Source organism: Mojavia sp. (genome assembly GCF_059505145.1).
The window spans coordinates 104,817-162,487 of the sequence record NZ_JCACKA010000034.1 but is presented as its reverse complement, the minus strand read 5'-3'; the positions used below and the strand labels follow the sequence as shown (position 1 = coordinate 162,487).

General features: G+C 43.0%; 46 protein-coding genes and 3 pseudogenes. 34 read left to right on the top strand and 15 right to left on the bottom strand.

Annotation, left to right across the window (positions count from 1 at the left end):
• Nucleotides 1-223: 223 nt before the first annotated feature.
• The 5 genes and pseudogenes from AC5JL8_RS05445 to AC5JL8_RS05425 form a co-directional block, all read right to left on the bottom strand.
• Nucleotides 224-1,018, bottom strand: coding sequence for an SDR family oxidoreductase (locus tag AC5JL8_RS05445; RefSeq protein WP_495878753.1), 795 nt, complete (start codon nt 1,016-1,018; stop codon nt 224-226).
• 378 nt (nt 1,019-1,396) lie between these two features.
• Nucleotides 1,397-2,146, bottom strand: coding sequence for an SDR family oxidoreductase (locus AC5JL8_RS05440; RefSeq protein WP_495878752.1), 750 nt, complete (start codon nt 2,144-2,146; stop codon nt 1,397-1,399).
• 284 nt (nt 2,147-2,430) lie between these two features.
• Nucleotides 2,431-3,573, bottom strand: coding sequence for a 3-oxoacyl-ACP synthase III family protein (locus tag AC5JL8_RS05435; protein WP_495878751.1), 1,143 nt, complete (start codon nt 3,571-3,573; stop codon nt 2,431-2,433).
• Nucleotides 3,574-3,586: 13 nt separating this feature from the next.
• Complete coding sequence (locus AC5JL8_RS05430; RefSeq protein ID WP_495878750.1) at nt 3,587-5,449, bottom strand: ScyA-related TPP-binding enzyme; 1,863 nt, start codon at nt 5,447-5,449, stop codon at nt 3,587-3,589.
• A 1,072-nt stretch (nt 5,450-6,521) separates the two neighbouring features.
• Nucleotides 6,522-6,690, bottom strand: a pseudogene (locus tag AC5JL8_RS05425) (transposase); the annotation flags it as partial.
• 629 nt (nt 6,691-7,319) lie between these two features.
• On the opposite strand from AC5JL8_RS05425, the gene AC5JL8_RS05420 reads away from it, so the two are divergent.
• From AC5JL8_RS05420 to AC5JL8_RS05305, 24 genes are all read left to right on the top strand, one after another.
• Nucleotides 7,320-7,604 carry a transposase gene (locus tag AC5JL8_RS05420; RefSeq protein WP_495878749.1) on the top strand — a complete coding sequence of 95 codons (285 nt, stop codon included), beginning with the start codon at nt 7,320-7,322 and terminating at the stop codon, nt 7,602-7,604.
• A gap of 51 nt (nt 7,605-7,655) precedes the next feature.
• Nucleotides 7,656-9,173: a flavin monoamine oxidase family protein gene (locus AC5JL8_RS05415; RefSeq protein WP_495878748.1), complete on the top strand. Its 1,518-nt coding sequence runs from the start codon at nt 7,656-7,658 to the stop codon at nt 9,171-9,173.
• A gap of 61 nt (nt 9,174-9,234) precedes the next feature.
• The gene (locus AC5JL8_RS05410) at nt 9,235-10,089 is read left to right on the top strand and encodes a class I SAM-dependent methyltransferase (protein WP_495878747.1); all 855 of its coding nucleotides are present in this window, start codon (nt 9,235-9,237) and stop codon (nt 10,087-10,089) included.
• 1 nt (nt 10,090) lies between these two features.
• A complete protein-coding gene (gene vioE / locus AC5JL8_RS05405) occupies nt 10,091-10,678 on the top strand; it encodes a violacein biosynthesis enzyme VioE (protein ID WP_495878746.1) in 588 nt (195 codons plus the stop codon).
• A gap of 13 nt (nt 10,679-10,691) precedes the next feature.
• Nucleotides 10,692-12,752 (top strand): ferritin family protein, encoded by a 2,061-nt coding sequence (locus AC5JL8_RS05400; protein WP_495878745.1) that lies wholly within the window; start codon nt 10,692-10,694, stop codon nt 12,750-12,752.
• Nucleotides 12,745-13,989: a ferritin-like domain-containing protein gene (locus tag AC5JL8_RS05395; protein ID WP_495878744.1), complete on the top strand. Its 1,245-nt coding sequence runs from the start codon at nt 12,745-12,747 to the stop codon at nt 13,987-13,989. Before AC5JL8_RS05400 ends, AC5JL8_RS05395 begins: the two co-directional genes overlap by 8 nt.
• A gap of 42 nt (nt 13,990-14,031) precedes the next feature.
• On the top strand, nt 14,032-15,210 hold the full coding sequence (locus AC5JL8_RS05390; RefSeq protein WP_495878743.1) for an acyl-CoA dehydrogenase family protein: 1,179 nt from the start codon (nt 14,032-14,034) through the stop codon (nt 15,208-15,210).
• A gap of 186 nt (nt 15,211-15,396) precedes the next feature.
• The gene (locus AC5JL8_RS05385; RefSeq protein WP_495878742.1) at nt 15,397-16,716 is read left to right on the top strand and encodes a glycosyltransferase; all 1,320 of its coding nucleotides are present in this window, start codon (nt 15,397-15,399) and stop codon (nt 16,714-16,716) included.
• 70 nt (nt 16,717-16,786) lie between these two features.
• Nucleotides 16,787-18,130 (top strand): cytochrome P450, encoded by a 1,344-nt coding sequence (locus tag AC5JL8_RS05380; RefSeq protein WP_495878741.1) that lies wholly within the window; start codon nt 16,787-16,789, stop codon nt 18,128-18,130.
• A gap of 65 nt (nt 18,131-18,195) precedes the next feature.
• Nucleotides 18,196-18,432: a hypothetical protein gene (locus AC5JL8_RS05375; RefSeq protein WP_495878740.1), complete on the top strand. Its 237-nt coding sequence runs from the start codon at nt 18,196-18,198 to the stop codon at nt 18,430-18,432.
• Nucleotides 18,433-18,495: 63 nt separating this feature from the next.
• The gene (locus AC5JL8_RS05370; protein WP_495878739.1) at nt 18,496-19,545 is read left to right on the top strand and encodes a methyltransferase; all 1,050 of its coding nucleotides are present in this window, start codon (nt 18,496-18,498) and stop codon (nt 19,543-19,545) included.
• 10 nt (nt 19,546-19,555) lie between these two features.
• Nucleotides 19,556-19,804 carry a hypothetical protein gene (locus AC5JL8_RS05365; RefSeq protein WP_495878738.1) on the top strand — a complete coding sequence of 83 codons (249 nt, stop codon included), beginning with the start codon at nt 19,556-19,558 and terminating at the stop codon, nt 19,802-19,804.
• A gap of 378 nt (nt 19,805-20,182) precedes the next feature.
• The gene (locus AC5JL8_RS05360; RefSeq protein ID WP_495878737.1) at nt 20,183-21,286 is read left to right on the top strand and encodes a class I SAM-dependent methyltransferase; all 1,104 of its coding nucleotides are present in this window, start codon (nt 20,183-20,185) and stop codon (nt 21,284-21,286) included.
• 79 nt (nt 21,287-21,365) lie between these two features.
• Nucleotides 21,366-22,475 (top strand): 3-deoxy-7-phosphoheptulonate synthase, encoded by a 1,110-nt coding sequence (gene aroF, locus AC5JL8_RS05355; protein WP_495878736.1) that lies wholly within the window; start codon nt 21,366-21,368, stop codon nt 22,473-22,475.
• Between the two features lie 118 nt (nt 22,476-22,593).
• On the top strand, nt 22,594-24,879 hold the full coding sequence (locus tag AC5JL8_RS05350; RefSeq protein WP_495878735.1) for an anthranilate synthase: 2,286 nt from the start codon (nt 22,594-22,596) through the stop codon (nt 24,877-24,879).
• A gap of 155 nt (nt 24,880-25,034) precedes the next feature.
• Nucleotides 25,035-26,654, top strand: a complete 1,620-nt coding sequence (locus tag AC5JL8_RS05345) for a tryptophan halogenase family protein (protein WP_495878734.1) — start codon at nt 25,035-25,037, stop codon at nt 26,652-26,654.
• Between the two features lie 109 nt (nt 26,655-26,763).
• Nucleotides 26,764-27,777, top strand: a complete 1,014-nt coding sequence (locus AC5JL8_RS05340) for a bifunctional riboflavin kinase/FAD synthetase (RefSeq protein ID WP_495878733.1) — start codon at nt 26,764-26,766, stop codon at nt 27,775-27,777.
• 95 nt (nt 27,778-27,872) lie between these two features.
• Nucleotides 27,873-28,541, top strand: coding sequence for an antibiotic biosynthesis monooxygenase (locus AC5JL8_RS05335; protein WP_495878732.1), 669 nt, complete (start codon nt 27,873-27,875; stop codon nt 28,539-28,541).
• 175 nt (nt 28,542-28,716) lie between these two features.
• On the top strand, nt 28,717-29,352 hold the full coding sequence (locus AC5JL8_RS05330; RefSeq protein ID WP_495878731.1) for a hypothetical protein: 636 nt from the start codon (nt 28,717-28,719) through the stop codon (nt 29,350-29,352).
• A gap of 158 nt (nt 29,353-29,510) precedes the next feature.
• Nucleotides 29,511-30,422 (top strand): indole-3-glycerol phosphate synthase TrpC, encoded by a 912-nt coding sequence (gene trpC, locus AC5JL8_RS05325; protein ID WP_495878774.1) that lies wholly within the window; start codon nt 29,511-29,513, stop codon nt 30,420-30,422.
• A 130-nt stretch (nt 30,423-30,552) separates the two neighbouring features.
• A complete protein-coding gene (trpA, locus tag AC5JL8_RS05320; protein ID WP_495878730.1) occupies nt 30,553-31,377 on the top strand; it encodes a tryptophan synthase subunit alpha in 825 nt (274 codons plus the stop codon).
• A 212-nt stretch (nt 31,378-31,589) separates the two neighbouring features.
• Entirely contained in the window at nt 31,590-32,822 is a 1,233-nt protein-coding gene (gene trpB / locus AC5JL8_RS05315) for a tryptophan synthase subunit beta (RefSeq protein ID WP_495878773.1), read from the top strand.
• Nucleotides 32,823-32,851: 29 nt separating this feature from the next.
• Nucleotides 32,852-34,006, top strand: coding sequence for an anthranilate phosphoribosyltransferase (gene trpD, locus AC5JL8_RS05310; protein WP_495878729.1), 1,155 nt, complete (start codon nt 32,852-32,854; stop codon nt 34,004-34,006).
• 50 nt (nt 34,007-34,056) lie between these two features.
• Nucleotides 34,057-35,523, top strand: coding sequence for a multicopper oxidase family protein (locus AC5JL8_RS05305; protein WP_495878728.1), 1,467 nt, complete (start codon nt 34,057-34,059; stop codon nt 35,521-35,523).
• Nucleotides 35,524-35,595: 72 nt separating this feature from the next.
• Here the strand turns inward: AC5JL8_RS05305 and AC5JL8_RS05300 are convergent, their stop codons facing one another.
• On the bottom strand, nt 35,596-36,966 hold the full coding sequence (locus AC5JL8_RS05300) for an RNA-guided endonuclease InsQ/TnpB family protein (RefSeq protein ID WP_495878727.1): 1,371 nt from the start codon (nt 36,964-36,966) through the stop codon (nt 35,596-35,598).
• A 31-nt stretch (nt 36,967-36,997) separates the two neighbouring features.
• On the opposite strand from AC5JL8_RS05300, the pseudogene tnpA reads away from it, so the two are divergent.
• The 4 genes and pseudogenes from tnpA (at nt 36,998) to AC5JL8_RS05280 (ending at nt 40,754) form a co-directional block, all read left to right on the top strand.
• Nucleotides 36,998-37,409, top strand: a pseudogene (tnpA, locus tag AC5JL8_RS05295) (IS200/IS605 family transposase).
• A 165-nt stretch (nt 37,410-37,574) separates the two neighbouring features.
• A complete protein-coding gene (locus AC5JL8_RS05290; RefSeq protein ID WP_495878726.1) occupies nt 37,575-38,072 on the top strand; it encodes a hypothetical protein in 498 nt (165 codons plus the stop codon).
• A gap of 358 nt (nt 38,073-38,430) precedes the next feature.
• Nucleotides 38,431-39,042 carry an MAPEG family protein gene (locus tag AC5JL8_RS05285; protein WP_495878725.1) on the top strand — a complete coding sequence of 204 codons (612 nt, stop codon included), beginning with the start codon at nt 38,431-38,433 and terminating at the stop codon, nt 39,040-39,042.
• A gap of 119 nt (nt 39,043-39,161) precedes the next feature.
• Entirely contained in the window at nt 39,162-40,754 is a 1,593-nt protein-coding gene (locus AC5JL8_RS05280) for an alkaline phosphatase D family protein (RefSeq protein WP_495878724.1), read from the top strand.
• Here AC5JL8_RS05280 and AC5JL8_RS05275 read toward each other — a convergent pair.
• Nucleotides 40,751-40,966 carry a hypothetical protein gene (locus AC5JL8_RS05275; protein ID WP_495878723.1) on the bottom strand — a complete coding sequence of 72 codons (216 nt, stop codon included), beginning with the start codon at nt 40,964-40,966 and terminating at the stop codon, nt 40,751-40,753. The genes AC5JL8_RS05280 and AC5JL8_RS05275 overlap by 4 nt on opposite strands.
• Nucleotides 40,967-41,087: 121 nt before the next feature.
• Nucleotides 41,088-42,089, bottom strand: coding sequence for an ABC transporter substrate-binding protein (locus AC5JL8_RS05270; protein WP_495878722.1), 1,002 nt, complete (start codon nt 42,087-42,089; stop codon nt 41,088-41,090).
• 435 nt (nt 42,090-42,524) lie between these two features.
• On the opposite strand from AC5JL8_RS05270, the gene fni reads away from it, so the two are divergent.
• From fni to AC5JL8_RS05255, 3 genes are all read left to right on the top strand, one after another.
• Entirely contained in the window at nt 42,525-43,574 is a 1,050-nt protein-coding gene (gene fni / locus AC5JL8_RS05265; protein WP_495878721.1) for a type 2 isopentenyl-diphosphate Delta-isomerase, read from the top strand.
• A gap of 175 nt (nt 43,575-43,749) precedes the next feature.
• Nucleotides 43,750-45,585 carry a signal peptide peptidase SppA gene (sppA, locus tag AC5JL8_RS05260; RefSeq protein WP_495878720.1) on the top strand — a complete coding sequence of 612 codons (1,836 nt, stop codon included), beginning with the start codon at nt 43,750-43,752 and terminating at the stop codon, nt 45,583-45,585.
• An 861-nt stretch (nt 45,586-46,446) separates the two neighbouring features.
• Nucleotides 46,447-46,758: a hypothetical protein gene (locus AC5JL8_RS05255; protein ID WP_495878719.1), complete on the top strand. Its 312-nt coding sequence runs from the start codon at nt 46,447-46,449 to the stop codon at nt 46,756-46,758.
• A 126-nt stretch (nt 46,759-46,884) separates the two neighbouring features.
• On the opposite strand, the gene AC5JL8_RS05250 is transcribed toward AC5JL8_RS05255, so the two are convergent.
• The gene (locus AC5JL8_RS05250; protein WP_495878718.1) at nt 46,885-48,570 is read right to left on the bottom strand and encodes an iron uptake porin; all 1,686 of its coding nucleotides are present in this window, start codon (nt 48,568-48,570) and stop codon (nt 46,885-46,887) included.
• A gap of 249 nt (nt 48,571-48,819) precedes the next feature.
• Nucleotides 48,820-48,954, bottom strand: coding sequence for a hypothetical protein (locus tag AC5JL8_RS05245; protein WP_495878717.1), 135 nt, complete (start codon nt 48,952-48,954; stop codon nt 48,820-48,822).
• Nucleotides 48,955-48,970: 16 nt separating this feature from the next.
• Between AC5JL8_RS05245 and AC5JL8_RS05240 the strand changes: the two genes are divergently transcribed.
• The gene (locus tag AC5JL8_RS05240) at nt 48,971-49,210 is read left to right on the top strand and encodes a hypothetical protein (RefSeq protein WP_495878716.1); all 240 of its coding nucleotides are present in this window, start codon (nt 48,971-48,973) and stop codon (nt 49,208-49,210) included.
• Here the strand turns inward: AC5JL8_RS05240 and AC5JL8_RS05235 are convergent.
• Both AC5JL8_RS05235 and AC5JL8_RS05230 read right to left on the bottom strand, forming a co-directional pair.
• The gene (locus tag AC5JL8_RS05235) at nt 49,207-49,932 is read right to left on the bottom strand and encodes a GDYXXLXY domain-containing protein (protein ID WP_495878715.1); all 726 of its coding nucleotides are present in this window, start codon (nt 49,930-49,932) and stop codon (nt 49,207-49,209) included. The two genes, AC5JL8_RS05240 and AC5JL8_RS05235, sit on opposite strands and share 4 nt — an antisense overlap.
• Nucleotides 49,933-50,072: 140 nt before the next feature.
• Nucleotides 50,073-51,509, bottom strand: coding sequence for a DUF2157 domain-containing protein (locus tag AC5JL8_RS05230; RefSeq protein WP_495878772.1), 1,437 nt, complete (start codon nt 51,507-51,509; stop codon nt 50,073-50,075).
• Between the two features lie 204 nt (nt 51,510-51,713).
• Between AC5JL8_RS05230 and AC5JL8_RS05225 the strand changes: the two genes are divergently transcribed.
• Nucleotides 51,714-52,673: an RsmB/NOP family class I SAM-dependent RNA methyltransferase gene (locus tag AC5JL8_RS05225; RefSeq protein ID WP_495878714.1), complete on the top strand. Its 960-nt coding sequence runs from the start codon at nt 51,714-51,716 to the stop codon at nt 52,671-52,673.
• 101 nt (nt 52,674-52,774) lie between these two features.
• Here AC5JL8_RS05225 and AC5JL8_RS05220 read toward each other — a convergent pair whose 3' ends face one another.
• Both AC5JL8_RS05220 and AC5JL8_RS05215 read right to left on the bottom strand, forming a co-directional pair.
• Nucleotides 52,775-54,556 (bottom strand): ABC transporter ATP-binding protein, encoded by a 1,782-nt coding sequence (locus AC5JL8_RS05220; RefSeq protein ID WP_495878713.1) that lies wholly within the window; start codon nt 54,554-54,556, stop codon nt 52,775-52,777.
• Complete coding sequence (locus tag AC5JL8_RS05215) at nt 54,553-56,334, bottom strand: ABC transporter ATP-binding protein (RefSeq protein ID WP_495878712.1); 1,782 nt, start codon at nt 56,332-56,334, stop codon at nt 54,553-54,555. Before AC5JL8_RS05215 ends, AC5JL8_RS05220 begins: the two co-directional genes overlap by 4 nt.
• A gap of 217 nt (nt 56,335-56,551) precedes the next feature.
• On the opposite strand from AC5JL8_RS05215, the gene AC5JL8_RS05210 reads away from it, so the two are divergent.
• Nucleotides 56,552-57,409, top strand: coding sequence for a nucleotidyltransferase domain-containing protein (locus AC5JL8_RS05210; protein WP_495878711.1), 858 nt, complete (start codon nt 56,552-56,554; stop codon nt 57,407-57,409).
• Nucleotides 57,410-57,467: 58 nt separating this feature from the next.
• Here AC5JL8_RS05210 and AC5JL8_RS05205 read toward each other — a convergent pair.
• Nucleotides 57,468-57,671 (bottom strand): annotated as a pseudogene (locus tag AC5JL8_RS05205) (hypothetical protein); the annotation flags it as partial.

Below are 57,671 nucleotides of genomic sequence, written 5' to 3'. Positions count from 1 at the left end.
GCAGCCTCTCCAAGAGTTGTATTGATCATTAGTAAGGATTTTAAGCCCATTTACGTTTCGTAACATACTTGGGTTTTTTCGCGCCAACTTACTTAATGCTTCAGGACTAATTGTTTTGTACTACATTTTGAAATTCAAAATGGGAGTTAATTTATTTATAGTTGCCTAGACGCTTACCATTTGGATCGCACTTTGGTCTTCCCCGATTCTTTGGAAAAATATCTCAAAGCATCTGAATACCACCAGATACCGGTAAGTAAACTCCATTAATAAATCTCGCTTCATTAGATGCAAGCATGAGAATGGCTCCAGCAATATCTTCTGGCATCGCATTTCTCCTTAATGGAGTTGCCTGAGCCGTCTTTTCCCTATATTCTTCAGGAAGAAAGACAGTGGCTTCAGTCAAAGTTAGACCAGGAGCGATGGCATTGGCTCGAATCCCTAAAGGGCCTAATTCTAAAGCCAAAGTTTTGATAAAAGCGTCTAGTCCTGACTTAGCTGTAGAGTGAGCTATAAAACCTTCAGAGGGATAACGAGACAAACCAGTGCTAATAGCTACAATGCAACCACGTTTATGTTCGATCATTGAGGGAACAATAGCTTTACAAGGGTAGAAAACTCCTTTAAGTTCTCCCAGTAACTTTTCTTCAAAATCTGACCATTGGTAGTTTATGAAGGGAGCAACCGTAAATGTTCTGTTAGCACAGAGTACAAGGGTGTCAATCGAACCAAATGCTTCTGATACCTGCTGCACCATTTTCTTAACTTGCGCTTCATCTGTGACATCAGCTTGAACCGGAATAGCTTTACCATCACTGGCTTCTATTTCGCCTACAACTGATTGAGCCGCTTCATGGTTGTTGTAATAGTTAATGCCGACTGCTGCTCCATGGTGGGCTAAGAGTTTAGCTGTAGCCGCGCCAATTCCTCGACTAGCTCCAGTCACCAAGGCTACCCGACCTTTCATTAACTTAGTTTCTTCAGAGTACTTTCCGTCTTGAGTGGATATCGCAGTCATTTAAATGCCTCCTACTTAATATCAATACTCTGGAAAAAATTAGGCGCTTTCTTGTCGATTCCCTCAACTAAAAATTGTCCGGAGTATTGTTAATATCAATGTCTAATTTAATTTTGCAAATTCTCAAACATCTGGCAGGTCTTTTCAAGCTGAGGGCTTTTCGTCGTCATCCGTGTAGGTTAAAAAACCTCAGCAAAAGCGGACTTAGTTTAAAAATCGACCTCATGTCTCAACTTTTAAGATTCTGAACCAGAAAAAACAAGAAAATAACACACCTTGAAAGGGCTAGTTCTATCAACGCCAAGAAACTAAAACTCGCAGTCTCAGCCCCAGCCTTCAGACATAGGTGCGATCGCTCGACTGAGGTCAACAGAGATATCAATGCACGGTATATCCTCCATCAATCATCATATTGTGCCCCACAACGAAGGAAGCCGAGTCCGAACACAACCACACCACGGCTTCTGCAATCTCTTCTGGTTTGCCACTACGTCCTATGGGATGCATTGCTATCATCTGGGCGAGTTGATGCGCGGGAATAGTTGCCAGCATTTCAGTCTCAATTGCACCAGGACTGACGGCATTTATCCGGATACCGAATTTAGCATACTCCATTGCAGCAGATCGGGTTAAAGCGATAACCCCAGCTTTACTGGCACAGTAGCTAGCATAGCCCGCGAAACCGACGACACCACCTATGGAAGCCACGTTCACAATTGCGCCGCCACCTTGGATCAGCATCTCCCTGATCTCATACTTGAGGCAGAGCCACGTTCCTTTAAGGTTCACGTTAATTACATGATCCCAGTCTTCTTCTAATATATCGGTAAGCAGACCAGTAGATGGGATACCAGCGTTATTGAAGGCACAATCCAGACGACCATAGGTATCCACGGTTTTGTTAACCAGTGCCTCTACTTCAGCAGCTTTTGACACATCGGTTTTGACGAAAATAGCTTCGCCTCCTGCCTCTTGTATTTGACGTACAATTTCCTCTCCCTCGGTAATCCGACGACTGGCAGCCACAACCTTTGCTCCTGACTGTGCAAGTGCTAGCGCTGTTGCTCGACCAATACCTGATGAAGCCCCAGTCACCAGTGCGACTTTTCCATACAATTGCCTTAGCATGGGTGTGTTCCTTATTTATGGAAAAAGTAAAAAAGATTTGAACCGAAATCGCTTGCAACAATATTTAAGGCATCTTTGTTCTGATCTGCCTAGATTTATCAAGAAAGGCAGAGGGCAGGAGGCAGAAGGAATACTGCCCTCTGCTCTTTGCTGTGAACCATTGCGGAGCAAGGGTTTAAGTCCCCCACTGAACTGGAGTTCAGTGGATCTAAGTCAGGAGGGGTCAAACTCCTTTGGAGCTGGTTCCTTCTGCCCTCTGCCTCCAGCATAGCTGCCTTCTTCAACTATGAGGTTCTCCTCTGTGCTTCCTCATATCTCTTCTGTAAATTTTGAGTCGGGTGCTTGTGGGGCTGCGGACTTAGCGTCACATCACCCCAGCGCATTACAATTGCAGAAGCAGAACTGGCTGCACCAAAGCCATACATCAAAACCAAGTCATTTTCACGAATCTTATCTAACTGTGCAGCATGGTACAGATTGGCTAGGGACAGTGTTGGCCCAATGTTTGCATAGAAAGGGTAGACATTGATTGTCCGTTCTGGGTCAATACCCAGTATACGTATACAGAAGTTGGCAAACCAAGCCGTAGGTGTATTGAAAATAAAAAAGTCAATTTGCTCTAGCGTCACATTCGCAGCAGCGATCGCTCCTTCGCAACATGTACGAAGAAGCCCCACAGCCGTTTCGCCGATCACTTTGTTCGTGCCCTTCAGCACCTGCATACGCAGATGTGGATTGCCCTGCTCATCTTGAGTGAGTTTAAAAGGAAATTGGTCACACAATACGCTGGTATTAACGGTCTTTGATCCCAAGAAACCTTGGGTAGGTTTGAGAGCGCTAACTAGAAAAGCTCCAGCGCCGTCGCTAAAAAACCACGAAAGAGTATCGTCTTGATCAAAAAAACGAGAGTATGTACATGAAATGACCACCAGCGCATGGCGATACCCTCCACTTTTTACCAAAGCACAAGCAGTTTCCAGCGCCACCGGAGTACTAGCGCATGTTGCATCCAGATTCCATGCAGCACAGGGTATACCGAGTTGACGAGCCAGAAAAGCTGCATTGCCAAAGCCTATTTGTTCAGGTAAGAACGAGGCAACGAGTAGAATATCTACGTCATCGGGAGAAAGCTTGGCCGCATCAAGGGCATCGATTGCTGCGCGATACTCCAATGTTAGCGATGACTCGCCAGGCCCAAGCATCCACCGCTCAACAGTACCACGGAAGGGGTCTTCGAGATAGGGCATCATCTCTAACTCATACTCGTTGCTAGGAGTGAAGTTACCTAGCGAAAACAGCCTTGCCAAGTTTTTTTGCTCGATACTTGCGAGCAGATCCGGGTAATTTTCTTTGTAATCATCTTTGGTCAGTCTAATACTAGGAAAGCTCAATGCGAGTGAACAAATGCCTACTGAGGGATACATCATCTCTAATTTCCTCTTAATTATTCGTAGTTCCCTGAGAAATTAAGTTATGAATACGACTCCCAATCGGCGCAGGCTGGGTAGGGTCGATGATCACATCAACAACGAATGGGCCTGTGGAGACAAGTGCTTTCTCTAGTGCTGCTTGAATGTCAGACTCCCTTTCAACACGGATGCCATCAGCTCCCATCCCCTGGGCAATCTTGACGAAATTTGTCTGTGAAATCTTCGCGTCTATAGCCTCGAACCCTAGCATGGCCATTCCCTGATCGCACATATTGTAGCGAGAGTCGTTAAGTACAATCCAAACAGCGGCAATCTGATGTTGCACGGCTGTGCTGACTTCACTATTCATGAGCATGGCGCCATCCCCAACGATCGCAACAGCCTTGCCATTCCGTGCCAGTGCGGCACCTACGACGCCCGTTACAGCATGACCCATAGCCCCAAACCCAGGACTGACACGGTAACGACCGGGTTTTGTAAATCGCAGCATGTGATTTCCCCAAGCAAATGAGTTACCAGCCTCAGTCATCACCACTGCATCGCTTCCCTCGACAATTACCTGTTGAATCGCATTCATGAGTACCTCAGGTCTTACCAGACCACTATCCCGTGGATTGATAACATGGTTCTCAGGTTTTGGTAATGGCGGGGCTGTTGACCGACTAGGACGCTCTGGAAAGTATGAGAGCAGCGCCTTGACAAACAATGCCACGTCAGATTGGATGGCAAACGTCTCGGCTAATGGATATGCTGTCCCCGGTACTTCCGGGTCGATGTCAACATGCACTAAGCCTCGTGAGGGGATCATCACAGGATTCCAAAACGAGGTAAATTCACCTAGCCGTGTTCCTAATACCAGCGTGTGCAATGGAGGCTGTTCTTGCATATATTTCAGAACAGATTTATGTCCAGCAAAGCCTGTAACGCCTACAAATTGAGGATGATCCTCTGGAAAAATACCTTTGCCACGCGACGAACACATCACCGCAGCCCCTGTTCTCTCGGCAAGCTGCTGGATTTCTTGTGCAGCACCTCGCGCACCGAAGCCGACCCAGATTGCAAATGAACCTTCAGACAGCAATCTGGCACATTCTTTAATCGTTTCCTCACTAGCACTGAGTGGAGCATGACAGAAACTGACTTGTGGCAACGCTTTGTTGAGCAAACTATTCTGGATAGCTGTAGGAATACTCAAATGGGCTACAAAACCTCCGGGTCGTTTTAGACCTGAAGCCAGTCTGTGATAAATTTGTGGAAGTTCATCACTGCATTCAAGGGTAGTCGCATAATGAAACAGTGTTCCTGAGGTAAAAAGACCTGCGTCGGACATTGTGTAGGCGCTGGTTTCTTGAAAAGCCCAGTGTCCACGCTGCGATGTCGAGGTCGAAGGAGACAATAAAATTACCTTAGCGCCCTCCCACCGGGCGGCGAATAGCCCGGTCAGAGCATTGGTAATTCCTGGGCCAGTTGTAGTAAACACTACGACCGGGCGTCCACTAATAAAGTACGACTCGACAGCTGCAAAAACCGCTCCAACTTCGTGGCGAAAGTGAAGCACTCGGATTTGGCTATGCTGTAGTGCGGCCCAGAGGGGGGCGATCGCACCTCCTGAAACACCAAACGCATCTGTGACTCCCATCTCTTCCAGCATCTTAACCACTGTCTCGGCTACCGAAAAACAAACATCCCTCTGCCTGTTAGGGAGAGGGATGTTCGACTCACTGTCCTGCTGGACATCAAGAAAAGGTAAATTCAGCCAAAATGACAAGGATAATGACAAGGATGATGACAGCATTCGAGATCGGGATGCCTGTTTAAGTGAGTCCATCTGTTTAGCCTTATTTGTGACTAGATTCTGACGTTTAGCGTTCATAGTAGAAACTTAGCCCTACTTATTTAGCAACTCTTCAGTAAAGGTAGTAGCTGAATAGCACGAAGTTAGAATCAAACCCTTGGGTGTAGGAAACAAGAAAGCAAAATAAAACTAAGCACGGACATTAACAAACCTGTGGCTCACTAAACCCCACACCCAAAAACCTTTTAGCTAAAGGCAATTTCTTAACCATGTAAAGGTGTAATACTGTTTCACTTTAAGATTGATACAAATAGGGGGCAGGGGGCAGGGAGCAGGGGGAAAAAATTAAAAAGCAGTCATTTGTATCAGGCATTTCGTGAAATGGTGTAAACTGACGAATTTTCATCATTTTAGGGATTTAATTCTCAAGCATTGATGTTTGTTGACAATTAAATAACCGAACATGGTGAGCATGAAAGCGATCGCTTTCATTTTTCTAAAAGCCAAGACTTCGGAGATAGTTGCAATCACCTTAACAGGGCTAAAGATTTGCCCTTAATCTTAGTGCTGTTCGATAGCACCCCACATATATGCAGAAAATTGAACAATTTAGGAAATACCTGAACGAAGCTATCAGATACTTATCCTCAGTCTTGCCTCGGCCGCGATCATCATTCTAATTGTGTTGTAACGCATTCCTCACTATCTTGAAGTAACTCCTAGGCAGCAGATTCAATCTGATACCGTCTGAGATAAAACCAAGATAATATTTAATTATCAGACACGACACAACTTCATATTTTTTCAATATCCTCAGATGATGATATGTAGTGCTGAACTATTGTAAGTCTATAACTCATAATGGTCTCCAAAAGTCCCATTGGCTAGCTACAGCATGATCTTTTGATTCTGGCTTATTGAAACTCATTCGAGTTGTATTACTCTATTTGTCTGAGCTAGAAAGCTTTTTCTAGTTTAACATTGCATCTTTCATTACTAACTTACATATATAAATTCAATATGAAACGTCCTCTTAAATTTACTTTACATACAGAAATTCAACAATATTTAAAACTTTAATCAAGTTAAGAACAAGAAATTGACCAGGGAGTTATAGAGTTTCCTTAGAGACCATTGATCAAGTAAATCTTTAGACAGCTAGGCGGCGTAGCATAAGTAGCATAATAGGAGTCATAACTGCATATATGGCAACCTCACTCATTTGCGGTCAGATGCTCATAATCTTTGCTCAAATGACGATATTGGTTAAACCAGCCAAAAGTTCGTTCTACTACCCAACGCTTAGGTAAAACCTCAAACTCAAAACTAACACGACGCATCACTTCTACCGAGCTTGAATTATTAACCATGACTTGCATAAGCAGCAAGAACCCTTTCTGGGGCATTTTCTTTACTAACTACAACTTTGAGCAACAGTCCTAAACTATTAACTAAGGCCTGTCGCTATCAACTCCATTCCCCCATGAGCGACTGGCGTTGGAAACCCTACTAAGAGCGCTGTCTCACCACCCTACGGGTGTCTACAAGTCTGGCGACCGAACGCACTGGCTCCCTTTTTTCCGTGAACCTTTTTTAGAACCTCGCTTTATCAGCACTGAATTTAGACAAGTATGGTTTGCCTTTAAACATAAACAAAAAACCCGATCTTGCCTAAGTTCATGGTCAACAACTTGATTTTTACTGGTCAAGACGATTTGGAACTGGCAAGCTAAACGAAGAAACGCAGCGAGCTTTTTATCAGTAGTTTGTATTAAAGAAGCAAGCAAATGAAAAAATTAATTGTGTTCGTGGTATCAGAATGAGCCTACTAGACCAAAGAAGTCACATTTATCATATTGAGTGGGAATAAGCTAAGACTACTTTCATTAAGTACATATAAAGTTTTTTTTAGGGTAATGAGAAGTTGATTTTCTCCAACTTTGACCCTATGAGTCGAAAAGCATATTCAACCGATATTACAGATGCAGAGTGGGAACTACTTCAATCCTTAATTCCACCGATCAAAACAGGTGGACGGCCTCGGACTGTGGATATGCGTGAGATTATCAACGCTATCTTATATATCCAGAACAGTGGTTGTTCTTGGAGGTTGCTTCCTCATGACTTGCCTCCTTGGCCAACAGTTTATCATTACTTCCGGACTTGGCGTCGCTCTGGAGTATGGAAAAATATGAATCAAGCTCTTAAGAGAAGAAAAAACAAAATACTTTAATGAAAAAAGAGAATTAATGACTTCAATTTATCAACTTCAACCAGAGGCACTATGGAAAAGGTTTTAAACAGAGATTTTAAAAAGGTCAGAGGATATTTTTCAAAAATAAATTCTCTCAACCCAAACAGTTTACCTAAATCAATAACTATTTTAGGTGCAGGAATTTCCGGTCTGGTTGCTGCTTATGAACTAAAAAAGCTTAACTACGAAGTCAAAATATTAGAAGCAAGCAACCGAATTGGAGGAAGAATATGGACTTATAGATTTGATGATGAAAATATAACGGCATATGGAGAGCTTGGTGCTATGCGCCTTCCTTTCAATCACGAATTCACTCATTACTATATCAATGAAATGGGGTTACAGTCTCAGTTGAAGAAGTTTGTAACTATTTTTAAGAATAATGAATGCTTCCTTGATATAAAGGGAAAAGTATGTCGATTAAAAGATGTTATCAACGAGATTTATCCCAGCTATGAATTTTCTAAAAACAGAAAGTTCAAATCCAAATATACCGAACGGTTTGCATCTGCACTCAAAACAATAGTGGATGCTATGTCTCCTAAAGAGATACGCGAACTGTTTGAAACAGATTTGCATAACTATTTATTAGATGAATTAGATTATTCACTTGAGCGCTGTTCTATTGAACTGAATGATGAGGAATTTTCCCCTAACAATGTATTGCCGCTGCTCTCCAAATTGAGAGGTAGATGTGAAGATGTGCTAAGAACTTATATGCGGCATATTATCCTCGAATCCTCTAGCGACCTTTATCAACTTGCCGGGGGTATGAACCAGCTTCCTGATGCGATCGCTAATCATTTAAAAGATGACATCAGATTGAATGCAGAGGTTACGGGGATCAGCCTTGAGGACAATAAGGTCAAAATTACTATTAATGGCAATGAGCAATTATACAGCGATACTGTATTATGCACCATACCATTTAGCGTTTTGAGAGAAATTAAGTTAGATGGCTTTTCAAAGGAAAAGCTAGATGTCATTCACAACCTCACTTATGTTGGTGCTACTAAAGTACTGTTCTATTGCAAAGACAGATTCTGGGAAAAAGACAAATATCAAATTAAAGAAGGAGCTTCCGTAAGCGATCGGGTAATTCGCCAATTATATTATCCTCTTGCATCCCAAGATAATTCCTCTTTTAAGCAAGAAAATCCTGGTGTTTTACTTGCTAGTTACGTAATTGGTGAAGATTCCACATATCTTGCCGAACTTAGTCATCATGAACAGATCAATCTGATTAAAAGAAGCGTCAGCAGATTTCATCCAGAGATTGAAACTGAAGATATGGTTCAAGATGTTGCTGTTATTTCATGGGAAAAGCACAAATGGACTCGTGGATGTAGTGGTGTGATGTGGCTTGGTAGATCGAAATACAATGTTGAAGCCGTCACCAAACCGGAAAAAAAGCTGTATTTTGCAGGCGAACATTGTTCGATGGATAACGCCTGGATAGAAGGGGCAATTACATCTGCCCTGAGCCAGGTAGAAGAAATTGTTCAACTTCAGACTAGAACAATATTGTTAGAACCTTCAGTTGTGTAAACCTGACTGTTTCTTACAAAAACAACTAAATTTGATACTAATATTTCAGGAGTTGAAGATTATGGTTAGCACAGAAATTCCAGCAGTTCAACGCTTGTACGACAGATGGGTGGAACTAGCCCCGTCACTTTGCGAAAATATCGATTTGGTAGACGCTTGGACAAAAGAGTCAACAGACCTCATCATTTCTACTTTTTCTGATTTGGAAGCAAAAAAAGTTCTAGATATTGGCTGTGGCCCAGGTGATCCCACTTTATCATTAACAACATTAGTAGGTGAAAAGGGTGAGATAGTAGGTCTTGACTTCGTTTCCCGATTTATTGAAGAACTAGAAAAGCGCGCTACCAGCAAAAATCTCAAAAACATATCAGTAAAGCTAGGTAATTCTCTAGATTTGCCCTTTAAAAATGAAAGTTTTGATGCTGCCTGCTGTCGTTTTGGGATGCAATATTTGACTAATGATTTAAAGATTAGACAACTCCAGGAAGCCTATAGAGTATTAAAAAAAGGTGGCGAGATTGTCGTTGTTGATTGGGGTGAAGAAGCACATGGCGAAATCAAAAATGTTTACCTAGATGTATTGACAAAGCACACAGCAACAAAAAATGTAGACAAAGCTTCAACAGATTTTAATTTGATTACTGCTTTAGACTTTGCCCGATTACTTAAAAGTGTAGGTTTCTTAAATCTTCAGTGGGACTACGCCGAAATCCACTGGCGTTGGCAAGGTACACCTGTGACTTTCTGGAATTTTATCAGGAGTATGTCTCCTCAGATGGATTCAATCTTCGCCAATATTCCAGAGGAAACAGCTAATCAAATTCATGAAGAAATTCATCGGAATGTAGCAAAATACTACGATGGTTATTTTGTGTCCATACCAGCAAAAAATATTGTTGTCAAAGGAGTTAAGTGATATGAATAAAAATCATAACTTTCAGCCACCTTTGTTACCAGTTCAATGGAGTTCAGCGTACATCACTTACTGGTCACCGATGAAACAAGGAAATTTTATTTCTTCAGGGTCTGTCTGGTTCGACTACGAATCGGAAGTCTATAGAATAGACGGTATTTTTAATCCTTGGGATGTTGAAAAGACGGGCTATCAGTTATGGATGTCAGAAGTCACTTTTTACGGTCAGGGCAAGAGCCTTGTTTACAAGCTTCCTTATCACATTAAACAAGAGGATGACGTAACTGAAGCATTTAGCTATGACGTTGCTGAACTTGAAGCTCAGGAAGTTAAGGCTAACAACTCAATTGTTCCAAGGGACATTTTGATTACTGGAAAAGCCACCTTCAAAGGAACTGAACAGATATTAGGAATAGAAGTCGATTGCTGGGAATTTGATCGGGACAATTCCTTTAATATGCATCGCTTCTATCTGAAGAAAGGCAGCAATGAATTGGTGAGGATGCAACAGTTCAAGAACGGGCAAATGCTAATTCGTGATTTACCCAATCCTTCAACTGAGCAAATTGACCAAAAAGTTTTTAAGTATTGAGGGAATTTTCCTCATGAGTATTTTAAATTTTCCGAGAATTCATTTTTCAGGGTGGTGTCGTTTTCACGAGCCTACCGGAAACCAGAATAAGGCTGGAAATATTGACTTAACAACTAACGAAATCTACATGGGTCAGAAACGAGTTGACTCCTCTGTAGCTCCAGAAGCTTTTTACGAGTACTACTCTCATCTGGGAATAAAATACAACCGTGAAGGTCAAGAAGACCCAGAAGGCATATTTAGCGAAGCTGCTGGTCGTGATTTAGAAGGGAATAGCAGGGTTTCGTGGAATGCCAAAGTGGTAAGCACACAAACCAGATTTGGAGTCATAAACACTGATGACCCTTTGGTTGGTAGAGCGGTTGATTTATGGGGACACTACAATGAGTATCTAGCTACCACCTTTAACCAACCAAAAGTAGTAGAACTAGATTCTGCCTCCCAGTGGACTAGACAGATTTATGCAGGGCATTTTACCTTAGGCCGAGAAGCTTCTATCAGTTCTAATCACTTAATCAATGGTGGTGTCCAGAAAGTTCACCACGCCCGGTGGCATAAAAATAATCACATCATCAATTTTCCTCAACACTGGAATGATGAAGAGATTAACAAGGCTGCGGTCTATCAGTTCGTGCTGGAAAAAGACCAAGAGCATTTCTATTTAAATAGTGATGAGTTAGATTCTGATGCATTAGTAGCTTTTCAAGAAACTCTAAAACATGAGGCGGCGAAAGGCATTGTTGTCCAATACTGTTTGTTCAATGCTAGTGAACCAATTCAACCCAATACACCAACTTGGTACAGTTTAGTCGGTACTGTAGGGATATGGTATGGGGAGCGAGAAATGGCTACTTATCCGGCAGGAAGGGTGCTTCACCCATTACAGGATGTAGCCAGTCAGAACCTTGTGGAAGGTTGGGGTACTCTTTCGGTTGAACTTTTCCAAGGACACTTGAGCTTAAACATGCCAATCGCACTTCCTATTGATGGAAGGCCACCATCACACTCAAGTGGGCCTCTTCCTGAGCATGGAGAGTTCTATAGTCCGCACGACTTATTCCTTTTTTGCCAAGGTATCGAAGATCCTTTAACCTTTATCTCTGTTAAAAATTTGCAAAAGCATTTTTATTACCAGACATCGGGGATTTTTGATTTTGAATACTTAATTAAACTTAGCGACGAACATTGGGAACAAATTTTTCAAAGTTCTTTGTTTATCGCTATCCAAGACAACCAAGGAAACTTTATCCCAATATTGCAAGAAAAAGAGATTATCATTCAAGCAGATCGAGCCAACATTTACCTTGAAATTCCTTCTGAGGAAAAAGGAATATTTTTCGATGAGAGCATCGAAATCCGAAGTTTTATCAGAGGGATGCCGCACACCGTCAATAATATCCATTTACACCAAGTTTATAATCCGGCTAATTTTCCCTTTAAAGTTGAAGAATTTAAACAGGAGAATTTACCGGATAGTAAAGAACACAAACTATGCCTTGTCAAATGTAAGTATGTAGAAAACAGCAGTCATTTTCAGACAGAGTTAGAGTTTAGTACTAATGAAAAAGGTAGGGCGACAATCACATTTCGAGGGCTGAAAAGTGGCGGAGGGCGAATTATTTTTGCAGTTGGAGAAAGCGAAAATCAATTTATTCAGACCTTGTTGGAGCATGATCCTTTTGAGGTTTATGATGACAGTAACCAACTGAATTTTTGGAACAAGGCGAATGTTATACATATCAAAGTGCTACCTCATGACTGGCATTTAATAGATGTTCCACAGTCTGACGTAGACTTTAAGTTAATGTACGAGCATGTTCTGCAATTTTATGAACTGCTCTATCCTTTTATGAATCGCGAAATCTTTAGTCTTGGCAACAAAGCCAGAGTAGAATCTTTCTCTTTACTATCCTGGCAGATGTGCGATCCTATCAACAGAGATAAATCCTATTACATGCCTCCTACCAGGGAGTTATCTTATCCTAAAGCTTTGCTTTTTAAAAAGTTCTTGATGAATGTTTCGCAAATCGGTTATCTGCCTTGTTGTCACAAAAAGGCTGTAAAAGATGATTGAGATTAAAGAAGAAATCACCACTGCTGAAGAGATAATAGTTGCTCTTAAAGATGCAGTGGAATTAGAAATGTCTTTGATGCTTCAGTATCTCTATGCTGCTTATTCCATACCTAATCTAGTGAGTGGACAGGAATACGTAAAGCGGGGTATCTGGAAGCCAGAACACTTGAAATTCATGTGTGGTGACGGTGAAGAAAGAATGAACCAGGGTATCCGAGGTGTTATCCTTCGGATTGCTAGGGAAGAAATGATACACTTCCTGATGGCTAATAACCTTTTAATGGCTGTAGGCGGTTCTTTTCACACTTGCACACCTGACTTTTCAAAGCTGTCAAAATTTTACCCTCTTGGTGTAGAAATGGCACTTGAGCCATTCTCTGAGAACTGTGTAAAACGATTTATCTACTTTGAATGGCCCTCTTATTATCAAGACAGAACAGTTCCAGGACACAGCAATAATGGGAAAACGACTTATAGTAGCGTTAGTCAACTTTATCAGAAAATCAGGATAGCTTTAGTAAATAATCCTGAATTAATTTTGGTTGAGAAGAATAAGACTGGAGGTGAACATCATCTATTTTTAAATAAAAAGACGAACACACATCACCCGAATTATCAATGTCAGGTAGATGATTTAGATTCAGCTTTATTTACTATCGACCTAATTACCGAACAAGGTGAAGGAGCCAATGCACAGGTCGAGGTGTTTGAGGATTCGCACTTTCACAAATTTCAAAAAATTCATCACTACCTACAGGAATTTAATTTACAAGGTGATTGGTTTCATGCTTATCCAACATTAAGAAATCCTAGCATTGCTCGTAGACCTGGGACTAATCAGGTACTGAATGAAGAAACTGCCGAAGTAATGCAGATTTTTAATGGCTGCTTTGAAATCAGTATGCAAATGATGGTTCAGCATTTTGGGAAAAGACCTACAGAGTCTCTGAGGATGTCTAGATTAATGAATACTTCCTTAGAAATTATGGCTGTATTGCTGCGTCCACTGGCAATTTTGTTGATGACTTTGGAATCAGGAATACCAGGGAGAACTGCTGGCCCTTCTTTTGAGTTGTCACAACCTATCCAGTACATACCCTACGATAAAACAGCACAAAAGCTACTCGTTTATAAGTTTGAAAAGCTTTATGCAAAGGCTCAAAAATTAAAGGTTGTTCCAGATACGATTCAGGAGTTATTGCAGTTTTTTATCGGCTTTACTCAGAATATTGATTGAACGAAACGTACTTAGCGATCGCCCTAAAAATAGGAGTTGAAAATGGTTGTTGTAAATATCAAGAAGTTAACCAGAGAAGAAATTATCGAAAACGCACGACAAATAAGAGACGAAGTTGCTAAAGTAGCGATCGAAACTGAAAAACGAGGAAATATTTCGGACGAAATTGTGAAAAAGCTTTGTGAAGCAGGCTTTTTCAGCGCGATGACTCCCTCAGAGTTCGGTGGACATGAAATGCCTTTGGATGTTGTGTTTGATGTTTGCGATTATATTGCACAGGGATGTGTTTCCACAGCTTGGGTCACCTGCTTGGTGTCGGTACACAACTGGATGGTAGGATTATTTCCTTGGGAAGCTCAAAAAGAAGTTTTTGCAGATAATAATTACAATTTAGTTTCTGCCACTTTTAGTCCCAAAGGCAAAGCAATCAAAACACAGGATGGATATACTCTTAGTGGAAGGTGGCCTTTTATTACTGGAGTTAAACATGACTCTTGGGTAATTGTTGGAGGTATGTATTTACCTAATTCCACAGATGAGAAGCCTGTACCAAAAGTTTTTCTACTTCCACAAAAAGAAGTGGAAATATTAGATACTTGGTATGTTTCAGGAATGAAAGGAACCGGCAGCAACGATATTCAAATAAATGAGGTATTCGTTCCTGAGTACAGAGTAGCAAATCTCATCGATCTGCTAAACGGTAATTCTCCAGGTTCTAAAGTTTTAAAGAGTACTAATTTCCAATGGTGCGTTGCACCGGTTACTGCTTTATCAGGAACGGCTCCGGCTATTGGTGCAGCCAAAAGAGTCATCCAGATTTACAAAGATAAACTGCACAGTTTTTTAGACAAGAATGTAGAGGTCAGACAAACAGCTCTTGTCAGACTATCAGATATCATGGTCAGGTTGGAAACAATGGAACTGTTAATGCAAGACAGTATTAAGGATATGATGCTCAAAACTGAAACAGCATCCTTGACCTTGAATGACAGAGCCAAATACAGGGTGCAGTGTACATTAGCGGTGAAAGAATGTAAGTCGATTATCAATGAAGTCCTAGATGTGATGGGATCGCGATCGCATTATTTAACTGAAGAATTACAGCGTTTTGCACGAGATATTGCCATGATTTATTCCCATATTATGCTCGATTTTGATGGTGCTAACGAAGTCTATGGCAAGCTACAGCTGGGATTACCACATAACACTCCAATTATTTAGGTAGCCCAATAGTCTTTTTAAGGTGGTGAAACCCATTCTCATCAGGACTTACGCAAAAGATAACGAAAGTAGCGGTAATTTATGAATTACCGCTACGCAAGGATAAGCTTTTCGGTCAGATCTTGCGTAAGCCATGTCTCATTTTTGGCTTCATAACTTGTAAAACATCCTCTTAGGTCTACTGCAATGGCTCGTTTTCTTATAGGTACGATCCCCGCTTTTGGACACGTCAACCCAGCCTTGCCCATTGCTCGTAAGCTAGTAGAGCGCGGTCACCAAGTGTGGTGGTATACAGGGATTGGTTTTCAATCTCAGGTGGAACAGACTGGCGCTCGCCACGTTCCCATCCGTACAGGCATTGATTTCACTGTACCAGACACTATCCCTGAATCTTTAAAAGAAGAAGGGTTTTCTTTAAAGGGACTGGCACAGTTTAAGTTCTGCCTCAAGCACCTTTTTGTTGACTCAGCAGCAGCGCAGTTAAAAGACCTTACCGAAATATTGCAAAAGTTCCCAGCTGATGTTGTTTTATCCGATTTGTTTTTCTTGGGAGCCTCTTGGGTTCATAAAAAAGGAGGGCCGCCTTGGGCAACTTTAGGTACAACTGGGCTATTCTTCAGCAGTTGCGATACAGCTCCTTTTGGATTAGGAATGCAACCAGACGCTTCAGCACTCGGACGTTTTCGTAATTATTGGTTGAACAGGTTCCAGCAATTCCTCTTCAAAGATGTTACCGTCTATTTAGACCAAGTTCGAGGCAGCATCGGATTATCGCCTGACTATCAAAATTTTTTTGATGCTAGTTTATCGCCTTTTCTCTATTTACAGCAGACGGTTCCATCGTTTGAGTATCCTCGTAGTGACTTGCCCCCCCAAGTACATTTTATCGGAGCATCATTGCCAGAACAGCTCAATTCTTTTACTCCTCCCAGTTGGTGGGACGAGTTGAACAGTGGTAAAGTAGTTGTCCACGTTACACAGGGTACAGTATCAACCGAGGCAGATGATTTAATTGTTCCTACAATCAAGGCGTTTGCCAACGACGAAGATGTACTCGTTGTGGCAACAACAGGTGGTAAGGCGATTGATAGTTTTAATATCGATCCGATGCCAACAAACGTCAGGCTGGAGCAGTTTATTCCTCATGAGCATCTCATGCCTCACGTTGATGTCATGGTGACCAACGGTGGGCCTCATGGTGTACATATGGCTCTTGCCAACGGTGTACCACTGGTTGCCGCGGGTCAAACTGAGGATAAACCAGAAATCTGCGCTCGGATTGAGTGGGCTGGGGTGGGTGTGAACCTGAAAACCAAAAAACCTCACCCAACCCAACTAAAAAATGCTGTTCAGAAAATTCTAGCATCACCCCATTATCGGCAGAAAGCTCAACTTTTGAAAGCTGACATCGCTCGTTACGACGCACCTACTGAAGCTGCTGTACTACTCGAACAGTTAGCGTCAACAAAACAGCCCGTTTTCAAGAAAACTTCAGTTCATACTTAACGTTTCAAATTTCATTCTCTCTACTTTGCGTTTTATATTCCAAGGCTTGTTTAAGGAAGGAGCACTACTGATGACTACGACTTTGGTAAGTATTCCGCGCATTCCACCAGAACCAAAGGGACATTTTATCATCGGTCATATCCCTGAGTTTCAACGCGATCCGCTTGGCTTCCTAAGCAGTTGTGCTCGCAAGTATGGAGATTTGGTTCGCCTCCGATTCGGCTTGCAACCAGTTTATTTACTCAACCATCCTGGCTACATTGAGGAAGTACTGACTAACAAGAGCAGCCACTTTCAGAAACCTCGGATCATGCGAGGAATCCTCTTAGGCAACGGGCTGCTTACAAGTGAAAAAGCCTTTTGGCACCGTCAGCGTCGCCTGACACAACCAGCCTTCCATCGCGATCGCATTGCTGCTTATGGAGATGTGATGGTTGCCTATACCAACCGAATGCTCGCTACGTGGCAACATGGTGAAACTTATGATGTTCAACAGGAAATTTCGCACCTCACTTTGACTATTGTGGCGAAGACGCTCTTTGACGTTGATGTAGCCAGCGAAACCGAAAAGATAGTTGACACCATGAAAGTGCTGGTGGAAAGCTTTAACGCGCGGGCAACCACTTTGTTCATGTTGCCAGAACGCATTCCCACACCTGGCAACTTGCGCTATCTACGGTCAGTTCGGCGTTTGGACAAAATTGTCTATAGCTTCATCAAACAGCGCAGAGCTAGTAACGAAGATGCTGGTGACTTACTGTCTATGCTGTTACACGCAGAGAGTGAAGATGGTAGTCAAATGACTGACCAACAATTACGCGATGAGGTAATGACACTGTTCATTGCTGGTTATGAAACAACTGCTAATGCGCTGTCGTGGACATGGATGCTGCTATCACAGCATCCAGAAGTAGAAACCAAATTGATAGAGGAACTACAGACAGTATTAGGTGGACGAACTCCTACAGTTTCGGATCTTCCCCAGTTGCCTTACGCAGAGATGGTTATCTTGGAATCTATGCGGCTGTATCCACCCATTTGGAGCATAGCTCGTGAGGTCGTGCAAGAGTGCGAAATCGGAGGATATGTTTTGCCCGCTAACACCACTGTGTTCATGAGTCAGTGGGTGATGCACCGAGACCCACGATTTTTTGATCATCCAGATGTATTCAATCCCGACCGTTGGACAGACGACCTAGCTAAACGGCTACCCACCTTTGCCTATTTCCCCTTCGGAGGCGGATCACGAGTTTGCATTGGTAAACGCTTTGCGATGATGGAGATGGTATTGCTACTAGCAACAATTGCCCAAAAGTTTCGGCTGACGATGGTTCCAGGACATCCAATTGCCTTTCCACCTGCGGCTTTACTGCGTCCTATGTATGGACTCAAAATGTCGCTAACTAAACGTTAGGCGATAAACGAATATCGCCAAAAGTGGAAGTTGTCTAGCCTACTCTAGCCTACGAACAGCCCGGAGTGGCAGCACGTCTGGCTTGGAAAGGTATTGCAGAGGTAATACCTTATTCTCGCTTGAGCGTCTCCAAGCTACAAACTGCCATCCAGCGGATACTAACTCAAGACTCTTACAAGAAAAATGCATTGAACTTAGGTATTTCATATTCTGATTCAGCAACGCCCTTATTCCTACCCTTCGGGAAGCCACTTCGTGTCTACGTGTCCTTTGCGCCCTTTGTGGTTCGTTCTTTCTTTTGAGTAAGTTCTGTCCTTAACTGAACCGTATTGTGTCTAAATCAAGCAATTTAGGAGAAAAAATGTATGTCTCAAACAGCCAGTTCCAATCAAAACAATGCTCTGGAACTTTTTGACAAACTAATACAGCTACTGAGTGGTATGTATGTAAGTCAAGCAATTTATGTAGCAGCTAAACTTGGTGTTGCTGATTTACTTAAAGATGGTGCAAAAAGCAGTGACGACCTAGCAAAATCTACTGAAGTTGATGCTCAATTTTTGTATCGATTATTGCGTGCTTTAGCAACTGTCAACATATTTATTGAAGTAGGCGATCGCTACTTTGAACTGACACCACTGGCAATATGTCTTCAGAAAGATGCTCCTGGTTCAATGCGTTCTATGGCACTAGCAATGGGTGAGGATTGGAACTGGCAATGCTTAGGAAATTTGTTCAATGCTATTAAGACAGGTGTTCCTGCATTTGAGCATCAGTTTGGGATGAGTATGTTTGACTATTTTGTTGAACATCCTGAACTTGGCAGGAACTATTATGAAGCAATGACTCATCATTCTGCAATCATTAACGATGCCATCTTAGATGCCTATGATTTTTCCTCGATTTCTAAGTTAGTTGATGTTGCTGGCGGATATGGAACTTTACTTGCTGCTATCCTCAAGGCCAATCCCAATCTAACCGGCATTCTCTTCGACTTGCCAACTGTAATCGAACGCGCCAAGAAAACCGATTATTTGCAAAAAGAAGAACTGACAGGACGCTATCAACTAGTAGGCGGAGACTTTTTTAAATCTGTGCCAGGCGGGGGGGACACTTATATTCTGAAATCAACTATTCATAATTGGGATGATAATCGCGCCAATCAGATTCTTCAGAACTGCTACCACGCAATGCCAACAAATGGAAAGCTGCTGGTGATTGACCCAGTAGTTCCCCCTGGAAATGAGCGATATTTTAGTGTTAAGTTAATGGATTTGCAAATGCTGATAGGGACAAATGGCGGACGCGAACGCACTGCCGATGAGTTTCAAAAACTATTTACTGAGGCAGGCTTTCATCTCACAAAAATTATATCAACTAAGTCATCATGCAGCATCATTGAAGGCGTTAAAATATGAGGCATTTTCAATGTTAAATTCATCCTCTTTGCTCAATGACCAAGCAGAATGCTATGGCAATGCAAATGAAGAGAATACCAAGCGATTAAGTAGTAAAAATTTGAGTGAGTACGTGGCTCATCTTCAGCTTCATATGGCGTTACAAGCTCGGAATTTGGTTCCCCATCTTAACCAAACGACGGTAACTAGCCGCGAACAATTGCTCCATCAAACCCAAGCAAATTTTGAAAAACTAGTTTCTCGTCAAGCACTTGAATAACAACTGACAAGCGGCTCGTACAAAAGGCTAATGTTGAAAAGAGATAAAATTATCTCTGTTAATCTTAATGGTGTAGTTTTTTAAATTTCTATTTTTTAGAAATCTATCTAATATAGCGTTTCCTAAGCAACTGAGGTACACCCAAATCTTGTTTAATAAGGTTAGTAGCTTTGAAAACATACCTCACCAGGATGGGAACCGCTATAAAAAGACTTTTAATAAAATATAGGAATTTAATTTAATTTTTAGACTTACTCATAGAGTAGGGGGCAGAAAACTCTTAACAGTTTATAAAGGAGATACAGTTGTACAGAATTTTTTCATAAATTTAATAGGAACTCTAGAGCTTTCTTTAGATATTCTTGAGGAATAATCATCATGAGAAATTTTTATGTGGCTAGTGCATTTTTGACAGTTAAAGATTATCAAGTTTGGGCAGTATTTGACTGGAATCAAAATAAAACCCAGGTTATTGACAAAAAAAAATTGCTAATCATTCTAGAAATTTTTATTCATGAAAAATCTTTAGAAGCAGCATATCAACACTTTCAAGAAATTAATTATTTACCTGTTTCTCAGAGTGTATTACAAAAATGTAGAGAAATATACAAAAAATCAGGTGATTTCATCGTTGCAGTTGCTAACAAAACATTGAAGGTTGTTGAGCAAGGATTTATTAATATTTTAAATCCAGAAAAACAATACGATTTAGATACAATTAGTAAAGAGACTTGCCAAGTAATGCGTTGTCTATTTGCTCAAGAAACTTTTGCAGCAGATGAAGAAATTAGCAGTTTTGAAGCTTTTAACCAATCAGTAGAATATCTTGCAACGCTCGGTCTGCTCTCCCCAGCTGTAAATACTTTAGAATGGGGTGATTTGAGGCGGAATTCTCCTTTATGTCCTGTGTTCGGATTTACCAGAGGAACTCCTATTGATCGATATTATTTAGGTCAATTTATTAGAGAGATTCGACACCAAGTTGCAGGAACCGTGTTGGAACTGGGGGGAATCGTGGAAAATCGAGAACTTTATCAATTTTCTCATGTCACAGAATATCAAACTTTGGATGTAGCACCCAGACCAGGAGTTACCCAGGTAGGAGATGTTCACGACTTAGCGGCGATCGCGCCAGAATCTCTAGACGCAATAGTAGTTTTTAATGTGTTGGAACACTGTCATAATCCTTGGGTAGTTATCCACAATATTTACAGTTGGTTGAAAGTGGGTGGCCAATGTTTTTGCTTGGTTCCGAGCGCCCAAAGATTGCATGATATGCCTGGAGATTATTGGCGACCACTTCCAGATGGAATGAAACAGTTATTTCAAGATTTTTCCCAACAAAAGTTATATGTTTACGGCAATCCTTTAACAGTTGTAGCTAGTTTTATGGCAATTTCAGCAGAAGAATTATTGTCTCATGAGCTAGATAATTTTCATCCAGATTACCCAGTGGTAACTTGTATGGTTGCAAGGAAGTAATCCTTACAATTCCACTTCTACCATCGGTTAAGCCGAGAACCACATCAAGCTAATTATCATTTGAACGGGAATTTAAACCATGATTGTAGTCATCAAGCCTGGTACTCTTACCTTAGAAATTGAACGAACTTGTCAAGAATTACGTAGCTGGAATGTCATACCAGAACCAATTGTTGGCAAACACCAAGTTGCAATTGGTTTAATAGGTGATACAGCTGCTCTCAATCCTCAACAAATCCAACAACTAAGTCCTTTTATTGAGAAAGTTATCCGGGTAAATAAGCCTTATAAACGAGCGAGTCTAGAATTTCGTCATGGAGAGCCGAGTTCGGTAATTGTATCAACGCCTAATGGATTGGTAACATTTGGTCAAAATTATCCGATAGTTTCCATCGCTGGGCCATGCTCAGTAGAAAATGAAGAAATGATTGTGGAGACAGCTCAACTCGTCAAAGCGGCTGGTGCTAAGTTTTTGCGAGGAGGAGCCTATAAGCCCCGAACCTCTCCTTATGCTTTCCAAGGACACGGTGCGCCAGCTTTAGACTTGCTGGCAACAGCACGTCAGGCTACAGGTTTGGGTATTGTAACTGAAGTCATGGATACAGCTGATCTTGAGAAAGTGGCAGAGGTTGCAGACATTATCCAAATCGGTGCCCGCAATATGCAAAATTTTTCATTGTTGAAACGAGTAGGGGCAATAAATAAGCCAGTTGTGCTGAAGCGAGGTCTGTCCGCAACAATTGAAGAGTGGTTGATGGCGGCTGAGTACATTCTGGCAGCAGGTAACCCAAACGTGATTCTGTGCGAACGGGGGATTCGCACCTTTGATCGACAATATACGCGTAATACACTCGATCTTACTGCTGTACCTGTTCTGCGATCGCTAACTCATTTACCGATTATGGTCGATCCTAGCCACGGTACGGGTCTGGCAGAGTACGTCCCAACAATGGCTAAAGCGGCGATCGTTGCTGGAGCAGATTCCCTGATGATTGAGGTTCACCCAAATCCGAAAAAGGCTCTTTCTGATGGTTCTCAGTCCCTCTCCTTGCAGCAATATGAGGAATTTATGAAACAGATAGCTATTATCGGTCAAGCTGTTTGTCGTTGGCCTCAAGAATATCCTTTATCAACAGTACCTTTAGGCTCGCACAGACAGTTAAGCACAAGCAGTTCAGCAAATCCATAGTTGGATTGTATGTTCCAATCTCATCAACTAAATCGCTCGCATTTATATTTTGCAAATGACTTTGTGAGCAAATCACCCCTGTAAAAATTTCTTTAAAGCAGTTGGAGACAAATTGCTAATGAATTTTGATAGTCATTGCTACATAACTAAAGGTGGAGTTTGTGTATCTCGCACTGTAACAGAGACTTCGATGGCAACAGCTATTGAAGAGGTTTTGTTACATATTGATACTCAGCGTGGAGGATTACTTGCAAGCAGTTACGAATATCCAGGACGATACAAGAGATGGGCGATCGGCTTTATTAATCCACCCCTAGAACTGGTTACTTGTGAGAACTCTTTCACACTCACAGCACATAACGAGCGGGGTATGATGCTGTTAACTTATTTAGCAGAGCGTTTATACAAGCAACCGCAACTTCAGGCACTCAATTGGCAGGAGGGTAGTATAACTGGCTCTGTCCGGCCAAAAGAACGTTTCTTTTCTGAAGAAGAACGAAGCAAACAACCATCTGTGTTTAGTGTTGTTCGTGAAATTCTACATACTTTCGAGAGTTCTGAAGATAACCACCTGGGACTGTACGGTGCATTTGGCTACGACTTAGTTTTTCAGTTTGAGCCAATGCCAAAGCTGCTCCCACGTTCTACAGAACAGCGAGATTTGTTGTTATATTTACCTGATGAACTAGTAATTGTTGACTACTATCTGCAACGTGCAATTCGTGTGCAGTATGAATTCGAGACTGAGCATGGTAGCACTAGGGGTTTATCCAATAGCTGTGAAAAGATTAATTACAAAGGTAAACGTCGTACCCCTACTCAAGCGTCTGACCATGCAACTGATGAGTATACTCTTCAAGTTGAGAAAGCACTCGATTACTTCCGTCGGGGCGATTTATTTGAGGTTGTTCCCAGTCAAAGCTTCTTTAAAGCCTGCGAAAAATCTCCAGCAGAACTGTTCCGAACCCTACAGCAGATTAATCCCAGTCCCTATGGATTCATCTTTAATTTGGGTGGAGAGTATCTTATTGGTGCATCCCCAGAAATGTTTGTCAGGGTAGAAGGTAAACGCGTTGAAACTTGCCCAATTAGTGGTACGATTAGGCGAGGAAAAGATGCGATCGATGATGCCACTCAAATCCTTCAGCTTCTTAACTCACGCAAGGATGAAGCTGAGTTAACCATGTGTACTGATGTTGACCGCAACGATAAATCCCGGATTTGTGAGCCTGGGTCAGTACGAGTGATTGGTCGCCGCCAAATTGAGTTGTACAGTCATCTAATCCATACCGTAGACCATGTTGAAGGCTTACTGCGACCTGAGTTTGATGCTTTGGATGCATTTCTTACCCATCTTTGGGCAGTCACAGTCACAGGAGCACCAAAACGGGCAGCAATACAGTTTATCGAACAGCACGAGCGTAGCCCTCGGCGTTGGTATGGTGGAGCGGTTGGGTACTTAACCTTCAAAGGTCACCTAAACACGGGTTTAATTCTACGGACTATCCAGCTTGTGGACACGATCGCAGAAGTAAGAGTGGGTGCGACAGTTCTTTATGACTCAATTCCAGAAGCCGAAGCCCAGGAAACTATTACCAAAGCTGCTGCCCTCCTTCAAACACTTTATCAGGCGAAGCAGACGAGTACTGATGTCTCAAGCAACTCAAATTTTGACCATCATCAAGCTAGCACTCAACCAGGCAAGCATGTCTTACTCATTGACTATGAAGACTCATTTGTTCACACACTAGCAAACTACATCCGTCAAACTGGTGCTACAGTCACAACACTGCGTCATGGTTTTTCGGAATCAGTCTTTGATGCAGAATCTCCAGATCTTGTGGTTCTATCTCCAGGGCCAGGAAAACCAAGTGACTTTCATGTGGCAGAAACGATTACAGTTTGCACAAGACGGCAAATCCCCATTTTTGGTGTGTGTTTGGGATTACAGTCAATTGTTGAAGCTTTCGGGGGTGAGTTGGGAGTTCTCAGCTATCCCCAACACGGAAAAATATCTCGTGTTTGTGTTGTGGCTTCCGACTCTGCCGTTTTTAAAGACTTGCCGCGATCGTTCGAGGTTGGCAGATATCACTCGTTGTTTGCTCGACCTGAAAACATGCCTAAAGAACTCAAAGTTACAGCCATTTCGGATGATGGCGTGATTATGGGTATCGAGCATCAGACATTACCAATTGCCGCCGTTCAGTTTCATCCAGAATCAATTATGAGTCTGGCTGGAGAAGTTGGTCTAGCGATTATTAAGAACGTCATCCTTGCATACGCCAAAACTAGCCCGGCTCAGTTCTCCTATATAAATAAACTTTCTCCTTTCATGGAAACTAGCCATGAACAGACATCGATTAGATTGACTACAGCCGATACGACAAAAGCTGGACACCATTGAAATTCATCATCCCAAGCTAACGCAATTTTTTTGCTTCGTAAGCCTAGTTTCCTATCAGTTTGAACACGACATCAGGCTGTCCAGTACTAAACGCTTAACTCCACTTTTTCACTTTAACTGCCAAAAATTTCCAATCAAAATCTAGGAGAGACATCATGGATTCAAATAACAAGATTCAAAACATCATCATTGTAGGTGGTGGTACAACCGGCTGGATGGCAGCATCCTATCTGACAAAAACATTGCAAGGAAGCGTTAATATCACCCTTATTGAGTCGGATCGAATTCCCACAGTAGGTGTAGGAGAAGCAACCGTACCGAGTATACGAACGGATTTCTTTGATTTTCTGGGGCTTTCAGAATCCGAATGGATGCCAGAATGTACGGCGACATTTAAGATAGGTATTAAGTACGTTAATTGGGCTTATCCGCCTTCCGTAACCAAAAACAATACATTTTTTCACATCTTTGGGGAAGCCAAAGAATGTGATGGTGTTCCACTGACGCATTACTGGCTGAAAAAACGGCTCAATGGATATGAACGTCCGATGGCCCATAGCTGTTACCCAAGCCAAAGACTGTGCGAAAAATACAAATCTCCTAAATTTCTGGATGGACGTGCAAGCGTTGACTATGCATACCATTTCGATGCAGGCTTAGTTGCCCAGTACTTAACTAAGTGGGCGACTAAACGAGGGGTGGTGCGCGTAATTGATCAGGTAGTTGATGTCGCCCTAGACGATACAGGTGCCATTAGCTGTTTGAAAACCCAAAAAGGCAATACTTACACCGCAGATTTATATTTGGACTGCTCAGGTTTCCGAGGTCTGTTGATTAATGAAGCGCTTAAAGAGCCTTTCTTGCCCTATTCAGATAATCTCTTGTGCGATAGCGCTGTGGCTACAGCGCTATCGACGGACGACAATGATGATAATTTTAGACCCTACACAACAGCAACCGCCCTCAGTTCTGGTTGGGTATGGGAGATTCCACAGTACGGGCGATTGGGTACAGGCTATGTCTATTCCCAAAACTTCATTTCTCCAGAACAAGCTGAACAAGAATTTAGAGGATTTCACGGTATTAAAGACAAAGATGTTCCAATCAAGCACCTCAAAATGAGAGTGGGCAGAACTAAGCGAGCTTGGGTGAAGAACTGCGTTAGTCTCGGACTCTCTAGTGGGTTTATTGAACCGCTAGAGTCAACAGGGATTTACTTTATTTACGCGGCTCTCAAGCAATTAATTAGGTACTTCCCTGACAAGAGTATGAACCCTGCTTTGAGGAACAAGTTCAATGAAAGAATCGCTTACATGATTGATGATGTTAGGGATTTTATAGTCCTGCACTACTGCACCACCTCTCGTGAGGACACACCATTCTGGAAGGCAAATAAGTTCGACCTCAAAATCCCTGAATCGTTGCAGACCCTCTTAGACATCTATCGGGCTGGAGCTCCTATTAACACTCCTTACACAGACGAGTATGGGTATAACCGGAACTTTGATGCTGGTTTTGACAGGTTCTGGACTAATAGTAATTACTTGGCAATTTTAGCGGGAGTAAACTACTTGCCCGATTCAGTTTTGCCTATCTTAAACCATAAACCAGACTCGATAGAAAAGGCAGAAATAACTTTCAAGTCTGTGCAGGCTACCACAGAAAACCTCTTAAAAGAGTTGCCTTCGCATTATGCCTATATCAAAAATTTGCATAAAGGAGATGAACTGATGGTTGAACAATATCGTCAACTTGAGCCAAGCTTGACGCGATAAAAGGGACTGAGGGCTAGGTACTGGGAATTAGGGAAGAGTTTTCTCACTAACCAATACCTACTCCTCAATAGAAAGAATATTTATCCTGGAAACTTTTGAACCATCTATCATGTTAGGAAGCTTAACTTCATTTTTAACTCCAACCGCTGTTGCTCTTGGTAACTTTGATGGTTTGCATCGCGGACATCAAAAGGTAATTGAATCGATTTTGAATTCTCAAAACTTTTATCCTACAGTTGTCACATTCAATCCTCATCCTCGTGAGTTTTTTAGCGGAAAACGCTGTCCTTTACTGACACCTGTGAATGAGAAAGTGCAACAACTGCGATCATTTGGGGTAAAACAGATGGTGTCACTACCGTTTAATCGAGAACTAGCAGCTTTAAGTCCCCAGCAGTTTGTCGAAAAAATTCTTGTACAAGATTTGCAAGCCCAACAAGTTAGTGTCGGACACGACTTTCGCTTTGGACATCAGCGTAGCGGAACCGCTGTTGATTTGCAAGCGATCGCAGCCACCTTTGGCATCCCTGTTACTATCGTTTCTCCACACACTCATGAAGGCGAACGCATCAGCAGCACATCCATCCGCAAAGCCATAGAGCAAGGCGAACTCCAACGCGCTAAAGCCCTATTAGGGAGTTGTTACACCCTTACAGGCTCTGTTGTTCGAGGTGAGCAGATGGGTCAAACCATAGGTTTGCCTACCGCTAATCTCCAGTTACCAAAAGAAAAGCTCTTGCCAAGACACGGTGTCTATGCTGTAAGAGTTTTTATTGAAGATGAGAGGGAAACAGAGTGGAACAGTGGGAGAGTAAAAGCGCTCACTGATGAATCCTCCGTGCCTCTTGCCTACAAAGGCGTCATGAATATTGGTTATTGCCTGACAGTAAATGGGGAGCGTTCACATGTAAAAGTACACTTGTTAGATTGGTCTGGAAATTTATATGGAAAGACCCTAATTATACAGCTAGAAAAGTTTTTGCGACCTCAACAAGAATTTGTATCCCTAGAAGCTCTAAAAGCACAGATTCAAGCTGATTGCACCATAGCCAGAACTGTTCTCGCAGACTTGTCAGAACTGGGTTCTCGACTGGAAAGACCAGCAACTATTTCAGTAGCTTAATGGCATTTGCTCCTGCCATGAAAATTTTTCAACTATCAAAAAAGTTTCCGGTTCGCAAGTAATCTCAATTTTCAATTTTATTCAGAGGAATGCTAATGATAACTACAATTGCCGTCACCAACAATGTTGCTACCTTTATCAATATTTTCACAATTGAAGCAACAAAACAACAAGCACTGATAGATCATTTAAAGATTCATACAGAAACTATCAGAAAGCAACCGGGTTTTATCACAGCCAATTTCCATCGCAGCTTGGATGGCACCAGAGTCATCAACTATGTGCAATGGACTAGTATTGAGGCGAGTAAAGCAATCCACCAGAATCCAGACATCTCTGCTGCTTTTGCCACTTATCAAGACCTTGGTGTGAGCATGGATCTTCGCTATTACGAAGTGGTTCTTACACGCGGACAACCGATAAAAATTGAAGCGCACAACAACCTGATTACTCAAATTGATGTCTTGTATGTAGCACCAGAGAATCAACAGTCGTTACTACAAAAACTAACACAGGTTATCGATCCCGCGATCGCTAAACAAACAGGCAATCTTTCAACCGCCTGGATTCGTAGTCTTGATGGCAACCGGATTATTAACTACTCCCAATGGAGTAGTAAAGATACTTACGATGCTGCAATGTCAAACCTGAATCGGAATGCTGATAGTGAAGAACAAACAGCTATTAAAGATGTGGTTCAGCAGTTAGATTCTCATCTTTATCAGATTGATTTCATCGCAGATGCAGACGGCTTACTGACTTGACCTGATCTGGGTCTACTCAAAAAAGCTCAGACTATAATATCGTACTTGTAGCAAACTTAAACTCCAGTTTACAAGTGCAGCTCATTGTGTAAAGATTGGGCTGACTGGTTGGCAACAGGATTAATCACCTCAACTCGATCAAATTATGCAGCGTCAAGCTCAGAAATAAACGAGTATGCAAAAGTTATGTGTAGCTGCTGTAGGAACAGCATTGATAGCTCTGGAAAGTTTAAGTATGGCTCCGGCTACTGCGGCCCTCTTAACCTTCAGCTTTTCCACCGAAAGCGGTGGCACAGGTTCCTTTACCTTGGATACGGAAACTGTTCGTGCTTCTGAGCCAGCTGTCTTTGGGGCTGGGTTTACAGGGATTTTATACCCTAATGCTGTTTCTAACTTGTCTTTGTCAGCATCGTATACAAGTTTGAGAAAAGTTACTGCTGACTGGGTTGTTGCTCCATTTTTTACTTCTGATCTTCTTGTCCTTCCTGAGAGTATGGGTGTTCTGAGCGGTGCTGTTTATCCAAGTGGATGTTCCAATGGTACTAGCGTCGGCTGTTCAGTCACTGTTGGTGTAATTTACTCAGGCAATGCTTCAGAACTTTCTCCTAACCCAGATTCCTACCCTATAGTTCTTGCTGTCGAGTTGTTTGAACCCACAACTCAACAGCTGCTCATCCGCGAATCGATTACTAAATTTCAAGTTGTTCCTGAGTCGAATTCTAACTTGAGTATATTAGCTTTTGGGATTGGGGGGATAAGTTTACTACTGAAACGCAAGCTGAAAGAAAAACTGCTCACCGCAAAAGAATGAGACTTCTGAAAATAGCTTGCAGTAGATTTTTCAAGCAAAAGCAACAACTCAAGCACTAGCAAAGTTTGCTTGAGTAAAAAGGGCTGTGAGTCGCAATGGATACTGTTGACGAACCATCAGATGCCAATGTTGTTTGGAAACCTAGTACTATGCAGTTTATGAGTTACTCAGTCGCTACTACTGACCTCTATCCGCGTCACATTCTCAAAGAGATTGTGTGGCATAAAAAGCAAGAAGTTGCACAAATGCGGCAAGAATTGCCCCTAGCTTCTTTGCAACAACAGTTATCTGCTGCTCCTTTGCCACGAAATTTTCTGAGTGCTTTGCAGCAGAGTCCTCATGTACCAACCTTAATTGCAGAGGTCAAGAAAGCCTCCCCTTCTCGCGGAGTACTTCGATCTGACTTTGACCCAGTGGCTATAGCCCAGGCTTATGAACGAGGCGGAGCAGCTTGTCTCTCAGTTCTCACTGACTCTGAGTACTTCCAGGGTAGTTTTGACAACTTGCGTGCCATCAGACAGAAGGTGACATTACCGCTACTGTGTAAAGAGTTTGCGATCGACATCTACCAAATCTACTATGCACGGGTAGCAGGCGCAGATGCTTTACTGCTGATAGCTGCCATCCTCACAGATGAAGAAATCCAAGACTTTGTGCGAGTCATCCATGATTTGGGGATGAAAGCTTTGGTAGAAGTTCATACCTTGGCTGAACTAGATCGAGTCTTGAAACTGGACGACATCCGTTTAGTTGGAATTAACAATCGCAATTTAGAAGATTTTACGGTGGATCTCAAAACCACGCAACAACTCTTGGAGTTGCGACGTTCACAGTTGCAAAGCTTCGGCATTACTATAGTGAGTGAATCTGGCTTATATACATCGGCTGATTTATCACTTGTAGCCCAAGCAGGTGTACGTGCAGTTTTGGTAGGAGAGTCATTAGTTAAACAAGCCGATTTAGAGCAAGCTGTACGAACTCTACTCAGCACCAAGCCTGAACGACAAGAAGTCGCGGCTAAAGAAACGAAGTCCATGCAGGCGGACTTCGGAAAATCAAGGGTTTTGTAGCCTGCGTACTGCTTCGCAGAACCAGGCTTTGTTCGTGTAGCCAAGCTACTGCATTAACTGAACCGTATTGATTTATAAGGCAATGATTGAGTTAAGCCTTTTCTCTTTCCCTATAAGGTAGATTAAGCCCATGACTTCAATTTCCCAATGCTTCCAATCTTTAAGAAATCGCAACCAGTGCGCTCTCATTCCCTTCATAACAGCTGGAGACCCTGACTTAGAAACCACAAAAGAGGCTTTACAAGTATTAGATCGCAATGGAGCTGACTTTATTGAATTAGGTGTTCCCTATTCCGATCCGTTAGCAGATGGCCCTGTGATTCAAGCCGCAGCCACGAGAGCATTGCAAAAAGGAACTAAGTTAGAAGCTGTACTGGAGATGGTGGCAGATGTCAGTCCCAGCCTACAAGCGCCTGTGATTTTGTTTACTTACTACAATCCAATTTTATATCGGGGTATTAGGTTATTTTTAGCACAACTTGCCAACGCTGGGGTACAAGGGTTGGTAGTACCAGACTTGCCTTTAGAAGAGGCAGAAGAGCTGATAAATACAGCAGCCGAATTTGGGATAGAAGTTATTTTGCTGGTAACTCCTACAAGTTCCAAACAGAGAATTGAGGCTATTACTAAGTCTTCTCAGGGGTTTATTTATCTAGTCAGTGTCACAGGCGTTACAGGTATGCGCTCCCAGTTGCAAGACCACGTGAAAACTTTGTTGGTGGAGATGCGGAATGTGACCAATAAACCAATTGGCGTAGGCTTTGGCATCTCTGGAGCAGAACAGGCTCGTCAGGTTAAAGATTGGGGTGCTGATGCCGTAATTGTTGGTAGTGCCTTTGTCAAGCGTTTAGCAGATGATGAGTCAAATGCAGGACTGCAAGCGATTGCAGAACTTTGCCAAGAAATCAAAGCAGCGATCGCTCCTGCATCTCTTCTAACGGTAGGTTCAGTTTAAATTATCACTAATATCGTTTGACTTTAAGGTTGTCCGAATGGCAAGCAAAGGAAGCCAGAGTCACTCAAAATGCCTGCCCTTGAAAGCTGGGGACACATCCCTGTTTACATCCCCGTGTAATATAGCGGGAATTCATCTGAGTAAGAACCGTTATAGCATCCCTGCATCATCTTGTTAACTATTAGCAATAAGGACTTTAAGCAGTGGTAAACATCCCAGATATCAATACCTATGTTGCGCCTGGTTTTATCGGCCCTGATTCTTTGGGAAGATTTGGACGCTTCGGCGGTAAGTATGTCCCTGAAACCTTAATGCCTGCATTAAGCGAGCTAGAAACAGCATTCGAGCAATACCGCAATGACCCAAGCTTTCAACAAGAGTTACAAAATTTACTGCGGGACTATGTGGGACGCCCTAATCCTTTGTATTTTGCTGAACGCCTGACAGCACACTACGCTAGACCTGATGGCACAGGTTCGCAAATTTACTTAAAGCGGGAGGATTTAAACCATACAGGTGCTCACAAAATCAACAACGCTTTAGGTCAGGTATTGCTGGCAAAGCGCATGGGTAAGCAGCGGATCATTGCGGAAACTGGAGCAGGTCAGCATGGAGTAGCGACAGCAACTGTGTGCGCTCGTTTTGGATTGCAGTGCGTGATTTACATGGGCATCCACGATATGCAACGGCAAGCTCTCAACGTATTCCGGATGCGGCTGATGGGAGCAGAGGTGCGTCCAGTAGAGGCTGGAAGCGGAACACTTAAGGATGCCACTTCCGAGGCTATTCGGGACTGGGTGACTAACGTGGTTTCAACACATTACATCTTAGGTTCCGTTGCGGGGCCGCATCCTTACCCAATGTTAGTACGCGAATTCCACGCTATCATCGGCAAAGAAACGCGTACTCAGTGTCAACAGAAGTGGGGAGGACTACCAGATATTGTCTTGGCTTGTGTGGGGGGTGGTTCCAATGCGATTGGACTGTTCCATGAGTTTGTGGGTGAAGCATCTGTACGCCTAATTGGAGTTGAGGCGGCAGGTGAAGGTGTTGACACCCAGAAGCACGCAGCAACTCTGACACAGGGGCGAATCGGGGTATTGCACGGTGCAATGAGCTACGTATTGCAAGACGATGATGGTCAGATTGTCGAAGCACATTCGATTAGTGCAGGTTTGGATTATCCTGGGGTAGGCCCAGAACACAGCTATCTGAAAGATACGTGTCGCGCCGAGTATTACAGCGTTACCGATTCTGAAGCTTTGGCTGCGTTTGTGCGTCTGTCTCAATTAGAAGGGATTATTCCTGCTTTAGAAACCTCTCATGCGATCGCCTATCTAGAAAAGTTATGTCCGCAACTAGATGGCAGCCCACGAATTGTGATCAACTGCTCTGGTAGAGGCGATAAGGACGTGCAAACAGTTGCTAAAGTCCTTAATCCTTAGTCCGTGCATAATTATTAACTTTTAAGCAAATGACAGTTGTAACTCAGACGCCGATTGACAATATCGCCGTCACCTGCGAATCCATCGATTTGCCTGCTTTGTTAAAACAATTACTAGATAAGCGATCGCTCTCGGTTGAACAAGCAGCAGAGCTAATGCATGGTTGGCTCGCAGATACGATTTCTCCAGCGCTATCCGGAGCGATTTTAGCGGCAATTCAAGCCAAAGGAGTTTCCACAGAAGAATTGGTTGGCATGGCTAGTGTCTTGTATTCTCAATCTCAGGGGACTGGGGAGCGGGGATTAGGGATTGGGCAAGAAGCAATAAAGGGGGAATTTTCGCTATCCTCTACCTCTTCCCAGTCCCCAGCCCCCCTGATTGACACCTGCGGAACCGGAGGAGATGGAGCCTCCACCTTCAATATTTCCACTGCTGTCGCCTTCGTTGCGGCAGTAGCAGGGCTAAAAGTTGCAAAGCATGGTAATCGTTCAGCATCTAGCAAGACTGGCTCCGCTGATGTGTTGGAAGCTTTGGGGATAAATCTCAACGCCAATCCTGAGAAAGTCAAGTCGGCGGTTCATGAGGTCGGTATTACCTTTTTGTTTGCTCCTGGATGGCATCCAGCACTAAAAACAGTAACTGCTTTACGAAAAACTTTGAGAGTACGAACTATTTTTAACTTGCTGGGCCCTTTAGTCAATCCCATGCAACCAACGGGGCAAATCATTGGTGTGTATGATCCAGCACTCACACAAACAATTGCTCAAGCTTTATCGCAATTGGGAACTCGTCGTGCTATTGTGGTGTATGGACGCGAAAAGTTAGATGAAGCTGGATTAGCAGACTTAAATGATGTGGCTGTACTCAAAGACCAGAAAGTACACCTAACTGTACTAAATCCTCAGGAACTCGGTTTAACTCCTGCACCTACAGCAGCGCTACATAGCAAAGAAATTCACGAAAACGCTGAAATCCTCAAAGCCATCCTGAAAGGTCAAGGTACGCAAGCGCAACAAGATGTCGTGGCGTTAAATGCAGCACTAGCACTTTATGTCGGTGAAGCACTTGATCAGACGACCAACATTACAGAAGCTTGTGTGAAAGGAATTGCTATTGCCAAGGAAGTTATGCAAAGTGGGGAAGCTTGGAAAAAGCTGGAACAGCTTGCTGAATTTCTGCGGTAATTAATCACTAACTCGATTCCTATTAAACTCTTGCTGAAAGAGGTGTACCATTGACATACTCTAAAAACCAACGAGCTATCCTGACTCGCCGCAGCTTTGTTCGGCTTGCAGGACTGACCACAGGCGGAATAGCTGTTGTTGGAGGTTACCATGCTTTGTTTGGTCAGTCTGGAGAGCGGGCAAAAGAATCTGGACTTGCTTTACGCGAACCAGAATTGTTGCGTGTGCGACGTCCAGAACCCGGTGTTGTCGAAGCTGAGATTGTCGCTAGCCACACGTCTGTTACTTTAGCAGGAATCACAGTACAAGCACTGTCATATAACGATACAGTTCCAGGGCCAACGCTTCGGCTACGGGAGGGCGATCGCGTGCGGCTTTGCTTGATCAACCACTTGGAAGTGCCTACAAATCTGCACACGCACGGGTTACATATCTCACCAGAAGTGGACAACCCCTTTGTTCATGTTATGCCTGGAGAGAGCCGATTACACGAGTTTACAGTACCCAAAGGGGCAGCAGGTACTCGTTGGTATCACCCACATCCACACGGTATGGTTGCCACCCAACAGTTCGCCGGACTGACTGGAGCTATTGTGATTGAAAGTTCACTCGATGAGATACCCGAACTCCAAGCGGCTGAGGAACATCTGCTTGTACTTAAGGACTTCACTATTTTAAGAGGTGAGGTTGCTGCTAGTCACAGCTTTTTTGACTGGCTAGGCAAATACGGCAACCTTTGCCTAGTGAATGGTGCTTATCGTCCTAAACTTGTTCCTCAAAAATCACTCTTGCGCTTGAGACTAGTGAATACAAGCAATGCTCGTCCGTTTCGGTTAAAGTTCCAAGAACACCCGATGCACTTGATTGTTACTGACGACGGCTTCATTGAAAAACCTGTTACCGTTGAGGAATTGTTCCTTTCACCAGGTGAACGGGCTGAGGTACTGATTCAGTTGAAGCGAGCTGGAACGTTCAATTTGCTACATTTGCCGTATGATGATGGAAACTTTGTTGTCGGCAGCGAGCCAGCAAAGGAAGAGGCGTTGCTCACAGTCGTCGTTCCAGCTACACCTAAAAGATTGCCACTGCCTACACGTTTAGCCTCTGTTGATGCACTCAGCCCAGAACAGGCAGTTACCACGCGTACAGTACAGTTTGGCGGCGCAATCCCATTTAATTACACCGTCAATGGAAAGCAATTTGACCCTGAGCGCGTAGATTTTCGTGGGCGCTTGAATACCCTGGAAATCTGGGAAATCGAGAACCATAACGGCTTAATCCACCCATTCCATTTACACACTTACCCCTTTCAAGTACTTGCAAGGCAAGATGCAAAATCTAGCACCTGGCGGCCTGAACCATTCCCGGCATGGCGCGATAATATTAACTTATCTGGTCATTCCAAAGTCCGAATCGCTGTACCTCTGCGTGATTTTATTGGTAAAACTGTGTTTCACTGTCATATTTCTGAACATGAAGACCGAGGAATGATGGGAGTACTTGAGGTTGAAGCATAACTTATGGCAGTAGTTTCAGTAATTATTTTTGCGTTGCATAATATATTTCGGACACAATGAAGTCAACGTATCTCAACGTTTATAGCCCAGACAGCCAGATAATGCACCAATCGCTGTTGTGCTATTTGCAGGGGCAGTGGAATTGAAGTTGGAGTGGTACTGGCGGGTATTCGTCCAGTGGTTGCTGTAGAGTTTGACCCCAGCAAACCGCAGTTGAGTCGTGCGATCGCCCAAGTTCATCACCGCAACTTTTATGGTCTTAGAAAGAGGTTCAACATCCACGTTTATGAGGCTAGTTCCTAACCTCAGTGCATAATTGAGCATTACTATTGAAGCGGCGACATCCCGATCCGCAGTGAAATTACAGTTCTCACAATTATGCACACGTTCGGATAACTCTTTTTTCTTTTTGTGTCCACAGTTAGGGCAAGTTTGAGATGGAGCAATTTTGAGGGGAACATCAACAAATATCCCGTCACACTCACTAAGTTTGTATTTGATTAGTGAGGTAAGATTACCAATCCCAACATCTAACAGTGACCGATTCAGCCCTGTCTTTTGCTGTTTTCTCTTACTACCTTTTTGGGCTTTACGAGTCATCGCTTTAATATTTAGCTTTTCTGTAGCTACCAGTGAATTACTCTTTACTATCTGTGCAGCCACTTTATGTTGCCAATCTTGCCTCTGATTAGCAACTTTGCTTTGTAGTTTACTGACCTGTTTCCGGCTTTTCCTCCAGCGTTTAGATGCCTTAATCTTCTTTTTAAAATTAGGGGAGCGTTTGCGGCGTAACTTTTTAGATGCTTGCTCTATTTTCTGTTGGGTGTTAGCTAAATATTTGGGGTTATCAATTATCGTTCCATCCGAGCAAGCAACAGCGTGATATACGCCAAAGTCCAACCCAACAGCATTAGTATTTGTCTTTCTTTGTGGTTCGCAATTTACCGTGATTGAGGCATACCATTTCCCTTGTTTCCAGATAATGGTGCAAGTTGTTGGTACACTCCAAGTCCTAGCTTTACCCCTCATCTGAACTTGCCCCAAGTTAGACAATTCTAGATAACCGTTATCGCCTGTTGTATGTGCTTTCCACCCACTGATTCCTGGGTAAGTCCATCCACGATAATGCCGTGAGGATTTGAATTTTGGATACCCACCTAAACCCTTGAAAAATCGTGCGTAAGCATAATCAACATGCTTAACAGTTGCTTGCAAAGCTTGCGAACCTAACTCTTTATACTCAGTCCAGCACTCCTTGAATTCTGGCAGAATATTTTGTTGATCGTAGTAACTAACAGAATTGCCAAAACGCTGATATTCTGTCTTTCTATGGTAAAGACAGGAATTGTATAAATCCTTATGAAGTCGCCGCCAATAGTGCAATTTGACTTCCTGAGAAGGGGTTGGATATAAGCGAAAGGTTGTTCTACGTGTTACTATCATGAATGTCATCATCTTATTCACATAACGCACAGTGCAACCCTTTCTTAGAAAGAGTTCTCACGCTGTATTTTGCATTCACCTACATATTGTGTTGGTAACGAAGTACAGACGCAAGGTTATTACCTCTGCAATCTTGACTAGGTTACAAGCAATTTTTACCGATCTATGTGAGCAACAAAAAAGTATTCTCATTGAATTTAATGGCGAGTCAGACCATGTTCACTTATTGGTCAATCTTTCACCAGATAATCATATTTCTGAGTTCGTAAAAGTCCTAAAAGCGTCGTCAAGTAGATTAATCCGCAAAGAGTTCAAGTCACACGTTGACAAACACTATTGGAAAGCCGTTTTTTGGTCAAGCTCATATTTTGTGAATTCTAGTGGTGGTTTCGCTTGATGTACTGAAGAAATATATCAAGCAACAAGATTCTCCGCCTAGCTAACTAGACCCTGCTCTCGCTCTCATCCCCAGGTGAAGTCTTCGGAACCTGGGGACTTCCTTCTCGGAGTGTTAAATAAAACTCCTTTGGTCAATTTAGGGGATTATCAATTGAGAGTACTGTTTGCACTTGAGTAAAACAACAAATCTCTGGAGGGGAATAAATAGCATGAGCCAGACACCCGGAAATCACCAAAATGGAGGAACACCAGCTTCTAACAGACTGGATCAGCTTGAGGTAATGCTGACAACCCACGCCCAAATGCTGAATCAGTTGGTTCCACTGATGGCACAGGTTGCACAGATAGCTACCACCACATCAGAAACAGTCCATCGGCACGATCAAGCGCTGACTCGTATTGAAGAACAAACTTTTAGTAACGCAGTACAGCAGCAGGCAAACACAAACGCGATCGCTGATTTATCTATCGCAATTAACCGATTAGCAGTAAACCAAATAGAACTTCAAGCAATTATTCAGAATAATAGCCAGACACTCGCCCAAGTGACGGCGAAAATCGACAGACTAGCCCAAAGGCAAGAAAACTTTCAACTACAACTGGAGGAAAGCGTCAGTAGAGTAATAGAAACTATTGATTACACAATTGGCCGCACGGAAGAACTAGTTAGGCGATTGTTAGAACAAAGCAGTAATGAACACAGCTAAAGCAAGTAAAAATGTTTAATAATTGAGTGCAATTGTAGAGCGACGAATTATTTGACCAAAGCAGAAAATTGTTTGTTATTAATCTAAATACTTCTACATAATTGTAGAGTCTGATTATTGACGTATGCGATCGCACAAATGCCGTCACCGAATTTTAGATTTTAAATAATGGAATTGAAGGATTCAAAGTTTAAAATCTAAGCGGGTCTGTTCGCGTTAGCGTTTTTGCAAAAGAAGAGGGTTCCCGCTCTTGAGGGTAGAAAGCGAATTTAAAGGCGAGAAGAAATCCAAAATCTCAAATCCAAAAATTTTAATTGAAGCCCCTGTATTCATGCATGGGGTCAATCTAAAATCCGTCTTGAAAAGTTTGCGACTGGCGTTAGAAACCCTCCTGACAACTTTTCGCAAAATCCAAAATCAAAAATTGTTTTACCTGCTCTTGGGTTTCCAAAGTGCCGGACTCCCACGTCGCCACAATCTGCCGCGCCACCATGTCTGCATCATCGCGGTTGTTGTGGGCGATTGCCCAATTATGAAACTAAAGAATTATACTTTTTTGGTACGCGAGGATTTTGATATGTCGTCCTGGACTAGTCTCATAACTGCTCTAACACTGCTACTGTACTTGGTCATCACAGTTAATGTTGGTCGAGCCAGAGCCAAATATAAAGTACCACCTCCTCAAATGGCAGGAGATGCTGACTTTGAACGAGTGCTGCGTGTCCAGCAAAATACTCTAGAGCAAATGGTTTTGTTCCTGCCTGGTTTATGGTTATTTTCTTTCTACGTCAACCCGTTGTGGGGAGCGGTTATCGGTGCTATCTGGCTTGTGGGTCGAATTGCCTATGCTTGGGGATACTATCAGGCTGCCTCCAAGCGGATGATTGGCTTTGTCATCAGTTCTTTTAGTAGTATAGTGCTACTCTTGGGTTCGCTCGTTGGTATCATTCTGTTTTTGGTGCAGCCATAAGTCATCTGTACGCTTAGAAGCGTGGAGAAATAATCAATGCTTAATCTAATTGCAAAGAAGTATTAAAGTTACGCTGCTACATTTGCGGTGGTTCAACTGCAACTTTCAAGGAAGGGTGTATGCAGAGGTTAAACTTCGAGCGCTTGCTATCGAGTCGGCACAGACGGCGACAATTTTTAATTGGGGCTGGAAGCTTAACTGGTTTAGTGATTGCTAATCAATGGTCTAACAGAGTTCTCGCCCAACCTAGATTTTCTAGTTATCTTTTTAGCTTAGGTGTCGCTTCCGGTGAACCATTGCCAGATAATATAGTGTTGTGGACGCGCCTAGCCCCTGATCCGCTCAATGGTGGTGGGATGCCGCAATATAATGTTCCAGTGCAGTGGCAGATTGCTACCGACGAAAAGATGCAGCGAGTTGTCCGCAGTGGCACACAGATGGCGACTCCCGAATTTGGACACTCTGTTCATGTGGAAGTGCAAGGATTACAACCTGCGCGTTGGTACTGGTATCGCTTCCGAGTAGGTAATCAAGTCAGTCCTATTGGGCGGACACGCACTGCTCCTAACCCCGGCGATCGCGTCAATCGCTTCCGTTTTGCCTTCGCTTCTTGTCAAAATTGGGAGCAAGGATACTTCGCTGCCTATAAACATATGGCTCAAGAAGATTTAGACTTAGTACTTCACCTTGGTGACTACATTTATGAGGGAGCGCCAAGAGCGAATGCACTGCGAACTCATGAAGGTGATGGAGAACCAGTAACGCTGGAGGAGTATCGCAACCGTCATGCCCAGTACAAAACTGACCCCAATCTGCAAGCTGTCCATGCTGCATTTCCTTGGCTAGTCACTTGGGACGATCACGAAGTTGACAATAACTGGGCGGATGAAATTCCTCAAGACCCAGAAAAACAATCACGCGAAGCTTTCCTAGCTCGTCGTGTTGCTGCTTTCCAAGCATATTACGAGCATATGCCACTGCGGGACTTCTCAAAACCTAGAGGCATTGATATGAAACTGTATCGACGTTTAAACTTTGGTAACTTGGTTGAGTTCAATGTCCTGGATACTCGTCAGTACCGTAGCGATCAGCCTTGTAATGACAGCATTGAGCCACGCTGCCCCAAAGCTTTCGATCTAAATGCCACTATGACTGGTACTGAGCAAGAGCAGTGGCTGTTGAGCAACCTAGAACGCTCTCAAGCACGCTGGAACGTTCTTGCTCAACAGGTTGTCTTTACCCAACACGACTGGACGGCGGGTTCTGAGGCTGCCTTCAATGTTGATGCTTGGGATGGCTATGTAGCTGCCCGTAGTCGTATTCTCAACTTTCTTGCTCAACGTCAGCCAGCAAACCCAGTTGTGATCACTGGTGATACACACTCGAGCTGGGTAAGCGACCTCAAGGCTGACTACAATAACCCTAACTCAGCCACAGTAGGTACTGAGTTTGTCGGCACATCGATCAGCTCAGGTTTTGGTGCTAGCGACCGAATTGAGAAGGCTTTACCAGAAAGTCCGTGGGTGAAGTACTTCAACGGTAGGCAGCGTGGCTATGTTGTTTGTGACCTCAATCATCAGCGCTGGCGTACTGATTATCGGCTATTGCCTCCATCTCCAGAGACTGGAACTACAGTATCCGACCCAAATGCCCCGATCACGACAACAGTCTCGTTCGCTCTACCAAATCAAGGAGTAGTAGAGCGCATCTAACCCCGCTGCATCAGCCCTTGTGTGACTGACACCAACTCACGCTTTAGTGCTTCATCCCGACTTAACCATTGCCCGAAAATCGAGGAGCGACCATCATCGGCTGGAGTAAACTGATAAACACACGGGCGGTTTTTCACATAACCCAAACGACCTTGGTGAAACAATTTTGGATTTTGGATTTGAGGGTGTAATGATTGATAACTACTTGACATCCACTGGTGGCTGAAATAGCAAACGAATTGGTAATACGCAAACGAGGCGAGTACGCACTCAGCGATCGCTTGAAAAATTATCCTTTACCTCATAACCTAGTAATCTTGGATTGTCCTGCTACTAGTATGCTTCATGTACGAAATCCTTGGCGTTGGTCGCGTCGAAGAGCCTGTCCTTGAGAATGATTCTCGGAGGAATTTTCTTGCCAGCAAAATACTTCTCCATCGTGGCGAAAACAAGTGGGCCAAAACGCGGGTTGGACTCGACACTTACGCCAAGCTCGCCACGGATAATTGCCTCAAGCGCGGCTTTCTGACCATCGATTGAACCGACTATCACATCCTTGCCGGGCTTCATACCTGCGGATTTGAGAGCCTGGATGGCACCTAATGCCATTTCGTCATTGTGAGCATATACTGCGGTGATTTCGGAACCCTTGGCTTGGATGATGTTTTCCATTACGCGCTGGGCCGCAGCCCGCGAAAAATCCGCCGTTTGCGTGGCGATGATCTTCATGTTGGGATAACTGCCGATGGCGCTACGAAACCCCTTAGCCCGATCAATTGCGACCGATGAACCCGCTGTTCCGGTGAGTTCCACGATGGACGCTTTGCCATCGGTCGCCTGGGCTAGCCATTCGCCAACGCGACGGCCTTGCGCGATAAAATCCGACCCAAGAAAGCTGACAAAATGTTCTCCTGGTCTTCCCGCCGCTTCACGGTCGATGAGAAAAACCGGTATTTTTGCTGCTCTCGCTGCTTCGAGGGCGGGCGTGAGACCCTCATACTCGCGTGGCGCAAGGAATATGGCGTCAACTTGTCGTGCGATCAGATCCTCAATGTCGGCAAATTGCTTTGATGTCTGCCCCTGGGCATCCGTCATCAGAAAATCATAAGTTTTCTTACGCTTGGCGGCCTCCTCCTTGATGCTGTTCGTTTCGGCAATGCGCCATGGCCCAATATTCTCCGTCTGCGAAAATCCGACAATTTTTTTCGTTTTCTCGCGCATACAGCCAGACAGCGAGAAAGCCGCAACAGTAATCATAACGTAGGCGCTAAATACCAGGAACCTTGGCATATAGGCTCGGACACCTGAGCATCCAAAACAGGTTTCATTCTTCATAACCCCATCAGTACTCCTATCCATCGTGTCTGAGTACTATTTAGAGCTTATCTCGAAACAAAGACTATTTCGACTCGTCGAAATAGTGACCGAACAAAGTAGGGTGTACGACCTAGCAGGCGATATACTACATCAACTTACAACCAGAACTGTCGATAGTCCTTGACATCCTGGCTGCGCGGGAGCGCAATCGGCTGACGCGAGAGAACCCTTGCGATCAAATTTGTGCCGATCGCAACCTTAAAAAACCTGCCGCGATGCCTTTAAACTAAAAAAGCAATAGAATGCTCAACTTTGGCAGAAGTGGCGAAATGTCCTTGGGGGGAGTCGTCGCAAGTAGAAGGGCTACTTAGCACCTCTATTCAATCACCATTGTTCAGAATTCCTCTCACTGTAATATGTAGTGAGAACAACTGCTTTGAGTTATACCTACTAGTGAAAGTTCCTACCAGCATCTCGGCACAAACCCAGTCTCGTAAAGCGGAACACATCCGCATTTGCTTAGAAGAAGATGTTCAGTGTCAGCAAACAACAAATGGACTAGAACGCTATCGTTTCACCCATTGTTGCTTACCAGAACTAAACCGCGACGAAATTGATATCAGTACAAGTTTCCTGAGTAAACACTTGGACGCACCCCTACTTATCTCTTCTATGACTGGGGGAACCGAACAAGCAGCAATTATTAACCAACGTCTAGCGCAAGTTGCCCAAGTTTACAAAATTGCGATGGGTGTGGGTTCTCAGCGAGTAGCAGTGGAAAAACCTCAGGTGGCTGAGACTTTCGCTGTACGCAAGTATGCCCCTGATGTGCTTTTATTGGCTAACTTGGGTGCTGTGCAACTTAACTATAAGTATGGTTTAGATGAATGTCTGCGGGTAGTCGATATCTTAGAAGCTGATGCTTTGATTTTACATCTCAATCCTCTACAAGAATGCATTCAAACTAAAGGTGATACTAATTTTCGAGGATTGCTTGACAAGATTGCTGTATTATGCAATAAGTTGCCAGTACCAGTGATTGTGAAGGAAGTGGGCAATGGGATTTCGGCAGTTATGGCAGAGAAACTGATCGCTGCTGGCGTAACGGCGATTGATGTGGCGGGTGCAGGTGGCACTTCTTGGGCAAAGGTGGAAAGCGAACGAGCAGATAATGCCTTGCAACGCCGCTTAGGAAAGACGTTTGCTGATTGGGGTTTACCAACGGCAGATTGTATTACAAGTATTCGGGCGATCGCTCCTCATATACCCCTAATAGCTTCGGGAGGATTGCGTCATGGTGTGGATGTGGCAATGGCGATCGCGCTGGGAGCAGATATAGCTGGTTTGGCAATGCCTTTCTTACAAGCAGCAGCAGCATCAGAAGCAGCACTTAATGAATTGGTTGAGGTGCTAATTGCAGAAATCACCACAGTTTTATTCTGTACTGGTAATGCAACTTTAGATCAGTTAAAGCATTCTGGAACTTTGCAGCGCATACAATAGTTATTAGCTATAGGATTCCTATTTGATTTTTGAAAAAAGACTTATAGCGTTTCCTAGTCTGCTGAGGTACAAATTTATCTGTGTTTATCTGTGGTTAATTATTCTTCCTTCTTTTCGGTTCCCTGTTCCCTACTTCTACGACTAATAAATAATAAGTAAATAACTAATAACTGAAATGCGTAACTTTATTCAACAAACTTTTGCTAGCTTAGTTGGCAGCTTACTGGGACTTATTATTTTCTGTGGTATCGGAACTACTGGATTGTTCTTGCTGTTGTTTGCCGCCGCCACCTCTAAAGATACAGGGCCGCTAGTCAAAGATAAGTCTGTGGTAGTTTTTGACTTATCGATGAATATTACCGATGGGGAACCAAGTTCTGGGGAATTTTTACAAAAGGCATTGTCAGGTGTAGAAGATAACAGAATGTCATTGCGTAGTATTCTAAATACTTTAGAAAAGGCACGGCGCGACCCACGAATTGTGGGTATTTACCTCGATGCAACACGTACTGGAACAGCAAATCCCGCCGGTTATGCATCCCTCAAGGAAATCCGGCAATCCCTAGAGAAGTTTCGGGCGGCGGGAAAAAGGATTGTAGCTTATGGCAAGGACTGGGAGGAACGAGATTATTACCTCAGTTCAGTAGCAGATACCATCGTACTGAACCCTTTAGGTTTGATGGAAGTCAACGGTTTAAGTTCACAACCGATGTTTTTGACAGGCGCATTACAAAAATACGGTATTGGCGTTCAAATTGTGCGAGTCGGGAAATTTAAAGGAGCAATTGAACCGTTAATCTTGACAAAGTTGAGTCCAGAGAACCGCGAACAAACTCAGAGATTATTAAATGATGTTTGGGGAGAATGGCGCACTACTGTAGGTGTAAGTCGGAAACTCAACTCGCAAAAATTGCAGGCGATCGCAGATAATCAGGCATTGCTAGAAGCTAGAGAAGCTAAAGCTAGTGGTTTAGTAGATCGGGTAGCTTATGTCGATGAGGTGGTTACCGACCTGAAAAAGTTAACTGCTAGTGATAAAAAAGACAAAACCTTTCGGCAAATTGATTTGAGTGAGTACGCGCAAGTTCCTGGCAAATCCTTGGGTGTAGAACGCAAATCGAAAAATCAAATTGCTGTTGTCTACGCGGAAGGCGAAATTGTCGATGGCAAAGGTGATAGTGGAGAAGTAGGAGGCGATCGCTTTGCCAAAATCTTCAATAAACTGCGACAAGATGATGATGTCAAAGCTGTAATTTTGCGGGTTAACAGTCCCGGTGGTAGCGCTACAGCAGCTGAGGTGATGCAACGAGAAGTTCAGCTAACTCGTGACGTCAAACCAGTTGTAGTATCAATGGGTGATGTTGCTGCTTCTGGTGGATACTGGATTGCCAGTGACTCCAACCGTATTTTTGCCGAACCAAATACAATTACAGGTTCAATAGGTGTATTTGGGGTGCTATTCAATGGTCAAAAGTTAGCAAACGATAATGGTATTACCTGGGATTCGGTGAAAACTGGACGCTATGCTGATACTCAAACTGTTTCTCGCCCAAAATCGCCCCAAGAGTTAGCACTGTATCAGCGCAGTGTTAACCGTATTTATAGTATATTTCTCAATAAAGTTGCTCAAGGCCGCAAACTCCCAGAGGCAAAAGTAGCAGAGATTGCCCAAGGACGGGTTTGGTCAGGTACGGCAGCAAAACAAATTGGTTTAGTAGATGAAATCGGCGGTCTTAGTACTGCCATAGAATACGCCGCCAAACAAGCAAAACTAGGCAATGATTGGCAAGTGCGAGAGTATCCCCAAGTTAGTAGCTTTGAAGAACGCTTTTTCGGCCGGGCTACCGAGGAGGCACGGAAAGCTTTAGGAATTGAGAGCGCACAAATCGAGCCATCTAATCCCTTAACGGCTGAATTTCAGAAACTGCAACAGGAAATCGCAATTCTGCAAAAGATGAACGATCCCCAAGGGGTATATGCTCGTTTACCCTTCAACTTCAAAATTGAGTAAAAGTCAAGGAGAAGCAGCGCGGTGAGTCCAGCGCTGGCTCTCCTGTTTGCTACCATGTCTTAAGCCAGCCTCTAGGTAGTCTACAAGTGTGGCGATCAAAGGAACTGTCTCCTCGTTGTAGTGACTGCCGTCGCAAAGAACACAAAGAAAGAGAATACAGAGGGATATTACGTTATTACCAAGAGGATTTGAGCTTAATTTGACACCAATAAATTTCTCACCACGCTATCTTCAAAATTTATATCCTAAATCTAACGGTTATTTCTTAAAGAGAATATCACTCTTTTACGGAAATATTATTAAAATTACATAAATACATAGTTAAATAGCTAAAATTATCAACAGTATTTACAAACAAACATTTCCGTAAAATTCCTCTTTTTTTTGCAATATTTAAGAGTTAAGTTATTAATTGATACCAATTAAATCAATGTTTCTGAAAAATGCATATTTAGAATTCATTAATTATTCAAGAATTGCATATATCAGACTATTTATCAAAATTGATAATAATTGGCATTGACTTGTTAAATATCCCAAATAATTTACATCAAATTCATAGTAACAAGTCTATTCAAATAGTGCATAAACATTATTGAGTGAATCAACAATGTTTATGTAATTAAGTGTTGCCTAAAATATTGATATTTTATGGCGATTTCCTTCTTAAAGGATGATTTAAAAGTTGTTAGTGATGTATCAAATACTTTTCATATCCCCCTTTTTATCTTTTTAAGCGGGGCTTGGAGAACTTTATCCCCTTAAAAATAAAGTTTGAGGGCATATCAATACAACTTGATATTTGACAAACATCTTCTTAATTAGCTTGCTACTCATTAATTAACAATTTCGTTAATCACCATGAATAATTCAATACAATTTTTAGGATTCATGTTAGTAGTTAGTCAAAGTTTGACATTGACTGTATCTCAAGCCCAAGTTGTTACAGAACCAGACAATAAAAATCCTAATAATAGTGTTCCCGTCTCATCGGATTCACTGCCTAATCAAAATACAAATGTACCGCCTCAAGCTAACGTCGCTGACAATTCTAATAGTAAAACAGTTGTTTCCTCTAAGTCAGAAAGTAGCGAGTCTTTAGCAGTAACTAAAACTAGCTCAAGAATACCAGTATCCAGTAGAATTTTTAACGCTCCGTCAATGCAGCAGTAGTTACAAAATTCATCCCACTCATCAATTAACCTGCGGTTGATGTGATTCGGAGATGGAATCGTCGTAGAAAAGTGCTTTCATTCCCCGGTGTAGTTTACGGAACCGGGGGACTTCCCGCAAGGAAAGTCAAAAGCTAAAGGTACTCCGTAAGATGCCGATGGTAACTGGGTCATTGTCTGGTGTATGACCTGGTTGCAAAATATGAATTATTCCTGGTGTAATACTAATATTATCATTTAGCTGGAAACGATAAAACACTTCAATATGAGTAGTCGTTCCTGGTTGTCCTCCAGCACGTCCTCTGCCTGTATTTATCGAGTCAGGAACATTACTTCCGTCAGGTAGGCCACTACTGGTAATTTTAGGAGGTTGTCCAATATAAATGCCGCCCAGATTCCCTTGGGAAAATAAATCTGGAAAATTCATAAACACCATATAATTATTGGTCTCTACATTTCCCGAACTTCCAGGAATGTAAGAATTAGTATAACCACCCCATGCACCTATATTAAAGCGTGGTGAAATTTGCCAAGTTACAGTAGCACCAACAGCATTAGTTTTTAATGGTTCTGAGTTTGCAGTTAAGCACTCATCTTGTACATAAGTTAGCAAACAACCATCTGAAGAGTAGTTATTAACGTAGTACAAACTCAAATCTACAGCATCAGTTGGTGTTAACAACAATTGTATACCTGTAGTAGTGTTACCATCAAATAAGCCGGTTTTTTTACCGGGATTTCCGGGTATGAAACTAGAATAAAGTGCCTGTAGACTTGCACGTTTGGCAAATTGCCAATCGACAGCTATACCACCATGACCAAACCCCATATTTAAAATTGGATTTCTTTGGGCAAAAAAAGATAATGGCCCAGTAGCAGCGTTTTCTACCCTGTTTGGGCCTCGGAAAGCAGTCGTCATATTTACGCCTTGCGTTCCCAACATCACTGCTAAGTTGTCAGTTACTAACCAGTGATAATTCAGGTCACTGACGATCAATTCGTCATTGGTAGGATATTCGTAGCCAACGATAACGTTATTTCGAGAGACGTTATTACTAAATCTAGGGCCGCTGCTGCCAACACCAAATAAAAGACCTGTCAACAAATAACTACGGGGAGTAAATTGGGTGGTTAAAAATAGCTGTGCCAAAGAGATAACATTAGTATTTGTACCAGCATCATCTGAATCTTTAATGCCATCTCTAGGGTTAACATCACCACGATTGCTACTGCGACCTTGAATGCCAGCTATAAGAAGTCCGCTAAGTTTAGTAGTAGGAGAAAATTGTTGGGTAGCTATTTCAGTGGTACGGGCTTCTAAACTATCAACTCGACCCCGCAAAGACACTAATTCGCTAGCAAATTCTTCCTGTAATTTTCGTAATTTTCCTAAATCTTCACGGGTGACCAAATCATTGGTACTTGTGATGATTAACTCATTTATTCGCTCCAAGCAAGCATTTACACCTGCTGCAAATTCATATCGGCTTATACTTCTATTACCCCGATATGTCGCATCTGGAAAACCCACTATACAGCCATAGCGTTCCACCAAAGACTGTAATGCTTGGAATGCCCAGTCTGTAGATTGTATGTCTTTTAATTGAGAAACCGATGTGACTTGCGCCATCGGTTCGTTATTTTCTGACAAAGAGTAGTCTACAGTTAAATTTGAATCTATACTCTCTTCTGCTTTTGGTAGAGTGTATTCCTGTGCGGTCGCTTTTTGTGTAACTCCGGTTGCTCCCACTACTAGTAACCATACGAGTATCCAGAGTTGACATTTATTCCAGTAAATCTGATTACCTTTCAATTTTTTACACTTATACTTAATATAATAATTCGTATAAATTATATTTAAGCAATCGTGCTTTTACTTGAGTACAATTACGGTTTTAAAAAAATATGCTTTATGTAAACACGCTATAGACTACTCAAGGCGTGTTAGTGAAGCGTTGCCTACAGCAGTCTAGCTACTTTCAGAACTGTAGTGTAACGCACCATCTTGATATTTCATAGTTTTTGGTGCAATAGCATTTTATACCCTAAGATGGGGCATTTTTTAACTAATTTTTATAGTGAGCGATCGCCTTTGATGTTGCGCGCGATCGCACAATTCCCCAATCCCCAATCCCCAACTAGCTGACAATTTCCCTGAAGATGTGTAAAGTAGTTGATGATTTGTTACTAACTGCACATCTAAAAATCCATCTATGGATAGAAAAACCAAAAGCCTTTTGCTACTCGTTGTTTCCTGTAGCATCACAGGTGTAATTTTAGGCGGTACTACCAGCTGGGCAGAAAGCACTATGTGCTTGCAAGCCAAGACAGTTACGAATGAGTGTTTGACCGAAAGCCCAATTCAAAACACTATACAAGGAATGAGTACCGGCTTGGTAGCCGGGGCTGGGGCAGCTTTTGGTGTAGCCTGGCAGTTACGGCAAAAAATTTAAAAGCGATAGTTGCGATCGCGTACCCATAGACTAATGGGTACTGCGTTACCTTGGGGATCGACTTTAACTTTCACTACTATCGGTTGTCGTCGTCCCCCTCGGCTGTTCAAATTCCGGGAGATATCTCTACTAATCTGTTCCCGTTGCTCTTCTGGGATGTAATAAGTTTCCACGCCATAGGTGACAAAGCCATCTCGATAAACGCCTTTTAAAGCTACCTGATTGTTTGGCAGGTTTGTTGGACGCTTACCACTGACTCGCACCAACCTCCAAGCTCTGGGAACACCACGACCAGAAGATTGTTGCTCTTGCAAAGTCACATACAAGTTGGTTCCTTGAGCCAATTGTCTATTTCTACCACGATTTTGCCTTAACAACTCCTCCCAGCCAGGAAGTCTTCTCAATGTTGCCAGGCGGGATATGTTATAGTCCAAATTTACGGCGGATTGCTGCACATCATTAGGGTTGACAGGCGCACTTTGCAAAATAACTGTCTTACCTGCAACGTCTGTGTACAAAGCTTGGGTAGGTACTGCCATAATTAACCCTGTTTGGATTAACAGGGGAACCAGCAGCCGCCAAAAAGGAAGAGGTTTGTTTGCTTTCTGTTCAGTAGCAATTAGATAGTCTCGAAAAGTCAGCTTTCCAGAAAATTCTGCTTCTGGAGATAGCGATTGATTGGATTTATTCGATTTATTCGATTCAGAGGTATTACTATTCATGGGCGTAGTCCTAAAACAAGGGGAAATTGGCAAAGTTAAAAGTAACCATTTTCTCTGGATTGATACCCAGAATTAGGACTGACGCAGAGAGATGATGAACTTAAAACCACTCAAAAGCCAAGAATTATTTCTTTGCGCTTTTAGGCTTTACCTGAAGACTTAGATGCAGCAGGTTGGCGGCGTTCAAACCAAAGTCCAGCACTAATCAGTGCAGAACCGCACATGACAAACACAAGGGACTTAAACAGCAAGTCGGTGTCGTACTCTAATACTCGACTGACGACTTGTAGAGTTAACAATAGCATACCGCCCCAGAAGGAGCGTCTATCGTTTAACTTTATTCCTTCTTGGATGAGTCCCCAAGCTAAGATAGCTAATAGTACATTGAACACAAAAATCCCTAGTTCACTAATCCGGCTAACAGCTTGATGCCAGAAAGGTACTAAGGCGGTGATCCCAATAAATGCACTAACTAAAGCAATGGTGAAAATTACTTCCCGACGCGGAGGGTTGCTTCTTTGACGCAGCAAAAATAACCATTGCAAAACTGCCAAACCACTGAGAATCCCCAAATCGATGATGGGAAGAGTCCTAAGAATGTTGCTGTTAGTTGTTGGCAGGGTATAACCATAATCTGGAAATTGCCATTGCCAGCGAAAGGACAGAATATAAAAGACAAAGCCGAAACACACCAAGGCTAAACTACGAGCCAAGGGTTGAAACAGCCTGTAATTTACTGTGGGAAATAGCAGGTCATCATAACTCCACAGTAATGCAGGTGGAAGCGCAAAGGCAAAAGACGCTACCCAAGGTGCTATATCAGAGTAAGTTAGCACTTGCAGGGGATTGAGGTTGAATTGCAAAGAAGTCGTAAAGGCAAAGGCTGCTAGTCCAAAAATCCAGCGCGATCGGCAAATATAAGCTAAAGGCACAAACAGCAACCATGATACCAAGGGCATGTGTCGCACTAATAACCGCGCCCAAGTCAAATCGTTTGATGTGTACCACCAGTCTCCCAACCCACTCCAATAGCCAATCTGGATTAAGACTATTGCCAAAATTCCCAAGGAATTTAAGGACAGACTGTAAGCCATGATCAAAACACCAAACCCCCAGGCTAAAAACAGTTCCGAACTGGAACCGACAATATTGAAGGTTTGGGCCATCAGCAGTATATTTGCGCCTAAAATAAATGCGCTTAAAATCAGCAATGCTTCTCCGAGTAAGCGTTTACTGCGTTGCGGTTTTTTGCCTTCGGCTTTGCTGAGTGCAGGCTGTCTCCAGGTGTAAAAACCAGTAATCGCAGTGGACAAAAACAAACTCATCATTAAGATAAATCTGACTTCTCTTGTCCAAGACTGCCAATTGGCTGCTACAAAGGTAATTACACCTAATACTAGAAGTATGCCACCGATTCCAATCACAATCATCACAAAGCGATCGCGGGTAGCAGCTTCTAGGTTATTAAATTGATAACGGTTAGCTAGTTGTTCGTACTGTGAGGAACTAATTATGCCTTCGTCCCGCCACAGTTGTGCTTCTTGACGTATTTTTCGCGGAAAATTATCTAAGAGCATGACCCAATACGGTGCAGTGGATAGTTTGGCAATCGTTTGAGTGCGGTTAGCTAGCGCCCCTAAAGGCGATAACTTCCAGTTTGAGGCTGGAAGCTGATGCCAGTCGCATGGTAGCGATCGCGATAGAATGGCGGTCATTATGTTTTTCAGTATGCAGCCAAATCCTGGCATGGCATTGTTCTTCCATAACAGTTTCACTCCCAGATGGAAAAACCTTCAAATTTATTACTCAAACTCTCACGGCGTTTGTTTGAAAATCCTGATACACAAGAAAAGTTTATTGAGGCGTTAATTAATCCCCAGCCTTTTCTACCCTGTATTCTTTGGTGTCAGGAAAAGCCAGATAATTTACCTTTTTCAGTAGCAAGTCCAACATTTTGGCAACCACAATTTGTAGACCGTTTACACTTAAAAGAGAAACCTGGTAAACATCCTCTACATGAACAGGGATATTTCTATTGTTTAGATTTCTCTTCTGTATTTGCGGCTGCTACTTTGTTAACCAATCCCCCATCAGTACGTTTAATTTTTGATATATGTGCTGCACCAGGCGGAAAAAGTATCTTTGCCTGGAAAGCATTGCAACCGAATTTAATTATAAGTAATGAAGTTATTGGCAAACGTTTAGGGATGCTAATTTCTAATTTGAAACGTTGCCATATTTACCCTAGTTTTGTAGCTAATAGAGATTCTAGTATATTTGCTGAAGCGATACCTTTATCAAGCGATTTAGTTATAGTAGATGCTCCTTGCACTGGGCAATCTTTACTAGCTAAAGGTGAAACAGCACCAGGATGTTTCCACCCAACTAATATTAACAAATGTGCCAATCGCCAAAAGCGCATTATTGCTAACTCTGCTCAAATTGTTGCACCGCAAGGTTATCTTGCTTATATGACTTGCACTTACTCGCCTGAAGAAAACGAAGAAGTTTGTGAATGGTTTTTAGCACGTTTCCCGCAGTTTCAGCCAGTAAATATTAGTTATTTGCAAGAGTATCAATCGCATTTAACTACAATGCCTTGTTATCGCCTCTTTCCTCAAGATAGGTTAGGTGCGGGTGCGTTTACGGTGCTATTTAAGAATACTGAAGAAGGTGAGGCTAGAGAGGTAGATGCGGAAGTTATTCAGCAACTTAGATTTAGACAAATTTTAGAAACGTAGATTACAGAAATTTTGGCTTGGGTACTAGGAAACCACTTTAAACTTTAAATCTTGAATATTCAATCCAAAATTTAAAATTTAAAATCTAAAGTTCGGTAAACCTAAGTGGTTGCTGTACCCAACTGGAGAGCATAGAGGTTGGCGTACATACCTTGCTGACTAATAAGTTCTGCATGAGTACCCTGTTCGATAATTTGTCCTTGCTGAATCACTAGCACCTGATCGGCTTGGGTAACGGTGCTGAGACGGTGGGCAATCACGAAGCTGGTACGACCTTGTAGTAAGCGGGCGATCGCAGTTTGTACGAGTGCTTCTGTGCGAGTATCTATACTGCTGGTCGCTTCATCAAGAATCAGAATTCGGGGGTTAATCAATACCGCACGGGCAATACTAATGAGTTGTCGCTGTCCTTGGCTGAGGGGCGCACCTCGTTCACCCAATTGAGTTGTGTAACCCTCTGGCAGTGAGGTGATGAACTCATGCACATTCGCCATTTGTGCAGCTGCTTCGATATCGGCTTGGGTAGCGTGTGGCAAGCCAAAAGCAATATTTTCAGCAACAGTACCGCTAAATAAAATATTGTCTTGCAAAACAATACCAATCTGACGCCGCAAACTAGCTTGAGTGACATCACGGACATCAATGTCATCAATTTTTACTGTGCCACCAGACACATCATAAAAACGCAATATGAGGTTAATAATGGTAGTTTTTCCAGAGCCGGTTGGCCCGACTAATGCAACCATTTGTCCGGGACGGGCGTGTAAATTCACTCCCTTGAGAACCAATTGCTCTGGGTTATAGCCAAACTTGACATTCTCGAATATTACTTCACCGTGAATGGGTGGCATTTCGATCGCATCGGGTGCATCATTGAGTTGCGACGGTTCATCTAACAGCAGGAAGATTCGCTCTAATCCGGCAAAGGCAGACTGAGCCTGAGTGTAAAACTGACTGAGAATTTGAATAGGGCGAAAGAATTGCTGAACGTAAAGTAAAAATGATGTCACTACACCTACTGTCGCTGCTCCTGTGACAGCAAGATAGCCACCATAAGCTAGTACACCTGCGGTTGCCAGTGTGTTGAGAAAATCAATGGATGGTAAAAATGCCGCAGTAATTGCTACAGCCTGGACGTTAGCATCACGATTGGCGGCATTGAGGATGTCAAATTCTTCAATGTTAAGAGGTACGCGATTAAATGCCTGTGCTTCTCGCACACTGCCAATATCTTCTTCTAGCTTGGCGGAAAGTTCCCCAATTGTCTGGCGCGTGACGCGAAATCTGGCTCTTGCCCAACGTGCAAATAAGCTTGTGGTAAAAATCATGATTGGTACAACTAGGTTGCTCAACAAGCCGAGTTGCAAATTGATGGCAAGCATGGCAATCACAATGCCAACCAAACTGAAAAAATTACCCAGCATTTGGGCGATCGTTTGTCCAAATGCTTGATTCACAGTGTTGACATCATTCAGCAAACGGCTCATTAAATCGCCTGCTTCACTGCGGTCAAAAAAACTGAGTGGTAGACTCTGGATTTTAGTGAAAATGTCTTGTCTCAGTTGAGCCAGCAATCGCTGCATAATCCAGCCGACTCGAATAATTTGACCCCGAATTGCCCAAATACTCAGTCCGTAAGTTAGTCCGAGTAGTCCTAATAGCAGCAACAAACCCGGCAAATTTCCGGGTACGATTAGGTGGTCAATTGACCAGCCTAGTAAAAATGGCCCGATCGCCTGGGTTGCGGCTCCAGTAAATACTAATGTCAGAGCAATGGGAATTTCTTTGTGGTAGGGTCGCAGATATTGTAAAAAGCGCCGTAAGGTGGAGATTTGGTGAGTTGCCTGTTGCTCGGATGCAACAACCGGGCCTATACCTCTCATTGTTTCTCCTTCTGCTTTACTTGAGATTCCAAAATCACACCGTAGAGTGGACTGGTGTGCATCAATTCTTCGTGAGTACCTTGGGCAACCAATCGTCCTTTATCTAGCAAAAAAATCCGATCTGCATTCTTGACGGTACTAATGCGTTGAGCCACAACAAAAGTAACACAAGCTTTTTGGCGCATGAGTCCATCGAGTTCGGCTTGAATCTGAGTAGCAGTTTTGGCATCAACGGCAGAGGTACTGTCATCTAAAATCAGAATACTGTAATCGGTGAGTAAGGTGCGGGCGATCGCAATGCGTTGCTTTTGTCCACCAGATAACCCAATACCACGTTCACCCACAATTGTCTCGTAACCATCGGGCAAACTGCTGATGAAATCATGAATTTGAGCAGTTTTTGCAACCTCAATCACCTGTTCTAAACTGGCATTTGGTTTGGCATAAGCGATATTCTCACGGAGAGTGCCAGAAAAAAGTGTAGTTTCTTGGAACACAATGCCAATGTGCGCTCTTAAACTTGTGAGTGTAAAATCCCGCACATCCCGGCCGTCAATGCGAATTGCTCCCCTGGTGACATCATAAAAGCGGGGAATCAAGTTCATAATTGTGCTTTTACCAGAACCCGTCATCCCTAAAACAGCAATCAGCTCGTTAGGCTTGGTTTCAAAAGAAACATTTTTGAGAGCTTCGGTTGTGGCTCCTGGATAACGAAACGAAACATTCTCAAAGGTAATTCTACCGCCGCAGGTGCTAAACGGAATAGCATCCGGGCGATCGCGAATTTCTACTGCTGCATCCACCACTTCGTAAACTCGTTCAGCAGAAGCAGCTGCTTGGGCGATCGCAGGTGCAGCAAATCCAATCAGTAAAATTGGTTGGAGAATTAACGCCAAGTAAGAGTTAAACGCTACTAGTTCACCAATCGAGAACCTATCACCAATTACCTGTGCCCCACCATAGCCAAAAACTGCTACAGTCACCAAATTACTCGTTAAAAAGATAAAAGGGAAAGTATTGCGGATGGCGCGAATCGTCTTCATATTTGCCGTGACTAGGGCGTCATTTAAAGTCGTGTAACGCGACCTTTCGGCAGATTCCCGCACAAAAGCTTTTACTACCCGTATCCCAAATAGATTTTCTTGCAATACCGCATTCAGGTTGCTCAGTTGTTCTTGCACCTGCCGGAAAAGTCGGTCATTGCGGGTGATAAATTGCGCCATTAACCATCCTGATACAGGTACTACCGTCAGGGTAATTAATGCCAACTGCCAATCCATCACCAGCAAAATTACCGCAATACTCACCAATGTCACCACTGCACTCACAACCTGAATCAAGCTAGTGCCAATAAAAGTGCGGATCTGCTCGATGTCACTAGTAACACGGGTTAGCAGTTGGGAAGTCTGGGAGCGATCGTGATAGCTAAAACTAAGATTTTGAATTTTGCTAAAAATTTTGTTTCGTAGGTCATAGGCTACACCTTGAGAAGCAGACTCTGCCAAGTAGCTTTGCCCAAAGTTAAACAAACCACGGGCGATCGCAGCCGCTACCATCCATGCAGCGCTGTAAAATACTATTTGTAAGTTTTCTTTAGCAATGCCTTGATCGATTCCCCAGCGAAATAATTGGGGAGTAACCGCATTAGCAACTGTCAATAGTAATAGACTAAATAAAGCTCCTAATGAAATCCATCGGTAATTGCTCAAGCTGATTAGCACACGCTGGAGAGCTTGCACTGATGAGGAATTTTCTTGGAGTTCTGGTTGTTGCACCAATGGAATTCACCCTTGTATCTTTTAAAAATTATCTCGCATCTTAGGACTTGTGTTGGCCATTACCTGTACTGGCTCAAGGGACTTTCAACTCAAAAAATATCCCATTGCTGTGTAGGCAGGGGGCAGGGGGCAGAGGGAGAAAGAAAAATATTATTATCTGAGTAAATTGAATAATTTATTTTGTGTAAGTCCCCAATGGAAATTTAACAATCGCTCTATGAGTAAAGAATTGCCCCAATTCATTAACCATATTGTTTCTAGTTTGCAGTCAATTGAGGGAATTACAGCGATCGCACTAGGTGGTTCACGGGCACGGGGTAACCATACACAGAAGTCAGATGTGGATTTGGGAATTTATTACAACAAAGAAAACCCGCCCGATTTAATTGCTTTGAATCGCCTCGCCTCTGAACTTGATGATCAAGGTCGCGTAAATTTGATTACTGCAATCGGGGAATGGGGAAAATGGATTAATGGTGGCGGCTGGCTAAAGGTCGAAGGTGTAGGTGTAGATTTTCTTTATCGAGATTTGGCAAAAGTCAATCGTGTCATTGATGATTGCCATGCTGGACAAATTACTATTGATTATCAACCAGGGCATCCCCACGGCTTTGTGTCTTCGATTTATATGGGGGAAGTAGCTCTTTGTCAGCCACTTTACGATCCTGATAGTGTTTTAGAAGCTTTGAAGGCGAAGACAAAACCCTATCCAGTTGAGTTGAAACAAGCAACTATAAATACTTTTGCTTGGGAAATCAGTTTCTCGCTGCTAGTCGCAAAAAAGGCGATTGCGCGCAATGATGTTGTTTACGCAGCAGGTTGTTGTTTCCGCAGTGTGGCGTGTATGAATCAGGTTTTATTCGCGCTCAATGAAGATTACCTGTTAAATGAAAAGGGAGCAACGGCAGTCGCGGGTAGGTTTGCTATTTGCCCGCAGGACTATCAACAACGCCTTGAGCGAGCGTTTGCACTTTTAGCTGCTTCTTCAGAATCCATAACTGAGGCGATCGCCATTCTTGAAGCGATTGAGGATGATTTGAGCCAATGGTATGGAAATCGGCGATTAGCGATGTGATATTTATTGCCATCCTCCTTTAGTTGCTATACCAACGGGATATGATATCGCCCCTAATTCAACCGAGCGCGTAAAGCTTCCCGTCATCGCCCTTAATATTCATTGATAATTTGATTGCATCGCCCTGCAATTGAGTTGCATCGCCCTGCAATGCGATTGTATCGAGTGACAATGCGATTGTATCGGGAAACAATGCGATTGTATCGGGTGACAATGCGATTGTATCGGGAAACAATGCGATTGTATCGGGTGACAATGCGAT

Bases quoted from the DNA above. Each gene is read 5' to 3' on its own strand.
- AC5JL8_RS05210 (WP_495878711.1), top strand. From the start codon at position 56,552: ATGAGTAAAGAATTGCCCCAATTCATTAACCATATTGTTTCTAGTTTG.
- AC5JL8_RS05255 (WP_495878719.1), top strand. From the start codon at position 46,447: ATGAATAATTCAATACAATTTTTAGGATTCATGTTAGTAGTTAGTCAA.
- AC5JL8_RS05235 (WP_495878715.1), bottom strand. From the start codon at position 49,932: ATGAATAGTAATACCTCTGAATCGAATAAATCGAATAAATCCAATCAA.
- AC5JL8_RS05395 (WP_495878744.1), top strand. From the start codon at position 12,745: ATGATTGAGATTAAAGAAGAAATCACCACTGCTGAAGAGATAATAGTT.
- AC5JL8_RS05330 (WP_495878731.1), top strand. From the start codon at position 28,717: ATGCAAAAGTTATGTGTAGCTGCTGTAGGAACAGCATTGATAGCTCTG.
- AC5JL8_RS05410 (WP_495878747.1), top strand. From the start codon at position 9,235: ATGGTTAGCACAGAAATTCCAGCAGTTCAACGCTTGTACGACAGATGG.
- AC5JL8_RS05225 (WP_495878714.1), top strand. From the start codon at position 51,714: ATGGAAAAACCTTCAAATTTATTACTCAAACTCTCACGGCGTTTGTTT.
- AC5JL8_RS05340 (WP_495878733.1), top strand. From the start codon at position 26,764: ATGTTAGGAAGCTTAACTTCATTTTTAACTCCAACCGCTGTTGCTCTT.
- AC5JL8_RS05280 (WP_495878724.1), top strand. From the start codon at position 39,162: ATGCAGAGGTTAAACTTCGAGCGCTTGCTATCGAGTCGGCACAGACGG.
- AC5JL8_RS05380 (WP_495878741.1), top strand. From the start codon at position 16,787: ATGACTACGACTTTGGTAAGTATTCCGCGCATTCCACCAGAACCAAAG.
- AC5JL8_RS05385 (WP_495878742.1), top strand. From the start codon at position 15,397: ATGGCTCGTTTTCTTATAGGTACGATCCCCGCTTTTGGACACGTCAAC.
- vioE (WP_495878746.1), top strand. From the start codon at position 10,091: ATGAATAAAAATCATAACTTTCAGCCACCTTTGTTACCAGTTCAATGG.
- AC5JL8_RS05230 (WP_495878772.1), bottom strand. From the start codon at position 51,509: ATGCTCTTAGATAATTTTCCGCGAAAAATACGTCAAGAAGCACAACTG.
- AC5JL8_RS05365 (WP_495878738.1), top strand. From the start codon at position 19,556: ATGTTAAATTCATCCTCTTTGCTCAATGACCAAGCAGAATGCTATGGC.
- AC5JL8_RS05360 (WP_495878737.1), top strand. From the start codon at position 20,183: ATGAGAAATTTTTATGTGGCTAGTGCATTTTTGACAGTTAAAGATTAT.
- AC5JL8_RS05415 (WP_495878748.1), top strand. From the start codon at position 7,656: ATGGAAAAGGTTTTAAACAGAGATTTTAAAAAGGTCAGAGGATATTTT.
- AC5JL8_RS05275 (WP_495878723.1), bottom strand. From the start codon at position 40,966: ATGTCAAGTAGTTATCAATCATTACACCCTCAAATCCAAAATCCAAAA.
- trpA (WP_495878730.1), top strand. From the start codon at position 30,553: ATGACTTCAATTTCCCAATGCTTCCAATCTTTAAGAAATCGCAACCAG.
- AC5JL8_RS05290 (WP_495878726.1), top strand. From the start codon at position 37,575: ATGAGCCAGACACCCGGAAATCACCAAAATGGAGGAACACCAGCTTCT.
- trpC (WP_495878774.1), top strand. From the start codon at position 29,511: ATGAGTTACTCAGTCGCTACTACTGACCTCTATCCGCGTCACATTCTC.
- AC5JL8_RS05390 (WP_495878743.1), top strand. From the start codon at position 14,032: ATGGTTGTTGTAAATATCAAGAAGTTAACCAGAGAAGAAATTATCGAA.
- trpD (WP_495878729.1), top strand. From the start codon at position 32,852: ATGACAGTTGTAACTCAGACGCCGATTGACAATATCGCCGTCACCTGC.
- AC5JL8_RS05370 (WP_495878739.1), top strand. From the start codon at position 18,496: ATGTCTCAAACAGCCAGTTCCAATCAAAACAATGCTCTGGAACTTTTT.
- aroF (WP_495878736.1), top strand. From the start codon at position 21,366: ATGATTGTAGTCATCAAGCCTGGTACTCTTACCTTAGAAATTGAACGA.
- AC5JL8_RS05435 (WP_495878751.1), bottom strand. From the start codon at position 3,573: ATGATGTATCCCTCAGTAGGCATTTGTTCACTCGCATTGAGCTTTCCT.
- AC5JL8_RS05400 (WP_495878745.1), top strand. From the start codon at position 10,692: ATGAGTATTTTAAATTTTCCGAGAATTCATTTTTCAGGGTGGTGTCGT.
- AC5JL8_RS05445 (WP_495878753.1), bottom strand. From the start codon at position 1,018: ATGACTGCGATATCCACTCAAGACGGAAAGTACTCTGAAGAAACTAAG.
- AC5JL8_RS05335 (WP_495878732.1), top strand. From the start codon at position 27,873: ATGATAACTACAATTGCCGTCACCAACAATGTTGCTACCTTTATCAAT.
- AC5JL8_RS05420 (WP_495878749.1), top strand. From the start codon at position 7,320: ATGAGTCGAAAAGCATATTCAACCGATATTACAGATGCAGAGTGGGAA.
- AC5JL8_RS05300 (WP_495878727.1), bottom strand. From the start codon at position 36,966: ATGATAGTAACACGTAGAACAACCTTTCGCTTATATCCAACCCCTTCT.
- AC5JL8_RS05440 (WP_495878752.1), bottom strand. From the start codon at position 2,146: ATGCTAAGGCAATTGTATGGAAAAGTCGCACTGGTGACTGGGGCTTCA.
- AC5JL8_RS05430 (WP_495878750.1), bottom strand. From the start codon at position 5,449: ATGAACGCTAAACGTCAGAATCTAGTCACAAATAAGGCTAAACAGATG.
- AC5JL8_RS05350 (WP_495878735.1), top strand. From the start codon at position 22,594: ATGAATTTTGATAGTCATTGCTACATAACTAAAGGTGGAGTTTGTGTA.
- AC5JL8_RS05220 (WP_495878713.1), bottom strand. From the start codon at position 54,556: ATGAGAGGTATAGGCCCGGTTGTTGCATCCGAGCAACAGGCAACTCAC.
- AC5JL8_RS05345 (WP_495878734.1), top strand. From the start codon at position 25,035: ATGGATTCAAATAACAAGATTCAAAACATCATCATTGTAGGTGGTGGT.
- AC5JL8_RS05240 (WP_495878716.1), top strand. From the start codon at position 48,971: ATGGATAGAAAAACCAAAAGCCTTTTGCTACTCGTTGTTTCCTGTAGC.
- AC5JL8_RS05270 (WP_495878722.1), bottom strand. From the start codon at position 42,089: ATGAAGAATGAAACCTGTTTTGGATGCTCAGGTGTCCGAGCCTATATG.
- sppA (WP_495878720.1), top strand. From the start codon at position 43,750: ATGCGTAACTTTATTCAACAAACTTTTGCTAGCTTAGTTGGCAGCTTA.